This is a genomic window from Cupriavidus sp. WGlv3, from assembly GCF_023952475.1.
Lineage (GTDB): Bacteria > Pseudomonadota > Gammaproteobacteria > Burkholderiales > Burkholderiaceae > Cupriavidus > Cupriavidus phytorum.
Map to the genome: position 1 here is coordinate 226,445 of NZ_JALHRX010000006.1, position 55,432 is coordinate 281,876.

Genomic DNA, 55,432 nt, shown 5'->3' on the forward strand with positions numbered 1-55,432 from the left:
GATTCCCCTGTATCGAAACCGCCGTGTCGCCTATGCTGTCCAATGCGACGGATAAAAATCCGCGCAGCATTCGCATGAACTGAACAACAACAAGGGGCAAGTCCCCCAAAGCGGGGAAGCGCGCTGCCAGCTGGCGCCTTCCGCGCGTTGCCTTGGCCTGGTCACGGGGTGAGTCGATCGCACACGAGCATGTGGGGGCTCGTGGGCGAGATACGCCGTTGACGACAACATGACAGACCAATTCCTGTTTAGTAAGCCGTTCACGTTTCTCGCCTGCGCCGGCATGACAGAAGTCAGGGACGGCATCGAGGCACTGGAAGCGCTTCCGGGCCACCTGTTCTGGCTGGAGAACGAGGACTTCATCCGCCGGGTCTACGTACCCGATTTCCTGGAGCAAAGCCGCGCCGCGCTCGAGGCCGCGATGCCGGGCGGGCCGGAGCTGATCGACGCCCTCGCGCCCGAGATCCGCCGCAGCCCGCCCGTGCTGCCGGCACTGCGGCAACTGTCCGCGGACCAGGCCGCGCTGGCCCACTCGTACTGCTACTGGGGCTATTGCGCCGATGTGGTCGGGCGCGCCCAGGGCATCCCGCGCAGCGCCATCGCGCGCCAGTTCGAGCGCGCCGCCGCCGCGCGCGATGGCGCGCACAAGCTGCAATGGCTGTGCCCATGCTGCGGCGGCCGGGCGCAGTACCAGGTCGATGGTTTGCTGGCATCGCAGCGGCCGGTGCGCCAGGGCGGCTTTTCGCTCGAATGCGCGCATTGCGGACACCAGGAGCGGCTCTATGCCGGCTTCCTGCACGCGGGCCGGCTCGAATGCCGCTGCGCGCTATGCACCGGTTTTGTCCAGTCGCTGGCGGGCCAGCTGGCGCGCGCTGCGCGCAAGCTGTGCGCCAGCCTGGAAGACTATGCGTGGATGCACGCGGTAGACACCGCCGCCGAAATCGGCGAACTCAAGGATGCCTCGCTGCAACGAATTGCACACGGGGACAAGCCTTCCGCCAACGCGATGGCGTTCGCGGCGGCGGCCCAGTCCGGCGAGGTGCGCACCATGCCGGAACTGCTCGCCCGCATCGACCCCACGCTGGAAAGCCGGCTCGACAAGAACCCCAGGGCGTGGGCGCTCTTGTGCGAGCTGCTGCGCGAAGGCGTGGTCGATGGCGAATGCACCATCTATGACCACGACGGCCGCAAGCACGTGGCGCTTGAAATTGCCTTGCTCGACGACGACCCGGCGCTCGACGGCGGCACGGCGCAGGACTATCTCGCGACCCTGCTGCGCGGCTACCAGCCGGCCGAGCCCGACGCCTTCGTCGGCTGGCTGAAAGCGCTGAAGCGGCTGCGCCTTTGCACCGGCCGGTTCAATGCGGCCGTCGACGTATCGTGGAAACCCAACCTGGAGCACTGCCGCATCCTGACCGCGCGCTGGCTGCAGGACACGGCGCCGCTTGCGCCATTGGCCGCGCCCGGCAGCGCCCCGTGGCCGCTGCCAGCGCAGCACGCGCGCACCCCGGAACGCCCGGTGTATCTCGACGCCGAACTGGAGGCCGTGCAGCTGCTCAAGTCGCTCGGCTATATCCTGCTCAGTCCGGAGGACATCCGTTCGCAACGGGATCCCGCCGAGTCCACCGGACTCGACTGAGCGCATCCGCGGCGGCCCTGCCCGCCGCGTACCGCGCATATCGAAGCGCGGATTTATTCGTTGGTATGGGGGCGCAGCGCGCGTACGTTCGGGGGTTCCGATATTGAACACCCCGAACATCCCAAACGCCCCGAAAGCCATGACCGCTTCCCGACGCCAGTTCCTGCGCCACGGCGCCGCCGCCACGGCTGCGCTTGCCTCCGGCCCCCTCCTCTCCTTCACCACCTTCGCCGCCGGCGATGCGCATGCACAGGTCCGCCCGGTGCTGAAGGCCGGCGACCAGAAGGGCGGCCTGCGCGCGCTGCTCGAATCCGCCAACGCGCTCGAGGGCCTGGCCTATGACATCCAGTGGACCGAGTTCCCCGCCGCGGCACCGCTGGCCGAGGCGCTCAACGCGGGCGCGGTCGACAGCGGCCCGATCGGCGATGCGCCGGCCATCTTCGCGCTGGCCGCCGGCACGCGCATCCGGCTGATCGGTGCCAACCGCTCTGACCCCTACGGCACCGCGGTGCTGGTGCGGCCCGACTCGCCCTTGCGGCAGGCGGTCGACCTGAAAGGCAAGAGCATCGGCACCAACCGTGGCTCGATCGGGCACCTGATCGCGCTCAAGGCGCTGGAATCGGCCGGACTGAAACCGGACGATGCCAACCTGCGCTTCCTGCCGCCCGCGGATGCCAAGCTGGCGCTGAGCAGCGGCTCGATCGATGCCTGGGCCACGTGGGAACCCTATACCGCGATGGCCGAAACCAGCCAGCACGCACGCGTGCTGGTCAACGGCCGCGGGCTGTGGTCCGGCCTCAGCTACCTGGCCGCGACCGACGCCGCGCTGGCAAGCAAGCGCGCGGTGCTGCAGGACTTCCTGCACCGCGTGGTGCGCGCGCAGCATTGGTCCTACCAGCATGTGCCGGAGTTCTCGGCGGCGCTGGCCCGCATCATCGGCATCTCGCCGCAAGCGGCGCGGCTGCAGTTCGAGCGGCGCCGCACGCAGTGGCGCAGCATCGACGCGGCGCTGATCGCCGAGCAGCAGCGCACCGCCGATTTCTACCTGAAGGCCGGGCTGCTCAGGCAGCGGCTCGATGTGCGGCAGACCTTTGACTCCGGGTTCTCCCTGAGCGCCTGAGCGCCCGCGCCCGGCGCGTTGACGCCGCAAGCGGCGCTGGCGCGGCCCTGGCGCCGGCCGCCGCCGGTACAGGAATTCCATGATTGACGCAGCCCCGCGCCACCGCTCCCCGCGGCCCGGCGCGGCCTGCGCGCGCGCGGCCGGTTCTGGTCCCACCGAATTTCGGCAACTGGTCCTATAGGCCCGGAATCGGGCTCACCTATAAAGCCGTGACCCCCAAACCCATTTCTCATCCGAGGAGCACAACCATGCGGTGGATCAAGCAGATCGCGATGTATTTCGCCCTGGCGGCGGCGCTGGCGCCGGCCGCACCGACCGTGCAGGCCCAAAGCAAGAATGTAGTGATTGCTTACCAGGACATGGTCGTGCCCTGGCGCTATGCGCAGGACATGAAGGAGCTGGAAAAGCAGACCGGCTACACGATCTCGTTCCGGCAGTTCGGCGGCGGCGGCGATGTGATCCGCGCCATGGCCTCGGGCCAGATCGCCATCGGCGAAGCCGGCACCTCGCCGATCGCCTCGGCACTGTCGCAAGGACTCGATGTCGAGCTGTTCTGGATCCTGGACGACATCAACGCGGCCGAAGCCATGGTCGCGCGCAATGGCAGCAAGATCGCCAGCGTCGCCGACCTGAAGGGCAAGCGCGTCGGCGTGCCGTTCGTGTCGACCACGCACTACCACACGCTGGTCGCACTGGAGCGCGCGAAGATCAATCCGAAGGACGTGCGCATCGTCAATATGCGCCCGCCCGAGGTGGCCGCCGCATGGGAACGCGGCGATATCGACGCCACCTTCATCTGGGATCCGGTGCTGGCCAAGCTCAAGCAGTCCGGCACGGTGCTGACCACCTCGGGACAGATCGCCGCCGACACCGGCAAGGCGACCTTCGACGGCATGATCGCCAACAAGAAGTTCGCGCGCGAGAACCCCGACTTCATGGTCAAGCTGGTGCGCGTGCTGGCCGCGGCGGATGAAAACTACCGCAAGAACAAGGCGTCGTGGACAGCCGATTCGCCCATGGTGAAGGCCGTGGCCAAGGTCTCCGGCGCCAAGCCCGAGACCGTGCCCGCCAGCATGGCGCTGTACAGCTTCCCCACGCTGCAGGAACAGGTCTCCGAGCGCTGGCTCGGCGGCGGCGCGGCGCGCGCGCTGCAGTCCGCGGCGCAGTTCCTCAAGGAGCAGGGCACCATCCAGACCGTGCTGCCGGACTATGGCCCCGGCGTCAACGCGGAATGGGCCAGGCGGGCGCTGCGCTGACCACGCACCCCAGTTGCTGAAGCTGGCCGCCGCTCCCCCTCTTTCATGCGGCGGTCCCGTCGATCCTGTTGCGGAAGCCCATCATGTACCAACTCGAAATCGATAATGTCAGTGTCAACTACGGCACGGCCGGCGGCGCGAAGACGCTGGCACTGTCGCAGGTCAATCTCACCATGGAGCGCGGCGATTTCGTGGTCGCGCTGGGTGCCTCGGGCTGCGGCAAGACCACCCTGCTGTCATGCATTGCAGGCTTCATGGAGCCGTCGGAGGGCGAGATCCGGCTGAGCGGCAAGCCCGTGCACGGCCCCGGCGCCGAGCGCGGCGTGGTGTTCCAGAAGCATGCGTTGATGCCATGGCTCAGCGTCGAGGACAACGTTGCGCTTGGCCTGCGCCTGCGCGGCGTGTCCCACGCCGAGCGGCTGCGCATCGCCCATGAGAAGCTGGCCGCGGTCGGGCTGGAAAGCGTCGCCGCCAAGCCGGTCTACCAGCTCTCGGGCGGCATGCAGCAGCGCGTGGGGATTGCCCGCGCGCTCGCCTGCGATCCGGCGGTCATGCTGATGGACGAACCGCTGGGCGCGCTCGACGCGCTCACGCGCGAGTCGATCCAGGCGCTGATCCTGAAGCTGTGGGCAAGCGAGCAGAAGATCGTCTTCTTCATCACGCACAGCGTGGAAGAGGCGCTGTTTCTGGCCACGCGGCTGATCGTGATGACGCCTTCGCCCGGACGCATCGCCCACACCTATGAACTGCCGTTCGCGCGCCGCTTCATCGAATGCGGCGACGCCCGCGCGGTCAAGTCCGACCCGGAATTCATCCGCTACCGCGAAGAGATCGTCGACCTGATCCATGCCACTGCCTGAGGAGACGCAGATGTCCGCCACCGTCCAACGCATCGAACCGCCGCCTGCCGCCGCGGCGACCCCGGCCGCGGCCAGCCGCCCCATGAAGACCGTGTCGGGCTACCGCCTGCCGGGCGAAGGGTCCAGCTCGCGCATTTCCACCATCACCGTGGTGCTGCTGCTGGCGCTATGGTGGCTGGCCAGCCACCTGCGCTGGCTGCCGCCGCTGTTCCTGCCGACGCCCGAGTCGATCTTCACCGCCTTCATCGATGCCTGGCAGGGCAACCTGCAGGGCGGCCAGCCGCTGACCGAGCATTTCGCCGCCAGCATGCTGCGGGTGTTCGGCGCCTTCGCGCTGGCGGTCGCCACCGCGGTGCCGATCGGCGTGATGATGGGGGTGTCGCGCATCGCCCGCGGCATCTTCGATCCGCCGATCGAGTTCTACCGCCCGCTGCCGCCGCTGGCCTACCTGCCGCTGATCGTGATCTGGTTCGGCATCGACGAGACCTCCAAGGTGCTGCTGATCTTCCTGGCCTGCTTCGCCCCGCTGGCGATGTCGGCACAGGCCGGGGTGCGCTCGGTCACGATCGAGCAGATCAACGCCGCCTATTCGATGGGCGCGAGCCCGTGGCAGGTGGTGCGCCACGTGGTGATCCCGGCGGCCCTTCCCGATATCCTGACCGGCATGCGCATCGCCATCGGCTTCGGCTGGACCACGCTGGTCGCCGCCGAGATGGTGGCGGCCACGGCCGGGCTGGGCCAGATGGTGCTCAATGCCTCCAACTTCCTGCGCACCGACGTGGTGATCATGGGCATCGTGCTGATCGGGCTGATCGCCTACGTGTTCGACCTGCTGATGCGCAAGCTGGCCAAGTGGCTGGTGCCCTGGAAGGGCAGGATGTGATGCCGGCGGCCCCGCGGCAAGCCTGCGGGCCGGTTGCGCTGTAACATGGCGGGCAACTCGCCGGGCCTGGCCCGGCGGCTTCCGCAAGCCCGCCATGAACCGCTGTCCTTCCCTCTCCCCCTTCGCCCGCCTTTGCGTGGCCGTAACCGGCGTGATCTGCCTGGGCACCGCCCGGGCCACCGATATCGATTGCGATCCGTCCGCCAAACCGGCCGTTGCCACCCAGGCGCAGCGACTGGTCTGCGAATCCGCGCTGTTTTCCATGGGCTACCAGCGCATTTACGCCGACCAGCAACGGCTGCTCAAGGCGGGCGCGATCACCGAGGCAGACATCGCCGCGTTCCGGAACAAGCGTGACCGTTGCGACACGGCCGCCTGCCTGGATGCCGTGTTCCGTGAGTGGCGGACCTTCGCGGTCCAGGCCCGCGCCAGGCCTTAGGCGCCGTGTGCTTCGCCCGCGGCGGAAGCCGCCCGATGCCGCGGGGTATGTCCGCCGCCCGGCCTTGATACAATCCCGGTTCACACAACGGCAGACATCATGGGCTTCGAACAACTGGCAGCACTCAGGGACCAACTCGCCAAGAAGGCGGCCGCCGAATCCAGGAAGGGCGAGCGCAAGGGCCCGCGCAAAGGCGCGACCAGCGGCACGACCAGCGGCACAACCGGCGACGCGTCCAAGGGCGCATCCAAGGGCGCGCCGAAGCGCCCCCGTGACGGCGAGCGTACCGGCGCCGGTGCGGACACCCCCGCGGGCGCCAAGGGCCGCCGCGCGGCGCCTGCCGCGGCGCCGGCCAAGCAGGTCGATCCGGTGGTGCATTCCATTGCCCGGCTGCAGAAGCACTTCCCCAAGGCCTTCCCCAAGAACCCGGCCCCCAAGGTGCCGCTGAAGATCGGCACCTTCGAAGACCTGACCCAGCATGCGACCAAGCTAGGCCTGGACGAGGCCGAGCTGCGCGAGGCGATCCGCACCTGGTGCAGCGGCGCGCGCTACTGGTCGTGCATGGTGGAAGGCGCCAAGCGGCTGGACCTGGACGGCAACGAGGCCGGCGTGGTTACCCTGGCGGATGCCAAGCGCGCCCAGCAACTGAAAGCGCGCCGCGCCGGCGCCGCGCGCCAGAAGGCCAAGGCTGCAGCGCCTGCAGTCGCTGCAGCGCCCGCCGCTCCGGCTGCGGCGGAGTCAGCCGAGGCGCCTGCCGAGGCACAGGAACCGGCAACGCCGGCGACGCCTGATACTCCGGAAACGCCTTGATCCGCGCCGCCGGACGTCCGGCGGCGCCTACCCCAGCACCGCGCGCGCGATCACCGTCCGCTGGATTTCCGACGAGCCCTCGTAGATGCGCAGGATGCGCGCATCGCGCACCAGCCGTTCCAGCGGCATCTCGCGCGTGAAGCCGTAGCCGCCGTGGATCTGCAGCGCGGCATCGGTGACGAAGCCCACCATTTCCGACGCATAGAGCTTGGCCATCGACGCCTGCTCGGTAAAGGGCTCGCCGTCGCGGCGACGCGCCGCGGCCTGCAGCGTCAGCAGCCACGCCGCCTCCAGCCGCGTGCGCATGTCCGCGAACATCCATTGCAGGCCCTGCTTGCGTGCCAGCGGCTCGCCGCCCACCTGGCGCTGCCGGGCCCAGTCCACCGCGCAGGCCAGCGCCGCCTCGGCGATGCCCAGGCTGGTGGCGGCAACGTCGAGCCGGCTGTTGTCGAGCACCTTCATCGCGGTGCGGAATCCCGTGCCCTCCGGCCCGAGCCGGTTGGCCGCGGGCACGAAGCAGTCGAGCGCCACTTCATGGGCCGGCGCGCCGTGGATGCCCATCAGCTTCTCCGCCGGCGCCACCTGCACGCCGTCGCCGCGGCGATCGACCACGAAGGCGCTGATGCCGCGCGTGCCCGCGGCCGGGTCGGTCTTGGCATAGACCACGATAAAGTCCGCCGCCTCGGCGTTGGAGATAAAGTGCTTGACCCCGCGCAGCCGGTAGCCCTCGCCTTCCGGCGTGGCGCGCGTGGCCATGTCGGCCGGGTTGGAACCGGCGCGCGGCTCGGTCAGCGCAAACGCGCCCAGCCGGGTGCCGGCCGCCGCGTCGGGCAGGTAGCGTGCGCGCTGGCTGTCATCGCCGCCGATCAGGATGGAATCGGTGGCCAGGTAGTGCGCGCCGAGCATCGATGACGTCGAAGCGCAGGCTTTGGCAACCTCCACCAGCGACAGGATCAGCGCCACCGGCGAAGTCTCCGTGCCGCCCCAGCGTTCCGGCAGGTTCATCCCCATCAGGCCAAGTTCGGCCAGTTGCGGCACATAGCGCGTGGTGGACGTTTCCGCGCGGTCCACTTCGGCCGCCTTCGGCGCCAGCTCGATCTGCGCGTAGCGGGCGATGGCATCGGCGATTTCCAGGTCGCCCGGCTCGACCCCCAGTCGCTTAAGCATATTAGGCATGTTGTGTCTCCTTGCTGAAATCGTGCGCGGCCAGGATGGCCCCGGTGTGCTGCCCCAACTCGGGCGCAGGCGTGACACGGTTGGGGCCATACCCCGAGAACTTCACCGGCTGCGACGGCAGCCGCACGGTGCGACCGTCCGGCCCGGCCACTTCGGTCAGCAGGCCGCGATGGACGGCCTGCTCGCTCTCCAGCGCCTGCCTGACATTGCGGATCGGCGCGACCGGAATGCCCGCCGCGCCCAGCAGGCGGTTCACCTCGGCGACGGTCAGGCCTGACGACCACGCTTCCAGCCCGGCGCGCAGCGCGGGCTCGAAGCGGCAGCGCGATTCGTCGTCGGCAAAGCGCGGGTCGTGCGCCATCTCCGGGCAGCCGATGGTCTGGGCCAGCGTGTGGAACAGCTTGTTGTTGAGCACCGCCACCACGTAGAAGCCGTCCGCGGCGCGGTACACGCCGAACGGCGCGGACGACGGATGGCGGTTGCCCACCCGTTGCGGCGCCCGCCCGGTGGCGGCATAGCGCGCGACCAGCGTCGCGCTCAGGCTCAGCGTGGCGTCGAACATCGAGACATCGACATGCGTGCCGCGCCCGTTCTTCTCGCGCGCCAGCAGCGCCGCCAGCACGCCCCATGAGGCAAAGAGCCCGCTGACCGCATCGGAGACCGCCTCGCCGAGCATGGTCGGCGCACCGTCGGGCGCGCCGGTGGCATCCATCAGCCCGCACATCGCCTGCAGGATGATGTCGTAGGCCGGCCGGTGCGATTCCGGCCCGGTCTGGCCGAAGCCCGACACGCTCGCGTAGACCAGCGACGGATTCAGCGCCCGCAGCGCCTCATAGCCGATGCCGAGCTTCTCCGCCACGCCCGGCCGGAAGTTCTCCACCACCACGTCGGAACGCGCACACAGCGCGCGGGCCAGCTCCAGCCCCGCCGTCGTCTTCAAATCGATGACGATGCTCTGCTTGTTGCGGTTCATCGCTGCGAACAGCCCGCTGCTGCCGTCGACGAAGGGCCCGACGGCGCGGTAGTCATCGCCGCCCGGCGGCTCCACCTTGATCACCTCGGCACCCAGGTCGCCCAGCAGCGCCGTGCAATAGGGGCCCGCCAGCACCCGCGAAAAATCGATCACGCGGATGCCGGCCAGCGGCAGGTCGGAATGGCTGGAATCGCTGGAATGGTCCAAGGCTTGCTCCTCGATGGCGTGCAAGCGCATGGCTTGCGTTTCAGTGGCTCGATTCTGCGCAGCGCAAGCTATCAAGTAAAATATGGAATTCGACTAGCACCTATAGGATTTCCTGATGCCTGTCTCCCGCATCTCGCTACGGCGGTTGCGCTATTTCGCCGCGACCGCGGAAACCGGCAGCACCACGGCGGCGGCGCGGCTGCTCAACGTTTCGCAGCCGTCGATCTCCGTCGCCATCCGGGAGCTGGAAACGCTGTTCGAGGACGCCCTGTTTGCCCGCGACGCCGGCGCGCGCATGACCCTGACCCGCTTCGGCGTGCGCAAGCTGGCCGAAGCCCGCCACATCCTGGGAGCGGCCACGGCGTTCGAAGTCGACAAGAGCGGCGACGGCGCGGCCGGCGAAGTGCAGATCGGGGTTTTCCGCACGCTGGCGCCGGTCTACCTGCCGGTGCTGCTGCGCCTGGCGCGCGAGCGTTATCCGAATCTGGCGGTGCGTTTTGTCGAGGGTGACCTGGCCCAGCTGGAAGACTGGCTGCATGGCGGCCAGATCGAGCTGGCGCTGAGCTACGACGTCGGCATGCCCGACGACCTCGAGCGCGAATTGCTGGCCGAGTTGCGGCCCTACGGCCTGGTGCCCGCGGGCTCGCGGCTGGCACGGCGCCGTGGCAGCATCTCGCTGCACGAACTGGCGCAGGAGCCGCTGATTCTGATCGACCTGCCGCACAGCCGCGAATTCCTGATGGCGCCGTTCTGGCAATACGGGCTCCAGCCCGAGGTGCGTTACCGCGCGACCTCGCTGGAACTGGCACGCGGCATGGTCGCCAATAGCCTGGGCGTGGCGCTGCTGATCACTCAGGCGCCCGCGTCATCCCAGATCACCGCCGTGGTGGAGAAACCGATACGGGAAGACACCGTGCGCCAGCCGCTGGTGATCGCGCGCGCGGCGCGCGCCACGCGGTCCCGTGCCTCGGAATTGCTGGCCGAATGCGTGCGCGCCGCCGTGGCGGAGGCAACCGCCGCCTCTGCCCACGCGCGTCCACGCGCTGCCTGAGTTCCGTTATCGCCAGCGCCACTGTGGTAGCGTGGCGCTTTCCGCCTGGCTTGCTCCCATGACCGACTTCGACGCCGACGCCCTGAAACGCCTGGTCACCGTCACCATGCCCTTTGGCAAGCACAAGGGCACGCTGATCGCCGACCTCCCGGGCAACTACCTGAACTGGTTCGCGCGCGAAGGCTTTCCGCCGGGACAGATCGGCGCGCTGCTGGCCCTGATGCATGAACTGGATCACAACGGGCTGGCGTATTTGCTGAAGCCGTTGCGTGGCCACGCATCGCCCCAGTAAACCCAGCCTTCAAGTCACCGGCGCCGGATTAAACAACACCAGCGCATTGCGGATCTTCCAATGCTCCGCCCATGACTTCTTGCCGCTGGCCACGGCCAGCAGCGTGTGGAACAGCTCCCAGCCCACTTCCTCGATGGTGGCTTCGCCGGTGGCGATGCGGCCGGCGTTGACGTCCATCAGGTCGTGCCAGCGCCGCGCCAGGTCATTGCGGGTGGAGACCTTGATCACCGGTACTTCGGCCAGCCCGTACGGCGTGCCGCGCCCGGTGGTGAACACGTGCAGGTTCATGCCGGCGGCGAGTTGCAGCGTGCCGCAGACAAAGTCGCCGGCGGGCGTGGCGGCGTAGATCAGGCCCTTCTGCGTGACCTTTTCGCCAGGGCCGCTGACGCCGTGGATCGGGCCGGTGCCGGACTTGACGATCGAGCCCATCGCCTTTTCGACGATATTGGACAGGCCTCCCTTCTTGTTGCCGGGCGTGGTGTTGGCGCTGCGGTCGACCTGCCCCTGCTCCAGGTAGCGGTCATACCAGGCCATCTGGCGCACCAGCGCCTCGGCCACCTCGGGCGTGGCGGCGCGGGCGGTGAGCTGGTCAATGCCGTCGCGCACCTCGGTCACTTCGGAGAACATCACCGTGGCGCCGGCGCGCACCAGCAGGTCGGTGGCAAAGCCCACTGCCGGGTTGGCGGTGACGCCGGAGAACGCATCGCTGCCGCCGCACTGGACACCCACCACCAGGTCCGACGCGGGGCAGGTCTCGCGCCGGCGCGCATTCAGGCGCGCCAGATGTTTTTCCGCCGTGGCCATGATCGATTCGATCATCGAGGCAAAGCCCACGTGCTGCTCGTCCTGCAGGCACACCACGTCGGGCTCGCCGGCTTTCTGGATCGGGATGGTGCCGGCGCCGATCAGGCGCGCTGGCTGCAGCTTCTCGCAGCCCAGGCTGACGATCATCACCTCGCCGCCGAAGTTGGGGTTCAGCGCGATATTGCGGATGGTTCGGATCGGGATGCCGGCATCGGGCGCGTCGATGGCCACGCCGCAGCCATAGGTGTGCTCCAGGCCGACCACGTCGTCGACGTTGGGATACTTCGGCAGCAGTTCTTCCTTGATGCGGCGCACCGCGAACTCCACCACGCCTTCGACGCACTGCACCGTGGTGGTAATGCCCAGGATGTTGCGTGTGCCGACCGAGCCGTCGGCATTGCGGTAGCCCTCGAAGGTATAGCCGTCCAGCCGCGGCAGCGGCGTCACGCGCGTGCCGACCGGCAGGTCGTCCAGCCCCGGTGCGGCCGGCATGCGGATCACGCGCTCGTTGACCCAGCTGCCGCGCGGCAGGTCCCTGAGCGCGTAGCCGATCACGACGTTGTAGCGGATCACCGGCTCGCCTTCGCGCAGGGCGGCCAGCGCGACCTTGTGGCCTTGCGGGACGGCCTCGGCCAGCACCAGGCCGCATGGGAAGGTGGTGCCTGCAGGCAGCCCACCATCATTGGCCACGATGGCGACATTGTCGTGCGCGTGCATCGTGATGTAGAGGGGGCGCGATGCCGGCGCTGCCGCGGTAGGGGTTACTGCCATATCTTCTCCGTCCCAGAAATCCAAGCAGGGCATGTGTTACGTTGTCTGACAACATTTTACTGGCTTCTTCCCTTCTGCGGCTGCGGGTTATCCCGTAATCGCCATAAATCCATTGAGTACTGTGTCACACATTTCGCTGGTGTTGTACGACAACATATAAAGTAGGGCAACGCCCCGAAGAGAGAAAAGCAATCTCTGCTGCACTGCAAGATGACCGTTCACTGGAACATGTCCTATAAGGGTGCAACCGGTTTCATGCCAGAAGCCATCGGCCCATCGACGCGCCGGCCCGCGCTGCCCGGCTCCGAATTCCATTCCGCATCGCCTGGCCGTTCCCGCGGCCACCCACCCGACAGGAGGCAAGACTCATGCGCTGGAAGCAACGTCCGCAAGGTTCCAACTGGGGCGACTTCGGCTCCGACGACCAGCTTGGCCGCGTCAACCTGATCGGGCCCGAACAGGTCATCAAGGGCGCGCGGGAGGTGCAGGCCGGGCTCAGCTTCTGCCTGTCGCTGCCGCTGGACTACCCCGGCGGCAACAAGCTCAATCCGCGCCGCCATCCGCCGGTGCTGCGGCCGACCTTCCGCGACAACTCGCCGTACACCAACTTCCCGCTGGCGAAGATGGATCCTGCCGCGACCGATGTGATCAGCGACGACCAGGTACTGATGTGCCTGCAGTACAGCACGCAATGGGACGCGCTGGCGCACGTGGGCGCGCTCTTTGATGCCGACGGCGATGGGCGCGCAGAGCGGGTCTACTACAACGGCTACCGCGCCAACGAGCATATCGTCGGCCCGGTCGACTATGCCGAGGACGACAACTTCGCGGCGCACCCGTGCGGCCACGACCACAGCGCGGCGCACGCGCTAGGCATCGAGAACTTCGCGGTCAAGGGCATGCAGGGACGCGGCGTGCTGGTGGACCTGGCGCATGTGTTCGGCATGGACTTCCGCAACATTGGCTACGACGACCTGATGCGCGCGATGAAAGCCGCCAAGGTGGAAGTCGAGCGCGGCGACATGCTGCTATTGCGCACGGGCTTTGCCGAAGTGGTGCTGTCGATGCAGCGCGAGCCCGATGAGGCCGTGCTGCATCACAGTTGCTGCGCGCTCGACGGGCGTGATGACAAGCTGCTGAACTGGATCACCGACGCGGGCATCGCCGCGCTGATCGCGGATAACTATGCGGTGGAGCGCTACCCTGCCCGCCCGGCGCCCGACGGCGAATCGCACCATCCATTGCTGCCGCTGCATCACCATTGCCTGTTCAAGCTGGGGTTGCCGCTGGGAGAGCTGTGGTATTTGCGTGAGCTGGCAGATTGGCTGCGGGCGAATGGGCGGACGCGGTTTCAGTTGACGGCGCCGCCGTTGAGGTTGCCTGGCGCCGTGGGGTCGCCGGTTACGCCGGTTGCTACGGTGTGAGACATCGCCGACCTTGAGTTGACCAACGTTTCCGGCTTCTTCACCAATCACCTGATCGGCATCGGCGATCTGATATGAAATGTTTTGGGCTTATAAATGAAATTATTAGTTTGTGGTACGCGCGCCACGTGTTCCGTCGCTCGTTAGTTCGGAGCGAGCGGTACTGCCCCTTACCGCCCGCTCCGTCACCTTATAAGGTCTGAATCTGAGCGTATCAGTCCTTTAGTTCCAGATCGGATCTTCCTTCTGCATCTGATCCTTGGTCTTCTTCATCCAGTAGGAACCGATCTGGCGTTCGGTGACAGACCCCTTCTTTTTGGCGTCAATCTTGTCGAAATTCGCGTAGACCTGGGGCATGCCTGCCTGCGCTTCGTCGCGGGTCAGCTTGCCGTCATGATTGGCATCGGCCGCCTTGAATCGCTCCGCAATCAAGGCCTTGGCTTGTGCCGTAGTCGGTGGTGCTTTGGGAACCTCGCCTTGGGATCCTTGAGCCGACTGGGCGCTCACTCCAAGAGAAGTGAGTGCCATCAGGACTGCGAAACCAACTGCGGGCAAATTGCGTACGGTCATGTCGCTCTCCTCAAGTCATAGTGTTGTTTGGAGCCGTGGAACAGGAAGGCCTGCTGGCCGAATATCCCGTGAGCCCTGGCTCGCTCAGTATTCTACGTGCTGTACGGGGCATCACGAGTAGGGGGAATCCGCTATCACAAGGGGCTACCGCCAACACGTTCCCGGAACATAAGGGGAGAAAGCAGGCGGGAGGGTCGGCTCGTTGGGCCCGCCAGGCACGGCGACCCGACCTTCAGGCAACCCCCTTCCTGCCCCGCATCCTCAAATCACTAACCACCGGCCACACCAGCACGAACACAGCCAGTCCCATAATCGACCCGACCAGCCCATTCGACCAGAACACATCCAACGCCCCGGACGACACCAGCATGGTCTGCCGGAACGCATCCTCGGCGCGGTCGCCCAGCACCAGCGCCAGCACCATCGGCGCCAACGGATAGTCCAGCTTCTTCAACACATAGCCCACCACGCCAAAGCCCAGCATCAGCCAGACGTCGAACAGCGCCCCGTTCACCGTGTACGCGCCGATCGCGCAGATCACCAGGATCAGCGGCGCGATGATCGAGAAGGGAATGCGCAGGATCGCCGCGAACAGCGGCACCGTCGACAGCACCACGATCAGCCCGACGATATTGCCCAGGTACATGCTGGCGATCAGCCCCCACACGAACGGCCCCTGCTCGGCGAACAGCAGCGGCCCCGGCTGCAGGCCCCAGATCATCAGGCCGCCCAGCAGCACCGCGGCGGTGGCCGAACCGGGAATGCCCAGGGCCAGCATCGGCAGCAGCGCGCTGGTGCCGGCCGCGTGCGCGGCGGTCTCGGGGGCGACCACCCCTTCGACATTGCCCTGCCCGAACGAATCGGGATCCTTCGCCATGCGCTTGGCCACGCCATAGCCCATGAACGACGCCGCGGTGGCACCGCCCGGGGTAATGCCCAGCCAGCAGCCGATCACCGACGAGCGCACCACGGTCAGCCAGTAGCGCGGCAATTCGGCCCAGGTCTTCAGCACCACCTTCAGGTCGATGCGGGCCTGCTTGCCGCGGAAGGCCACGCCCTCTTCCATCGTCATCAGGATCTCGCTGATGCCGAACAGGCCGATCACCGCCACCAGGAAGTCGAAGCCGCGCAGCAACTCGGTCGAGCCGAAGGTCATGCGCAGCGTGCCCGATACCGTGTCCATGCCCACCGCGGCCAGCACGAAGCCCAGGCACATCGCGATCAGGATCTTTGGCTTGGACTCCTTGCCCATGCCGACGAAGCTGCAGAAGGTCAGCAGGTACACCGCGAAGAACTCGGGCGGGCCGAAGCGCAGCGCGAACTTTGCCACCAGCGGCGCCAGGAAGGTGATCAGCAGCACGCCGGCCAGCGCGCCCAGGCACGAACCGGTGAAGGCCGAGGTCAGGGCCTTGCCGGCCTCGCCGCGCTGCGCCATCGGGTAACCGTCGAAGGTGGTGGCCACCGACCAGGCTTCGCCGGGAATATTGAACAGGATCGAGGTGATCGCCCCGCCGAACAATGCGCCCCAGTAGATGCAGGACAGCATGATGATGGCCGACACCGGGTCCATCGAAAACGTCAGTGGCAGCAGGATCGCCACGCCGTTGGGCCCGCCCAGGCCGGGCAGTACGCCCACCACGATGCCAAGCAGGATGCCGACGAACATCAGGCCGACGTTCTGCCATGACAGCGCCACGGCAAAGCCGCCCATCAATGCATTGAGTTCATCCATGATCCGCCCTCCCTAGTAGCCCAGCGCCGCTTCGAGCGGGCCCTTGGGCAGCGGTACGCGGAACTGGATTTCGAAGATCCAGAACAGCAAGGCATTGATGCCGACTCCGGTCAGTGCGGCCTTCCACCACGCCGCCTTGCCCACCCACACCATGAAGCCGGCGATGAAGGCCGCCGACGCGACGTAGATGCCGAGCAGCCCGATCAGCCCGACATACACCGTCAGAGGCACCAGGATCACGCCCACCTGCCGCAGTTGCTGCCACGTCGCGAACACGGCGGTGCGGTCCGCGCGCAGCGCCTGCACGCCCACCAGCACGCTGCAGACCAGGATGATGATGCCGACCCGCATCGGGAAATAGCCCGCTTCCGGCCCGTCCGGTGCCCAGCCGGCACCGATGCCGTAGTTGCTCCAGATCACCACCAGCGCGCCGGCCAGCAGGCACAGCGCCATCGCCAGTTCCACCGCCTTGACCGAGATGCCGGCGCCCGCATGCGCCGTTTCCTGTTGTGAATCCATGTTGTCCCCCGCCTTGCTTCAGGCCATTGGCTGCGCCGCGCGGCGCAGCCCGTTGGTGATCCGCGCCAGCGTCAGCGCGCGGCGACGAAGCCGGCCTCCTTGATGATGTCGCGGTGCGCGGCTTCGTCGCGCGCCAGGAAATCGGTCAGCGCCTTGCCGGTCAGGAACTCGTTCTTCAGCGCGCTCTTCTCCAGGTATTCCTTCCACTCCGGCGTGGCCACGATCTTCTGCATCAGGTCCACGTAGTACTTCTGCTGCTCCGGGGTCACGCCCCCCGGCATCATGAACACGCGCAGCATCTGGTATTGAACGTCGAGGCCCTGCTCCTTGCAGGTCGGCACGTCATGCCAGCTCTGGGTCTGCGTGACCTTGCCGTTGTAGGCCATGCGCTCCGGCGCGAACACGCACAGCGCGCGATGCTCGCCGGCGCGCCACTGGCCGATCGATTCGGACGGGTTGTTCACGTTGGCGTCGATATGCTGGCCCGACAGCTGCGTGGCCGCCTCGCCGCCGCCCTTGTACGGCACGTAGATAAAGCGGGTGCCGGTCTTCTTCTGCACCAGCGCGCTGATGATCTGGTCTTCGCGCTTGGAACTGGTGCCGCCGACCTTGATCTTGCCCGCGCTGGCCCTGGACGCGTCGATGAACTGCGCGACGGTCTTGTACGGTGCCGCCGCATTGGTCCACAGCACGAACTCGTCCTGCGCGATCATCGCCACCGGCGTGAGATCGCGCCAGCTGAACGGCAGATGGCTGACCATCGGCACCGTGTAAAGCGCCGACGAGGCCACCAGCAGCTTGTGCGGATTGCCCTGCGATGCCTTGGTATCCATCAGCCCTTCGGCGCCGCTGGCACCCGCCTTGTTCAGCACGATCACCGGCTGGCTCATCAGCTTGTGCTTGGCGATGATGCCCTGGATCGACCGCGCCATCTGGTCCGAGGCGCCACCGGCGCTGAACGGCACCACGATCTCGACCGGCTTGGCCGGCTCCCATGCCCATGCGCTGAGGCATGCCGTGGCACCCGCCACGGCCGCCAGGGTCTTCCTGACTGTGTTGCGTTGCATCGTTGGTCTCCTTTGGCTTTGACTACCCGGTGCCGCTGGTTGCGGCTCTTCTCTTCTGTTTCCTGCGCTGCCACGCGGCATCAGCGGCTCAGGCCGCGCGCCGCGATGTCCCATAGCTCTGCCACATGCCCGTCGCGGCAGCACACGTATTGCGCGTGCAGGTTTGCGGTGGGGTCGCAATGGCCGGGCACCAGCCAGAGCTTGCTGCCCAGCAGGGCCTGGTTGTCTTCGTCCAGCACCTGCAGCACGCCGTGCTCGTCGTTGGCCGCGACATAGCGCAGCCACTCGCTGCCCGGGCCGGACCACAGGCGCGGCAGGCCGGAATCCACCGCGAGCGACTTCAGGCCCGCATCGCACACCGCCACGCCGGCGCGCGCGGTGCTCATCACCGTGGTCGATAGGAACAGACCGTGCCGCGGCTGGAAGCGGCCGGGCCATTCGCTGGCGCCATAGTGGCCGTCCAGGAACACGTAGCTGCCGGGCTGGATCTCGGTAAAGACGCCGCTCTCGCAATCGAACTCCGCGGTGCCGCTGCCGCCGCCGGTGATGACCGGGCAGGCGATGCCGCGGGCACGCAGGTGCGCCACGTAGGCGCCCGCCTGTTCGGCGGCGCGCCGGGCGGCGTCGCGGCGCTGCGTCCAGGGCGCCAGGTGCTGGGCGCCGCCGTGATACGCCTGCAGCCCGCCGAAACGCAGCGACGGCGCCGCGCCGATCGCATCGGCGAGGCGGCTCAACGCTTCGGGACTGTCGACGCCGCAACGCCCCTGTCCGACATCGGCTTCCGCCAGCACCGTGATGCACACCCCGCCGGCCGTCGCGGCGGCGGCGATCGCGGCAACCTGGCGCACATCGTCCACGCACACGCTCAGGTCTACATGCCGGGCCAGCTCCACCGCCATCGCCAGCTTGTCGGCGCCGACGAACTCGTTGCTGATATGGATGCTGGCGATGCCGGCGGCGGCAAACGGATAGGCCTCGCTGAGCTTCTGGCAGCAGATGCCCACCGCGCCGGCGGCAAGCTGCCGCTGCGCGATCGCCACCGACTTGTGCGCCTTGGCATGCGGGCGCAGCGCCACGCCGCCGGCATCGGCTAGCGCCTGCATCCGGGCCACGTTCTGGTCGAAGGCATCGAGGTCGACCAGCAGCGCCGGCGTGCCTACGTCCTCGACACGGTCGCCGATCTTTGCCGGCGCCGGCGGCTGCAGGCGGCTACGGTCCTGGACGGCGTTGTGCATCGCCTCAGTCATGGTGGCCGCCCTCCAGCGCCATCGCCAGCACTCTTGCCACATGCATCGCCTCGGCCTGCGCGCCGTCGCGGATCTGGTGGCGGCAACTGGTGCCGTCCGCGACCACGAGGGCATCGGCGCTGCGCCGGCGCACTGCCGGCAGCAGCGACAGCTCGGCCATCGCCTGCGATGCTTCGAAATGCTCGGCCTCATAGCCGAAGCTGCCGGCCATGCCGCAGCACGACGACTCCACCGGCGCCACCTTCAGGCCCGGAATCCACCCCAGCACGGTCTGCACCGGCGTGAAGGCATCGAACGCCTTCTGGTGGCAGTGCCCGTGCACGATGGCCTCGGAGACCTGCAGCGGCTGCAGCGGCAACGCCAGCCGGCCCGCCTGGCGCTCGCGCACCAGGAATTCCTCGAACAGGAACGACAGGCTGGCGAGCTGGCGCGCCTCTTCGCCATAGCCATAGCCGAGGAACTCGTCGCGCAGCGACAGCAGGCACGACGGCTCCAGGCCGACCACCGGCACGCCGCGCTCGACGAACGGGCGAAGCGTATCGAGCAGGCGTCGCGCCTCGGCCTTCGCCTGGTCGACCAGGCCCGCGGCCAGGAAGGTGCGGCCGCAGCACAGCGGGCGCTCGCCTGCGCGGGTGTTGAAGTGCACCGTATAGCCCGCCGCTTCCAGCACGGCCTGCGCGGCGCGCGCATTGTCGGGCTCCATGTAGTTGCTGAAGGTATCGACGAAGAGCAGCACCTCGCGGCCATCGGCCTTGCTGCCTGCAGCGTTGCCCGCGCTGCGGCTGCGCGCCAGGAACGGCGCGGTGAAGCGCGGCAGCGACCGTTGCGTGGCAAATCCCAGCGCGCGCTTGATCCAGCCGGAGACCCCGGGCAGGCTGTCGGCCAACGCCAGCAGGCCCGGCACGCGGCTCGCCGTCGGCGCATAGCGCGGCAGGAATGCCACCATGCGCTCACGCAGGCCGATGCCGTGCCGGCTGGTCCAGGCGTGGCGCGCCTCGATCTTGAACTTCGCCATGTCGACGCCGGTCGGGCAGTCGCGCTTGCAGCCCTTGCACGAGACGCACAGGTCCAGCGCCTCCTTCACTTCGCTGCTGGCCAGCCCGTCGCTGCCGAGCTGTCCGGTCAGCGCCAGCCGCAGCGTGTTGGCGCGGCCGCGGGTTACGTGCTGCTCGTCCTTGGTCACGCGATAGCTGGGGCACATGGTGCCGGCGTCGAACTTGCGGCAGTGGCCGTTGTTGTTGCACATCTCCACGGCCGACGCGAGGCCATGCGTGGCGGTATCGTTGCCCGTGCCCGGCCCGGTCTCGGCACCCGTCATCGGGTCGCGCCGCACGTTCCACGCCGACCAGTCCAGCGCCGGCGTCAGTGGCAGCGCGGCGTAGCCGGGCGCGAAGCGGAAGTTCTCGCGCGCATCCATGCGGGGCGGGCGCACGATCTTGTCGGGGTTGAAGCGGTTGTCCGGATCGAACAGCGCCTTGATCTCGCTGAACGCGGCGTTGATGCGCGGGCCGTACTGCCAGGCCACCCACTCGCCGCGGCACAGGCCGTCGCCGTGCTCGCCGGAATACGCGCCCTTGTATTCGCGCACCAGCTCGGCCGCCTCTTCCGCGATCTCGCGCATGCGCAGCGCGCCGTCGCGGCGCATGTCCAGGATCGGCCGCACATGCAGCGTGCCGACGCTGGCGTGGGCATACCAGGTGCCCTCGGTCTCGTGCTTGTGGAAGACCTCGGTCAAGCGGCGGGTGTATTCGGCCAGGTGCTCGAGCGGCACCGCGCAATCTTCGATGAACGAGACCGGCTTGCCATCGCCCTTCATGCTCATCATGATGTTCAGGCCGGCCTTGCGCACATCCCACAGCGCCTTCTGCGCCTTCTCTTCCGGCATCTTCACCACCGAGCCCGGCAGGCCCAGGTCGGCCATCAGCTCGGCCAGCTGGTCCAGTTGCGCCAGCAGTGCCTGGCGGTCGTCGCCGGCGAATTCCACCAGCAGGATGGCCTGCGGATCGCCGGTCAGCGCGCGCTCGACCACCGGGCGGAAGGCGGGGTTTTCCATCGACAGGTCGATCATGGTGCGGTCGACCAGTTCCACCGCCACCGGTTGCAGCGTGACGATATGCTGCGTCAGGTCCATCGCCTGGTAGAAGGTGGGGAAGTTGACCACGCCCAGCACCTTGTGCGCCGGCAGCGGCGCCAGCTTCAGCGTGAGCTGGCGGCTGCAGGCCAGCGTGCCTTCGGAGCCGACCAGGATATGCGCTAGGTTGGCGTGGCCGTCGTCGGTATAGGCGCGCGGGTTCTGGCAGTCGAACAGGTCGATGTTGTAGCCGGCGACGCGGCGCAGCACCTTGGGCATGCGCTCGGCGATCTCGCCGCGCTCGCGCGTGGCGATGCGCTGCAGCCCATGAAGGATGCTCTCGGCGCGTCCTGCCGCCACTGGTTGCGCCAGAGAACCGAAATGGCAATCGCTGCCGTCCGCCAGCACCGCATCGATGGCCAGCACGTTATGCACCATGTTGCCGTAGGCGATCGAGCGCGAGCCGCACGAATTGTTGCCTGCCATGCCGCCGATGGTGCATTGCGCCCCGGTGGAAACGTCCACCGGGAACCACAGCCCGTGCGGCTTGAGCCAGGCGTTCAGGTGGTCCAGCACGATGCCGGGCTCCACCGTCACCGTGCGCGCGCCGGCATCGAAAGCGACCACGTTGTTGAGCCACTTGCTGGTATCGATGACCAGCGCCTCGCCCACGGTCTGGCCGCACTGGCTGGTGCCGGCGCCGCGGGCCAGCACCGGCACCCGCTGGTCGCGAGCGATGTCGAGCGCGCGCACCAGGTCGGCCTGGTCGCGCGGCACCACCACGCCGACCGGCATGATCTGGTAGATCGAGGCATCGGTGGCATAGCGGCCGCGGGCTGCGCGGTCGAACAGCACGTCGCCGCGCAGTTCCTTGCGCAGCAGCGCCGATAGCGGCGAGGTGGCCCGGCGCTGCGCGGGCACCAGGTGGATCGGCTTGACCAGCAGGGAGGACGAAGTCATGTTCATGGCATGCAAGAAACAAGGGCTGCGCGCCCACGGCGATGCATGCCGCCGCCTGCGGTGGGCGCATGTCGTGGTGATGCTCAGGCAGGAAAGTCAGGCAGGCGGCGGACTGAGCCGCGCCCGCCCTGGCTGCGCGGCTCGGTCGGCTCCGCTCAGGCGGCCCTGAGCGCCGGCTTGTCGGCGTGCGCAACGAGCGACGCCATCGCCGCGGCCACGCCGCTGCCGGCAAGCGGCACGCCTGCCAGCTTCAGCCCCATCTCGCAACCGGCGAGCGTGGCCATCAGAGTCAGGTCATTGCAATCGCCGAGATGGCCGATGCGGAACATGCGGCCGCGCATCTTGCCCAGCGCCTGCCCCAGCGACATGTCGAAGCGTTCATAGATCAGCTTGCGCACCGAATCCGCGTCGACGCCGTCGGGCATCATCACGCCGGTCAGCACCGGGCTGTACACCGCCGGGTCCGCGCACTGGATCTGCAGGCCCCAGGCGCGCACAGCCTGGCGTGTCGCCTCGGCCAGTCGCTGGTGGCGGGCGAAGACCTGTTCCAGGCCCTCGCCCAGGATCATGTCGAGCGCTTCGGACAGGCCGTACAGCAGATTGGTGTTGGGCGTGTACGGCCAGTAGCCGTTCTTGTTCGATTCGATGATCTCGGCCCAGCCCCAGAACGCGCGCGGCAGCGTGGCGTGCTGGCTGGCGGCGATTGCCTTGGGCGAGAGCGCGTTGAAGCTGATCCCCGGCGGCAGCATCAGGCCCTTCTGCGAGCCCGACACGGTCACGTCGACGCCCCACTCGTCATGCCGATAGTCGGCCGAACCCAAGCCCGAGATCGTGTCCACCAGCAGCAGCGCCGGATGCCCGGCGGCATCGATGGCCCGGCGCACCGCGGCGATATCCGAGGTCACGCCGGTCGAGGTCTCGTTGTGCACCACGCAGACGGCGCGAATCGTGTGGCTGCTGTCCTGGCGCAAGCGCGCCTCGATCATGTCCGCCTGCACCCCGCGGCGCCAGCCCTCGATGCCGGGCAGGCCCAGGAATTCCGGGCGCAGGCCCAGCGCCTCGGCCATCTTCTTCCACAGCGTGGCGAAATGCCCGGTCTCGAACATCAGCACATGGTCGCCCGGGCTGAGCGTGTTGGTCAGCGCCGCTTCCCAGGCACCGGTGCCCGACGCCGGATAGATGATCACCGGATGCCGGGTCTTGAAGATTTCCTTGATGCCGGTCAGCACCTTGCGGCCGAGTGCGCCGAACTCCGGGCCACGGTGGTCGATGGTCGGATAGCTCATCGCGCGCAGGATGCGGTCCGGCACCGGGCTCGGGCCAGGGATCTGCAGGAAGTGGCGGCCAGAGGGATGGAAATCGAGGTGAATCATGGAAATCGTGCCTCCTTGTTGTTTTATGAATTTTGAATGCAATCGACTATAGCAGAGCGATCGGGGTGGTCCAAGGCCAAATTTACGGGGATTTGTGATGGTTAACCCGCACTTTGGAGCGGGGAAGCAAGATGCAGTAGAATCCGCGCCAAGCGGATAGAGGATATTGAATGCAAAACTCATATAACAATGAACAGGCGGCAGGCGTTGCCGAGCACGTTGCGCCGCCCTCGCTGCCGCGCCTGGCACGCCCGCGCCTGCACGACACGGTGGTCGAGCACCTGCGCCAGTTCATCGTCGAAGGCGTGTTTGCGCCAGGCACCAAGCTCAATGAACGCGAGCTGTGCGAAACCCTGGGCATCTCGCGCACGCCGCTGCGCGAGGCGCTCAAGGTACTTGCGGCCGAAGGCCTGATCGACCTGCTGCCCAACCGCGGTGCCAGCATCTCGCGCATGAGCGAGGCCGAAGTCAGGGAGAGCTTCGAGCTGATGAGCGGGCTGGAGGCGTTTTCCGGCGAACTGGCCTGCGAGCGCATCACCGCGGCGGAACTCGCGCAGATCAAGGCGCTGCACTACGCGATGCTGGCCTGCCGCGCCCGGAACGACCTGCCGGGCTACTACAGCCGCAACCAGGAGATCCATGACCGGATCAACGAGGCCGCGCGCAACGGGGCCCTGCGGCAAACCTATCAGTCGATCAACCGCCGCCTGCAGGCGCTGCGCTTTCGCTCCAACCAGCAGAGTGGCAAGTGGGACGACGCGGTCGAGGACCACGAGGAGATGATCCAGGCGCTGGAAGCCCGCGACGGCAAGCGGCTGGCGGCGGTACTGAAGCGCCACTTGCTGGAAAAGCGCGACGCGGTGCTGCCGCTGGTGTCGGGCGACGCCACTGGCACAAGAATCGTCTGAAAACGAGGCACGCGTAGCCGCAGGGCAGCGTTTTGCCGTGCCGGGGCCGGATTTTTCTTGCCTCCATGCGGATACTGTATATATTTACAGTACCTGTATGAATGAACAGTGGAGCCCCGGCATGGAACACCTGATCCGCGTGCAAAACGACTATGACCGCCAGGTGCTGGCCTGGCTGCGCGGCCGCATCGGCGATGCCGCCCTGCAGAGCGCGGTGCATCGGTTGGCAAGCCCGCGCAAGCCCTATCTGTCCACAATCTGCCGCAGCCTTGGCATCCGCCCGCCCAGCCGGCGCCAGTTCGCCGCCGAGACGGCGCGCATCCACCGCGCGGTCGGCGACAGCTACCTGGCCCGCATCAGGGAAATCCTGGCACAAGCCCCGGCGTACGAAGCCCCGCTCCGGTAGGCATTTGCCGATCACCGGCCAGGCGCGGACCATCGCGCGGGCGCCGGACGTATCATGAAAGCCCCGTTGCCGTCACACGGCAACGGGGCTTTGTGTTTCGCAACGTATTCCTCCCTCCAAGGCCGACATGAGCGAACTCCGCATTCCCACCCGCGCCCTGCACCAGTGGGTCACCGATCTCTGGCTTGCCGCGGGCAGCAGCCCCCAGGAAGCGCAACTGACGGCCGACCATCTGGTCGGCGCCAACCTGAGCGGGCATGACTCCCACGGCGTCGGCATGATCCCGCGCTATGTGCTGGCGTGGCAGGCCGACGAGCTGCAACTGAACCGGCAGGTCAGCGTGCTGCAGGACGGCGGCAGCCTGCTCAGCCTGGACGGCAACCGCGGCATGGGACAGGCGGTAACGGCGCAGGCCATGGAGATGGCCATCGCCCGCGCGCGCACGCACGGCGTCTGCGTGATGGGGCTGCGCCAGTCGCACCACCTCGGGCGCGTCGGCCACTGGGCCGAGCAGGCCACGGCCGCGGGCATGATCTCGATCCACTTCGTCAACGTGCTGTCCAAGCCGATCGTGGCGCCCCACGGCGGCTACGACGCGCGCTACGGCACCAATCCGTTCACCATCGGCGTGCCGATGGCCGGCGCGCCGCCGCTGGTGATGGACTTCGCCACCAGCGCCATCGCGCTGGGCAAGGTGCGCGTGGCCCATAACAAAGGCGTGCCGGTTGGGGCCGGCTGCCTGCTCGATCCGCAGGGCGAGCCCACCACCGATGCCGCCGTGATGTACCCGCCCTCCGACACCCCGCAAGGCGCGTTGCGCCCCTTCGGCGAGCACAAGGGCCACGTGCTGGCGGTGATGTGCGAACTGCTCGGCGCCGCGGTGACCGGCGGCCATACCATCCGCCCGGAAACGCTGCGGCACGAGCACGCGGTCTGGAACAACATGCTGGCGATCGTGTTCGATCCCGCGCGGCTGGGCACCAGCACCTCGTTCGGGCATGAAGTCGCGGCCTTCGCCGACTGGATGAAAAGCGCGCGGCTGCAGCCCGGGCAGACCGGCATCCAGCTGCCCGGCGAAGCGGAGCGCGCATTCCGCGCGGCCCGCGCGGAGCAGATCCCGATCGATGCCGGCACGCTGGCGCAACTGGACGACGCCGCGGCGAGCGTGGCGGCGGCGCGGGCCAGCGGGCATCCCGCACCGGGTCCGCTGTCGGCGCTGGGGCGCGGGTGACTATCATCAGGTATGCGCCCGGCGCGGTGCACCACGCACTCCCGGGTTGACGCCTGAACCCCTACCGGACACTGACATGAGCAAGATCGGCTTTATCGGGCTTGGCGTGATGGGCAAGCCCATGGTGCGGCACCTGATCGACGGCGGGCATGCCGTGTTCGCTCATAGCCGCAGCGGCGTGCCGCAAGACCTGCAGGATGCCGGCGTGAAGCCCTGTGCCAGCGCCGAGGACGTAGCCAGGCAGTCGGAGACCATCATCCTGATGCTGCCCGACACGCCCGACGTGGAAAAGGTGCTGTTCGGCGAGCGCGGTGTCGCCGACGGGCTGGCCGATACCGCCGGCGGCGTCACGGTGATCGACATGAGCTCGATCTCGCCGATCGCGACGCGCGAGTTCGCGCGCTGCATCGAGGCGATTGGCGCGGACTATGTCGACGCGCCGGTGTCGGGCGGCGAAGTCGGTGCCAGGGCCGGCACCTTGTCGATCATGGCCGGCGGCAAGCAGGAGGTATTCGACCGCGTGCTGCCCATCCTGCAGCTGATGGGCAAGAACATCACGCGCGTGGGCGCAGCCGGCGACGGCCAGGTGGCGAAGGTGGCCAACCAGGTGATCGTGGCACTGACCATCGAGGCGGTCGGCGAGGCACTGGTGCTGGCGGCCCGCGCCGGCGCGGACCCCGCCCGCGTGCGCGAGGCGCTGATGGGCGGCTTTGCCAGTTCACGCATCCTGGAAGTGCATGGCGAACGGATGATCCGCCGCACCTTCGACCCCGGCTTTCGCATCGCGCTGCACCAGAAGGACCTGGAGCTGGCGCTGTCGACCGCGCGCGAGCTTGGCGTGGGCCTGCCCAATACGGCGTCGTGCCAGCAGCTGTTCAATGTCTGCCACGGGCTGGGCGGCGCGGCCTGGGACCATTCCGGGCTGGTCCGGGCGATCGAGCATTTGTCTTCATTCGCCCTCGGCGACTCCGACCAGACCGGCGAGAGCGGCGACGGCAGGCCCGCCGGCTAAGTGCAGGGCCCGGCCCGCATGCCGCATGCAAACACCGCGCTGCTGACCGCGCTGGCGATGCTGGCGTTCGCCGGCAATTCGCTGCTGTGCCGGCTGGCGCTGAAAGGCACCACCATCGACGCCGGCACCTTCACGCTGGCGCGCGTCGCGGCCGCGGCGGCGGTGTTGTGGCTGATCGTGATGGCGCGGCGGCAGGCCGGACGCCAAGGCGCGGGCGCCATGACGCTGGGCGGCAACTGGGTATCGGCGCTGGCGCTGTTCTGCTATGCCGCGGCGTTCTCGTTCGCGTATGAGCGCCTGAGCGCGGGCACCGGCGCGCTGCTGCTGTTCGCCGCGGTGCAGGCCACCATGACGGGCTACGGGCTCTATACCGGCGAGCCGTTGCGCGCGCAGCAGTGGGTGGGCCTGGCGCTGGCGCTGACCGGCCTGGTCTGGCTGATGCTGCCGAGCGTGGCGACGCCGCCGCTGGCCTCATCGCTGCTGATGATTGCGGCGGGCATTGCCTGGGGCGTTTATTCGCTGCGTGGCAAGCGCGCCGCGGATCCGGTCGAGACCACCGCTGGCAACTTCATGCGCGCCGTGCCCATGGCGCTGGCGCTGGGGGCCGCAATCCAGGCGCAGCGCTCGCTGGATGCTCCGGGGCTCGCCTACGCGGTGGTGTCCGGCGCGATCACCTCGGGGCTTGGCTATGTGATCTGGTACGCCGCGGTGCCGCGCCTGCGCGCGGCTACCGCGGCCACCGTGCAGCTGAGCGTGCCGGTCTTCGCCGCGGTGGGCGGCACCGCATGGCTCGGCGAGGCCCTGACCTTGCGGCTGGCGCTGAGCGCGGCCGCGGTGCTGGGCGGCATTGCGCTGGTGATCCTGGGCAAGCGCGCCGAGCGCGCCTAACCGGCGCAGGGTTCGCATGCATCGGCAAAGCCGCCGCCATGGAACACCAGCGGCACGCCCGGCGCCGCGCCATAGGCCACCACTTCCACGACGAACAGCACATGGTCCCCCACCGTGCGCACCGAGCGGTGCCGGCAGATAAAGTAGGCCAGCGTGCCGTCGATCAGCACCGTGCCGCACGGGCCGGGGCGATGGGCAATGCCGGCGAAGCGATCGCCGGCACGCGACGCAAAGCGCCGGCACACCTCCAGCTGGGCGCTGCCAAGCACGTTGATCGCGTGGCAGGGCGCTGCGCGCAACACCGGCAGGCTGCCTGAGCTTCGTGCCAGGCACCACAGCAGCAACGGCGGCGCCAGCGACACGGAAGCGAACGCATTGATCGTCACGCCGACCGGGCGGCCATCGGCGCCGGCGGCCGTGACCACGGTCACGCCGGTGGCAAACTGCCCCAGCGCATCGCGCAAGGCGCGGCGCGCCGCGCCATCGTGGCCGATGGCGCAGGCGTCTTCGCCCTGGCCGCTGTCATTGCAGGCCTCGGTGTCATAGGAGAGCTGGGCCAGGGCGGACATCATTGCGCTGCCGTGCGCACCTCGCCGGTCGGCGCATCGATATCGAGCCCCAGCGCCATGCGTCCGGCGTACTCCTGCTGGGCCCCCGCCTGCAGCGGATGGAAGCGCGCGCCCTGCGCATCGCGGAAGCGCCGCTCCAGTCCGGCATCGCGATAGAAACCCGCACCGCCGGCCAGGTCCATCGCCGCTTCCACGGTGGCCAGCACCGCGCGCGCCGCCAGCGTGCGGGCGCTCATGATGCGGTTGGTGGTGATCGCGCCGGGTGCCTGGCCGGCGGCGGCGGCGAACATCGCATCGAGCGCCAGCTGCGCGGCATCGGCTTCATTGCACAGACGTCCCGCGGCCTCGACCGCATGTGCGTTCAGGCGCCGCTGGCGGGCCAGCTGCAGCGCGATATCCCGCGCGGCCTCGGCGATGCCGACGTAGACGGCGTAGATCAGGGGCAGCGCGATCATCGCCACCGTATGCATCATCGGATGCCATACGCCCTGCGGCCGGCGCGCCGCAACGGCGGTGTCAGGCACCAGCACGCCTTCCAGCATGACATCGTGCGAGCCGGTGCCGCGCATGCCGAGCGTGTGCCAGTTCGACAGCACGCGCACGCCCGGCGTCTTCATCGGCAACGCGAAATGCAGCACGGTGGGGCCGGCCTCGGGGTCGTCATAGACCGCGCAGGTCATGAACAGGTCCGCCACCGGCGCGCCGCTGGCGAAGATCTTGCGCGCGTCGACGCGGTAGCCGCCGTCGACGCGCGTGGCCTTGCCGCTGCCTTGCAGCCAGTCGGAGCCGCCGCTGCCGAGCAACACCAGCTGCTCGGCGCCGACGCGCTTGAGCAGGCCCTCCACCGGCGCTTGCTGATTGCGCCAGCGCCATGCGGCCGTGGCCACCGGGTGCGTATGCATGGCAAAGGCCAGCGCGGTCGAGCCGCAGTACTTGCCCAGTTCGCGCAGCACCGCGCCAAGCTCCTGGTGCGACAGCCCGGCGCCGCCCAGCTCTTGCGGCACCGCCGCGGCAAAGAAGCGGTGCGCGCGCAGGTCGTCATAGTTGGCGCTGACGAACTGCTCGCTCGCGTCGATCTCGGGCGCGCGGCCATCGAAGGTGCGGCCCAGCGTGGCGGCAAGGCCGATCCAGTCGGCCTGCGCGCCGGCGCTGGCATCCGCTGCGGAAAGGGTTTCCATGGTGTTGTCTCCGTCCGGTTATGGTGCGTGTCCCGCGCCGTTGTACGGCCACGGGCACGGTGCTAGTATCGGAGCCCGGTCCCCTCGCCCGTATGATCGGGCGTCCGGCTTTCTTGCGCGAAACCCCGGATCTGGAGGAATGTGGCCATGGATGCCTTGTCCGACCTCTTGCGCGCCGTGCAACTGAGCGGTGCCGTGTTCCTGAACGGCGAGTTCAAATCACCGTGGTGCCTGATCAGTGAAGCCGATGCTGAATTGCGCGCCGCGTTCCTGCCGCGCGCCGACCGCGTGGTCTCGTATCACCTGATCACCGAAGGCATCTGCTGGGCGCGCCTGGTCGACGACACCGGCCCCGGGGTACGCGTCGAAGCCGGCGAACTGCTGGTGGTGCCGCAGGGTGAGCCGCATGTGCTTGGCAGCGACCTGCATCTGCAGCCCTTGCCTTCTGCGCCGCTGGTGTATGACCTGCTGCGCAACAGTCCCGGCGAAGTCATGCGGGTCTCGTACGGCGGCGGCGGCGAACACACGCGCATGGTCTGCGGCTTTCTCGGTTTCGACGACACCATGGGCAATCCGCTGCTGACGTCGCTGCCGCGGCTGTTCAAGGTGGGGCTGGGCAGCGGGCTGGAATCCGCGTGGCTGGCCTCGGCGCTGGCCTTCGCCACCTCGGAGGCGGCGGAACCGCGCGCCGGCAGCGCCACCGTGCTGGCCAAGCTGTCGGAACTGCTCTTCGTGCAGGCGGTGCGACGCTGCATCGACACCCTGCCGGCCAATGAAAGCGGCTGGCTCGCCGCGCTGCGCGACCGCTACGTGGCGCGCGCGCTGTCGCGCATGCATGCGCGGCCGGCCTATCCGTGGACCGTCGACGAACTCGCCGGCAACGTCGGCCTGTCGCGCTCGGCGCTGGCGCAGCGCTTCACCGACCTGCTGGGGCAGCCGCCGATGCAGTACCTCGCGCACTGGCGCCTGCGCACCGCAGCGGCCGAGCTGCGCAGCGGCAACCGCTCGATCAGCGAGGTCGCCGGCGCGGTCGGCTATGACTCCGAGGCCGCCTTCAGCCGGGCCTTCAAGCGTGAATTCGGATTGCCGCCGGCCAGCTGGCGGCGCAACTGCACCGAAGCGGCGCACGCATGAATGAAAACGGCCCGCGCCTGGGGCACGGGCCGTCGACTGGCCACAGGGTGGCCGCCAGTGGCTTACATCTTCTGCTTGGTGTTTTCCGCCGCGCCCTGCACCTTCTCGCCGCCGCGCTCGATATCCTTGCCGGCGCCAGCCATGGTGTTGCAACCCGTGACCAGCAGCATGCCAGCGAGGGCAAACAGTGCGTATAGCTTTCTCATGATGATCTCCTTGCTTCGTGTGGATGCGGCATGCGCCGCCAGGATGGAAGAGCTCGGAATGGCTTGACCGGGCAGCCTGTTGCCCAACCGGCAATTGGATCGTAGCAATCCGTGGCGGGACGAAAAGTCGGCATTCGTCCTACCGCGATGTCAGCAGAACGCGCGACATGCCACGGCGGCATGCCGCACTACGGCGGTGCCACGCGCGGCGTGCCGGCTGGTCCCGAAAATGCTTGTAGGACTGCGACCGATAGCCCGCGGCCGCGGGATCCTTTAAAACCTCAATGTCACTGCCAGCCATCACGGAGAACACCATGACGTCACGCAGCATCCACGTGCTTCCCGCCACGACCGGCGACTCCGAATACGCCAGCGAGGGGGAATGGGCGCTCACCATCGAGGGCCTGGAAAGCGGCCCCGACGACGCGGCCCTGCACTTCCCGACGCAGGAAGCCGCCATTGCCGCCGGCTGGATGCGTGCCCGCGAGGACGGCGTGTCGCTGTGCATCCATGGCCGTGACGGCCTGGTGCGTGAACGCAAGATCTACTGCCGCGATGCCCGCGGCAATACCCGCCTTAGCCACTAGCGCCGACTCGGCTGGCCCGCCCGTCGCGTGCCGGCTGCCTCGCCATCATTGCCTCGCGTGCCCGCTGACAGAGCGGGCCGCAACACTTCATTGCGCGAGATGCATTGAGTCGCATCAAAGTATCGCGAATCTTCTGCTGAAAACCTCGGGTCCACCGCCAATACTGGAGTCAGGCCACAGGCCGACGACCAGACCACCGAGACCCGTCATGCGTTTTCTTCTCCGATACCGTCCGCTGGACATCTATCCCGACCCGCTCGACGCCAGGGTGGCGGAACTTCACGATCTTGCCGAAGACATCCAGGATCGCCACGCCCGCAAGTGGCGCCGGCATGGCTCCATGCTGACCCGGCATGACGGCTCGCCGCCCAGCTTTGCCACCGGCGACCCGAAAACGCGGCACTGATGCGCCATGGCGAGGACGTTGCCTTCCTTTGCAGGAATGTGAACAAGTGTCATATCGGATTGGCAAGACCATGACCCCTGCTGAAGAATGGTTATCCGCAGGCAAGGGACCCGATCGGCGGGTTCGCTGCCGCACCATTTTTTTGACGCAGCGACATGAATCGAACCACCCGGGAATGCGTGATGGCGTTGATTTCCAGCCTGCGTGCCAATGGGCCCATGCCCCGGCACCGGCTCGCCACCGCCAGCCGCCTGAGCGCCGCCGAGCTGACCCGCGCGCTCAAATCCGCCCGCCAGATGGGCGTCGTTGCCTATGACGGCGAGCCCGACCTGCCGCCCGAGGCCGAAACTCCGCTGGTGCTGACCGGTCGGCCGTTGCCGCCGCCACGGCGCGTCACTCCCGCGCCGCGCGACAACACCCCGCACTTCGAGCCGCTGCTGGACGTCTGGGGCATCGCCCGCCCCGCCACACTGCGGCGCGGACACGCTTCCTGACACGCTCCACGCCCTTGGGCACGCGGGCTCGCGCGTGCCGTTCTTACAAAGGCAGGTAAGGCGCACACGCAAAAGTCGAGCCCGGCGCGCCAGCAACGGGCGCTTGCGCAGGGTACGGAACTTGCGCGACGCTTCAGGCTATGGCTTTCGCTTCCCCCTGAGCGTGCGCAATGAGGCAATACAATCCGCCCGGCACCACGGCGTCCCCAGCGCCCACGGCGCCGCCACCACCGCATGATCCCGCCTCGCCGCCCGGCTTCCAGCTCGAACCCGGTCGCAACTGCTGGCGCGTCGAACCTTGCCGGCGCTTTGCCATGCTGGTCGACGCCGACGCCTATTTCCGCGCGCTGCGCGAGGCGCTGCCGCTGGCCGAGCACACCATCTTCATCCTGGGCTGGGACATCGACAGCCGCATGGAACTGGTCCCCGCCGGCGCGCAGGATGGCCTGCCGCCGGGGCTGCGCGACTTCCTGTGCGCGCTGGCCGATCGCCGCCCCAACCTGCGCATCTACATCCTGAGCTGGGACTACGCCATGGTGATGGCGATGGAGCGCGAATGGCTGCCATCGGCCAGCGCGCACTGGCAGGCGCACCGGCATCTGTCGTTCCTGCTGGACGGCAATCATCCTCCCGGCGCATCGCACCACCAGAAGGTAGTGGTGCTCGACAACAAGGTCGCCTTCGTCGGCGGGCTGGACCTGACACTGCGCCGCTGGGACGACAACCAGCACGCGCCCGGCGCACCGCTGCGCATGGCCGAGGGCCGACCCTACGCGCCCTTCCATGACGTGCAGTGCGCGGTCGACGGCAGCGCGGCCGCCGCGCTCGGCAAGCTGTGCGCGCAGCGCTGGCTGCGCGCCAGCGGCAGCCAGTCGCGGCCGGTGGCGGCGACCTCGTCGGACCCATGGCCGCCGAGCCTGGCGCCCGAGCTGACCGACGTGCGCGTGGGCATTGCCCGCACCATGCCCATGTGCGAGGACGAGCCCGGCGTCAGCGAGGTGCGCATGCTGCTGCGCGATGCCATCGCCTCGGCCCGGCACAGCATCTACATGGAGAACCAGTACTTCAGCTCCGGCGAGATCGCCAAGGCGCTGGCCGCGCGGCTGGGGCACGAGGACGGCCCGGATATCGTGCTGGTGTCGCGCCGCAACGAGAGCGGCTGGCTCGAGGCGCACAGCATGGGCGTGCTGCGCGCGCGCCTGTACCGGCAGCTGCGCGCGGCCGACAAGTTCGATCGCTTCCGCCTGTACTGCCCGACGATCCCCAACCTGCACCCCGAATGCGTCAACGTCCACAGCAAGGTCACGGTGATCGACGACGACTTCCTCACCATCGGTTCTTCCAACCTCAGCAACCGCTCGCTGGGGCTGGACACCGAGTGCAATATCGTGGTGGTCTCCGGCGGCGAGCCCCGCATCCAGACCGCCATCGCCGCGATGCGCGCGCGGCTGCTGGGCGAACACCTGGAGGTCTCCCCCGAAGCGTTCCAGGCCGAGGTGGCGGCCACGCGCAGCGTGCTCGGCGCGATCCGCAACCTGCAGCGCAGCGACGGCCGCTCGCTGGAAGACTATGTGCCGCCGCTGCCCGACGATGTCGATGCCGCGTCACCGGCCGCCAACCTGCTGGACCCGATCGAGCCGATCGACAGCGACCAGGTGCTGGCCGAGTTCGTCAGCCACGAGGCGCGCCCGCGCGTGCTCGGGCGCGTCGGGGCGATGGTGGCGCTGGCGCTGCTGATGGCGGGGCTGGCCTTTGCGTGGCGCTATACGCCGCTGCGCGAGTGGGCGGATTTCCGCGCGCTGCTGGGCGCGATCGAGCGCGTCGACCAGATGCCGCTGGCGCCGCTGGCGATGATGGGGGTCTATCTGGCCGGCGCGGTGACGATGCTGCCCGTGACGCTGCTGATCCTGGTCACGGTGGTGGTGTTCGGCCCGCTCTACGGCGCCGTACTGGCTCTGGGCGGCACGGTGCTGAGCACCGGCGCGGGCTACCTGGCCGGGCGGCTGCTGGGGCGCCAGGCGGTGCGCCGCTTTGGCGGCAGGCGGCTGAACCGCGTCAGCCATCAGTTGGGCAAGCACGGCATCGTCGCCATGGTGGTGCTGCGGCTGGTGCCGATCGCACCATTCTCGCTGGTCAACCTGGTGGTGGGTGCCTCGCGCATCAGCCTGCGCGATTGCCTGATCGGCACCGCGCTGGGGATGTTGCCGGGCATCGTGGTCAGCGCCTTGCTGGTGGACCGGGTCGCCGCGGCGGCGCGCGACCCGGGGCTGCTCACCTTTGCGCTGCTGGCGCTGGTGCTGCTGGTGCCCGCCTCGCTGCTGCTGTTGCTGCGCCGCCGGCGCCGGCGCAATGCGGCGCGGCAGCGCGGCGGCCGCCACGACGATCCGCCAGGGCCCGGCTCGCGCTTGTCGCGGCTGGCGCGGATGGCCGGGGAGCGCTCCTGAAGCTCAGGGCTGGCGGCGGTAGGTGGCCTTCACGATCTGCGTCCACTCGCCGTTTTCGCCCTGCATGTACGAAGTCAGTTCGCGCTGGTTGTCGTCGCGGAACGTGATCACGTCGCGGTACTGCACCATGCGACCGTTGCCCGAGCAGTCCGGCCCTTGGGCCCGCAGCGTCAGCTGCTGGCCGCCCGCGTCGAGGTCGCCTTCGTAGACCCACAGGTGGGTCATCATCGAGCCGATGAAGGTGCCGACAAAGTGCTTGCGCGCCGGATCGTAGCCCAGCGTCATGACCGTCGAGGCCGGGCCGCAGCCGGGCATGTCGCCCTGGGCCACGCACTGCACCCAGACGTCGCCGATCGCGCTGACCCGCTCCGGAATCTGCCAGGTCTGCACCGGCTGGTCCGGTCCCATGACGGCCTCGCCCTCCGCCATCCAGTTGCCAACCAGACGTTGCAGCCAGCGGTGTTCCTTTTGTGCTTCGATTTGCATTTTCGGTCTCCAGTGAATGGGTAACGGCCGGGGTGCGGCGATTGCCGCGAGCATTTGTGGATGCTGTACACATAGACTAGCAAACCAAATGGACAGTGTCCACATTAAATTGCAACAGCTGGCACAGAGGGAGACAGGCTGGGCTTACTGCGGCAGGCGCAGCTTGGGCACGGCGAAGCGGTTGCCCTGAGCGCGGCGTACGTCGCACTGGACCTTGGCCTCGCGCACGGCGCCGTCCTGGGCCAGATATTCGACATCGGCCACCACGCTGTAGTTGTCCTTGTCGATCTGGCGCGCGGTGGCGGCCACCCACTTGAAGCTGCCGGGATTGGGCAGCGCCGCCTTGACCGCGTGCTTGCAGGCGGCCTCGGGCGCGCCCTCCTTGCCGGGCGGCCGCGATGCATCCGGCTGGGCCGCGGCCAACGCGGCAGGCACGCCCGCGGACAACGCTACCGCGAGCGCGGTAGACAGCAAACGTGGGGAAAGCGGCGAGTACATCCTGGACTCCTGCGACTGGGCGGCGCCAGACCGCACCACCCTGCGCCCGGCACCGATGCAGTTCAGGCCGCGGCGCGCACGCAAAAGTTCCCTTGTCGCCACAGCCAGCGGCCCTAACGCCGCACGCAGGCCTTGTAGGTGAACTTGTCGCCGCGGAACATGAACTCCGAAAACGCCAACGGCCGGTCGTCGATGTCGTGCGGCGTGAAGCGGATGCGCAGCAGCGGCTCGCCAGGCTCGATCTTCAGCCGGCGCGCGCTTTCCGCGGTGGCGGGAATCGCCGCGCTTTCCGTGTGCAGGTACTTGAGGCGATAGCCGAGCCTGGCCTCGACGATCATCAGCGCGTCGTTGTTTTCCAGGTCGTGCTCGAGCATCGCGCGCATCAGCGCTTCGGGCGCCATGGTCACGCCGACCGCCACCGGCGTGCCGGCCACGGACTTGAGCGTGGTCACGCTCAGCAGCTTGCTGCCGGGGGGCATGCGCAGCGCGTCGGCGGCGATGGCCGGCGCGGTGATCAGCCGCGTCGACAGCAGCTTGCCGTGCGCTTCGTGGCCACGGGCCCGCATGTAGTCGTAGAAGCCGGTCAGCGGTCCCAGGTCGGCCTGACCGGCCGGACGGCTGACAAAACTGCCCTTGCCGTGGACGGTTTCGATCAGCCCCTCGGCCAGCAGCGATGCCAGCGACTGGCGCACCGTGATGCGGCTGACGCCGAACTCGGCCATCAGCTCGGCCTCCGACGGCAGCTTGATGCCCGGGGTCCATTCGTTGTTGACGATGCGCTGGCGCAGCGCGCCTTCGATCTGCTTGAAGCGGGGCAATGAGCTGGTTGTCACGAGATTCGAGGGATTCATGGGAACGGCCCATGCGGGCATCTACTTATCATAACAACGTTGACTCATCATAACATGTTATGACAACATCGTCCGTCATCAACCATGACAAGACCAGCGGCGCCCGCCCGCCAGGGCCTTACGTGACGGCGCACGCATACGGAGACAACCGATGCCAGACCTCAGCGCATTGCTGCAACCGCGCACCATCGCCGTGATCGGCGCATCCACCCAGCCCGACAAGGTAGGCGGCATGCCGGTGCGGCTGCTGAGCGAGCTGGGCTACGCCGGCCGCATCGTCCCGGTCCACGCGACCGCCAGCGAAGTGCAGGGGCTGGCCGCGGTGCCGACGCTGGACGCGCTGGATGCGCCGGCCGACTTGGCCATCGTCGCGCTGCCGGTCAGCGCCAGCCTTGACGCGATGCGCCAGCTGGCGCGCAACGGCACGCGCGCCGCGGTGTTCTTTACCTCGGGCTTTGCCGAGACTGGCGGCGATGGCGTCGCGCTGCAGGCCGAACTGGCGGCGCTGGCGCAGGCCCATGGCATCACGCTGCTGGGCCCGAACTGCCTGGGCGCGATGAACCTGCGCGAGCGGGTGTTCGCCACTTTCTCGCCGATCCCGCTCGGCGGGCTGCCGCCGGTCGGCGAGGTCGGACTGGTCAGCCAGAGCGGCGCATTCGGGGCCTATGCCTTCGCGCTGGCGCGCGAGGCCGCACTGGGCCTGAGCCACTGGGTCACCACCGGCAACGAAGCCGGCCTGCATGTGGCTGACGTGATCGAATGGCTGGCCCGGGACGACGCCACGCGCGTGATCCTGGCCTACCTGGAAGGCTGCCGCGACGGCACCCGGCTGCGCCGCGCGCTGGCGGCCGCGCGGGCGGCGGGCAAGCCGGTGGTAGTGACCAAGGTGGGCACCACCGAAGCCGGCGCGCGCTCCGCGCAATCGCATACCGCCAGCCTGGCGGGCGAAGACGCGGTCTACCAGGCGGTATTCGATGAATACGGCGTGTTCCGCGCCGATACGCTGGAGGAGTTCTTCCGGCTCGGTTACGTGCTGTCGCGCGGGCGCCGGCCGACGCGGTGGCAGCCTTCGGCGAAGGAGCCGGCCAATGCCGTCACCCCGGTCGCGCTGGTCACCGTATCCGGCGGCGTCGGCATCATGATGGCCGACCAGGCCGAGGCGCTGGACCTGCCGCTGCCGCCGATGCCCGAAGCCCCGGCAGCGGCGCTGCGCAGCGCGATTCCGTTCGCCAGCACCGCCAACCCCATCGACGTCACCGGCCAGGTGTTGGCACAGCCCGAAGTATTGCTGGGCGCCATTGCCGCCGCGGCACAATGCCCGGACTACGGCAGCGTGGTGGCCTTCCTGGCCGGCGGCGTCAGCTCGCCGCGGATCTGGCCCGGGCTGCAAGACACCGTCGACGCCTTGTACCGCAGCGGCACCGCGGCGCCGCTGCTGTTCAGCGGCCTCGCCGATGACGACAAGCGCCGCTGGCTGGAAGCGCGCGGCGCGCTGGTATTCCGCGAACCCGCGCACGCAGTGCAGGCCGTGGCCGTGCTGGCCCGCGCCGCGGCGCAAGCTGCGGCGGCACCGGCGCCCTGCTCCGCATCCGTCGCCGCTGCAGACGTCCTGCCTGTTCCCGATGTGTCGGCCGGCACCACCGCCTTGTCCGAGTTCGAAGCCATGCAATGGCTGGCCGCGTGCGGCATCCCGACCGCGCCGCACGGCCTGGCGCGCGATGCCGACGAGGCCGTGCGCATCGCCGATTCCATCGGCTATCCGGTCGCGATCAAGCTGTGCTCGCCCGACATCCTGCACAAGAGCGATGTCGGCGGCGTGGTGCTGAACGTGGCCGACGCGCGCGCGGCACGCGCCGCCTTTGCCCAGGTGCAGGCCGCCGCGGCCAGCCACGGCACGCCCGCGCGCTTTGACGGCGCGCTGGTCGCCGGCATGATGCGCGGCTGGGGCGAGCTGATGGTGGGCGTGCGGCGCGATCCGGTGTTCGGGCTGGTGGCGCTGGCCGGCATCGGCGGCACCGCGGTGGAGATATTCCGCCAGACCGCGTTCGGCCTGGCGCCGCTGAGCCATGCCCGTGCGCGCACCATGCTGCGCGCGAGCCGTGCCGAGGCCCTGCTGTCGGGCCACCGCGGTCATCCCGCCATCGACGCCGAGGCCGTGGCCGAGGTGCTGGTGCGCGTCTCGCAGGCCGCGGCGGCGCTGGGGCCGCGCCTGGACACACTTGAAATCAATCCGCTGATCGTCACCGCCCGCGGCGTGGTCGCCGCCGATGCCGTGGTGACCCTGCACCCGGCCGCCCCCGGCAGCCACACGAACACACGCAACGAGGAGACCACCCGATGAATCAACCCGCTGCGCCTTTCCTTGCCGGCGCTCCCATCGACACCCCGCAGGAAGCGCTGACCGCCGCGGCGGCACTGCCGCTGGTGCTGGCCACGTATCCACTGTTCGAAAGCCTGCGTACCTGCCGGCTGCAGACCTCGGTGTCGCAGGCCACCGGCTACGGGCGCGCGCCGGTCAACACGCTGTCGGCCAGCACCCAGCCGTGGACCCACCGCGACCGCGACATCGTCACGCCGGCCAATGACCTGCTCTACTTCTGCGCCTGGGTCAACCTGGCCGACGGCCCGGTCACGCTGCACGTGCCCGCACTGCCGGATGCGCGCCGCTACTACGTGGTGGAACTGCTCGACGCCTGGACCAACAACTTCGACAACCTGGGCCCGCGCAACGTGCCCGCCGCGGGCGCCGACATCGTGCTGGCCGGCCCGGCCCAGCACGCCGACGGCGCGCACGTGGTGCGTTGCCCCACGTCGCTGGTCTGGCTGCTGGGCCGCGTGCTGGTGACCGGCACCGACGACCTGCCCGCCGCCAGCGCCTTCGAGCAGGGCTTCCGCCTGTCCGGCGGCAGCGCGCGGCAACCCGCCTGCGTGCGCGATTGGCAGGACAGCGGCGAGCCCGCGCTCGACTTCTTCGCCAACGCCTTCAACGCGCTGCGTGAGTATCCGGCCGAGCCGTCCATGGCTGGCCTGCTGTCGCTGCTGCGCAAGTGCGGCATCCGCGCGGGCGAGCCGGTCGACGTGGGGGCGCTGCGGCCGGCGTTGCAGCAGGGCCTGGTGCGCGCCTGGCGCGAAGGCATGGCGCTGATCGAAGCCAATACCCGCAGCCATGCGCGCAAGAGCTGGACCTACAGCCTGCTGCTGGGCCGCTATGGCGACGACTGGATGCAACGCGCCGTGACCGCGATGAAGGGCCTGGGCGCGCTGCGCGCCGACGAAGCCGTCTACGCCGCCGCCGACTACGATGCCGACGGCGAGCTGCTGCATGGCCGCCATACTTATGCGCTGCACTTCCCGGCCGGACACCTGCCGCCGGCGCAGGCGTTCTGGTCGGTCTCGCTCTATGGCGCCGACCGCTTCTTCACTGACAACGCGATCGGCCGCTACGCGCTCGGCGACCGCAGCCCAGGGCTGCAATACGACGCCGATGGCGGCCTCACGCTGACCATCTCGCACCAGCGCCCCGCGCAGGCACAGGACAACTGGCTGCCGGCGCCGGACGCCCCGTTCTACCTGATCCTGCGCCTGTACCACCCCACCGACGGCTTCATCGCCGGCGACTACGTGATCCCGCCGCTGCGACGCATCGCCTGAAGGAGGCCGCTCATGACAACCCAGGACATCTCCCTCGATGCGCTCGCCCGCGAGGCGGTGCGCTACACGCTGCCGCTGTACGAAATGGCGCGCATGCGCGCCGCCACCTGCCCGCGGCGCGACAGCGCCGGCGTCTTTGCCGGCGACGGCCCCGATTCCACGCTGCGCTGGATCAACACCGTCACGCATGTGCGCGCGCTGCTCGGCCCGCAGCACCGGCAGGTCGTCACGCCGAACAACGACACGCTCTACACCAACGCCTGGCTCGACCTGTCGCACGGCCCGCTGCTGCTCGACGTGCCGGACTGCCACGGCCGCTACTACGTGCTCGGGCTGCTCGACGCCTATACCAACCCGTTCGGCTACATCGGCACCCGCACCACCGGCACGCAAGGCGGCACCTGGCTGCTGCACGGCCCGGCCTGGCGCGGCGCAGTGCCCGTCGGCGCCACGCCGCTGCCCTGCCCCACCGATGCGGTCTGGATCATCGGCCGCATCCTGGCCGACGGCGACGCCGACCTGCCGGGCGCGCATGCCTTGCAGGACGGCATCCGCCTGCGCCGGCCCGACGGCACCGCCGCCGCGAGCGTGATCGACGCCGGCATGCACGCCGGCGAGCGCCCGGGCGACCCGGACCGCTACGCCGCCATCGTCCAACGCATGCTGGCCGAGAACCCGCCGCCCGCCGCCGAAGCGGAGCTGGTGCGCAGCTTCGCTGCCGCCGGCATCGGCAGCGCGACGCCGCCGACGCCGGCGCAACACACTGCGCTGGCAGCCGCACTGGCGCATGTCGATGCGGAACTGGCCGCGCCCAAAGCTTCCGCGCTGGGCGGCGGCTGGTCCCTGCCGGTGGAAATCCGCACCTCGTTCGGCGCGCACTACGCGTTGCGCGCCGAGGTGGCGCGCAACTACATCGGCGCGCTGGGCATCGAGGAAGCCATGTACCTGATGGCCGATTGCGATGCCGACGGTCTGCCGCTGGACGGTACGCACCAGTACGAGCTGGTGTTCCCCGCGCAAGGCTTGCCGCAGGTGGGCGCGTTCTGGTCGCTGACCATGTACCGGAAATCGGACTGCATGCTGGCGGCGAATCCGCTGCAGCGCTATTCGCTGGGCGACCGCTCGCCGGGCCTGCGCGCGGCGCCGGATGGCAGCCTGCGCATCGTGCTGGGCGCGCGCGCGCCGGCGGACGCCGCCGATACCGGCAACTGGCTGCCTGCGCCGCCCGAGCCGTTCTACGTGGCGTTGCGCCTGTACGTGCCCGGCAGCGCGCACCTGGAACGCATCTTCCGCTACCCCGCCATCCGCCGCATCAAGGAAGCATCATGAACCGAACCATAGTCTTCGCCCGGGCCGTGCTGACGGCCGGCGTGGCGCTGCTGTGCCTGGGCGGCCAGGCGCAGGCGCAAACCTATCCGTCGCGGCCGGTCAAGCTGGTGTCGCCCTACGGTGCCGGCGGCTCCAACGACATCTCGGCGCGCATTCTCGCCGATGCGCTCGGCGGCAAGCTCGGCCAGCAGGTGGTGGTCGAGAACAAGCCCGGCGCCGGCACGCGCCTGGCCACGGAGCAGGTGGCGCATGCCGCGCCGGACGGCTATACGCTGCTGTGGGCGGCCGCGCCCTTCGCCATCAATACCGCCGCCGGCATCGCGCAGCGCTACGACGTGCGCAAGGACTTCGTCGCGGTGGGTCCGCGCGTGCTGGGGCCGATCTTCCTGATCGTCAATGCGAACTCGCCGGCTCGCACCGTTGCCGACTTCGTGCGCATGGCCAGGGACAAGCCCGACGGCGTGACGGTGGCCTCGCCGGGCGCCGGCTCGGGCCCGCACCTGACTGCCGAGCTGTTCGGGCAGGTCGGCAAGTTCAAGCTGCTGAGCGTCCACTACCGCGGCGACGCCACCGCCTACACCGAACTGCTGGCGGGCCGCGCCGACGCCACGCTGACCGCCATCACCGCGGCGCTGCCCTTTATCAAGGCCGGCAAGCTGCGCGTGCTGGCGGTGGCGTCGGAGCAGCGCACGCCGGTCTATCCCGATGCGCCCACCTTCGCCGAACAGGGCTATGCGGGCATGGTCGGTTACGGCTGGTTCGGACTGGTCGCCCCGGCCGGCACGCCGCCCGCCGTCACCGAGCGGCTGAACCGCGAGGCGTCGGCCGTGCTGGCCGATGCGCAAACCCGCAACAAGCTGCTTGGCCTGGGTCTGGAGCCGCATCCCGAGCGCGGCAGCGCGTTCTCGGCCTTCATCGACCAGGAAATCGGCAAATGGGGCAAGCTGATCCAGGCGCGCGGCATCAAGCTCGATTAGCGTACGGGCGCGCGGCGCCCGCGCAAGGCAAACCGTGACATCGCATAAACAGGAGACCACGCCATCATGAAGACCGTTGCCCGTTTTTCGCCGTGGGTGCAAGGCAAGCTGCTGCAGGCCGCGCTGCCCTGGCTCGGCGTCGCGGCGCTCGCTGTCGCGCCGCTTGCCGCGCCGGCACAGGGCGCCTACCCGGCCAAGCCCATCCACCTGATCGTCGCCTATCCGCCGGGCGGCCTCACCGACACGCTGGCGCGCGCCGTCGGCGACGGCCTGTCGCGCCAGCTCGGCAAGACCGTGGTGGTCGAGAACAAGGGCGGCGCCGGCGGCATCATCGGCACCGACTATGTCGCCAAGGCGGCGCCGGACGGCTACACCCTGCTGATGACCATTCCCGGCCCGATCACGTCCAACCTGGCGCTGTACAAGAAGCTGCCCTACGATCCCCGCACCGACCTGCGCCCGGTCTCCGACATCGCCACCGCGCGCACCGTGCTCGCCGTCAACAGCAGCGTGCCGGCCAGGACCGTCGCCGAGCTGCTGGCCTATGCCAAGGCCTCGCCCGGCAAGCTGCGCATGGGCTCATGGGGCGCGGGCACGCAGCCGCATACCATCCAGACCTATTTCGCCAGGCAATACCAGGTCGACATGCTGCACGTGCCCTACCGCGGCGAAGGGCCGATGGTGACCGACCTGCTGGCCGGCCAGGTCAACGTGACGGTGGGCTCGGTGACCGCACTCAAGCAGCATTTCGCCACCGGCAAGCTGCGTCCGCTGGCGGTCACCGGCACGCGGCGCGCGCAGGCGCTGCCGGACGTGCCCACCTTCACCGAAGCCGGCTACGCCGAAGAGCCGTTCCGCCTGACCGGCCCGATCACGCTGATGGCGCCCGCCAAGACGCCGCAGGACATCATCGACCGCCTCGGCCGCGAGACCGCCAGCCTGATTGCCAGCGCCAACATGCAGCGGCGCATCGTCGACATGGGCGCGGAGCCGCTCGGCACCACCCCGGCGCAGGCCGAGGCGGCCTACAAGGCTTACCTGCCGGTGGTGCTGAAGCTGACGGCGGATACGGGGGTGACGCTGGACTGAGGGGGTGGAGAGGCCTCGGCAGCGGCGTGATACAGTGCCCAAGGCGTGGCACATGGCCGCGCAAGCCCTACTGCCCGCATGAAATCGCTGCTGATCGTCTACCACACCATGACCGGCGGCACGCGCCAGATGGCCGCGGCCGCTGCCGACGCGGCACGCCGGCAGCCCGGCGTCACGGTCGTGCTCAAGACCGCCGCCGAGGCCGGGCCCGACGATGTGCTGGCCGCGGACGGCTACCTGTTCGCCACCCCGGAGAACCTGGCCGCGATTGCGGGCATGATGAAGGACTTCTTCGACCGCTGCTATTACCCCGCGCTGGACCGCATCAACGGCCGGCCCTACGCCGCCATGATCTGCGCCGGCAGCGATGGCCAGAACGCGCTGCGCCAGCTCGAGCGCATCGCCACCGGCTGGCGCCTGAACCGCGTCGCGCCCGGGCTGATCGTCTGCACGCATGCGCAGACGCCGGAGCGCATCCTCGCCCCCAAGCAGATCGAGCCCGCCGACCTGGCGCGGTGCGCCGAGCTTGGCGAGGGCCTGGCCGCGGGGTTGGGCCTGGGGGTGTTCTAAGGCCCTCCTGGCCATCGGGCAACCGGGGCGCGGAGCGGGAACGGGACTTGCACGTCCCACGCATTCCCTTTGCGGCCCCTTGCCATGGACGACCCCGAAATTACCGCTTCAGAAGCCCGGCGCGATCCGCTTGCCGGCACGGCGCGCGGCGTGATGCGCGTGGTCGATGCGCTGACGCAGACCGCGCTGGTGGTGGCCACCGCCACCCTGGCCTGGGCGCTGTGGCGCCGTTCCGATGCCTATGCGTGGTTCGGCGGGCTCGGCCCCGGCACCGCGGTGACGCTGGCGGTGGTGGTCACGCTGGTGGCGCTGCTGGGGGTCTGGATGGGCGTGCGCACCTGGCGGCGCGTAGGATGATGCGTCGCTAATCCTTACAACGCCACAGTAAAAACTCGCCACAAATCCCGAGGAGATGCGGTGCCTGCCGGCACCGTGCACCTGCTGCACCGGGTCGGGCAGCTCATGCGCGCCCAGCACGAGGGGCGCATCCTGATCACGGCATCGATCGCCGGCTTCGTCCCGGGCACCTGCCAGGCCGTGTACAACGCGACCAAGGCTTTCCTGGATTCCTTCTCCTATGCGCTGCGGCACGAGCTGCAGCACACCGGCGTGTCCGTCACCTGCCTGATGCCGGGTGCGACCGAAACCGATTTCTTCGAACGCGCGGACCTGCTCGATACCCGCCTCGGCCAGCAGAAAAAGGCCGATCCCGCCGAGGTGGCGCGGATCGGCTTCGATGCGATGATGCGCGGCGAGGGAGAGGTGGTGCCGGGCTGGCAGAACAAGCTGCGCGCCGCCATCGCCATGGTGACCCCCGCCGACGTGCTGGCCGAGCAGCATCGCCGCATGGCCGAGCCGCAGGAGGCGGCGTTGGGGAGCGCCCCGGCAGCGCCGGCGGACAAGCCGCCGGCGCCGTAATTCCGCATCAACCCATGCGCGTGGTGCCGCCGGTGCTGTCGCGTCCCTGGCCGGGACCGCCGCTGCCGGTTTCCATGCCGCCGCCATAGCTGCTGGCGCTGGAGCCGGTGGCGCTGCCTGAACTGCTGACGCCGCTGACGCGCCCCTGGCCGGACCCGCCGGACTGCGCTCCGGTCTGCGCTCCTTCGGTGATCCCCGACACGCCGAACGCGCCAGGCGCGCCCAGGCGCACCGCGTTATGGATCTCCTGCACGCCGAAGACATCGTCGACGATGTCCTCGATGCAGTACTTCTGGCGCCGGTCGCGCACGTTGCCGGTCAGGCGCACCACGCCGCCCTGCACTTCGACTTCCACCTCGCGCACATCGACATGGCGCGCGTGCGCGAGCCGTTCGCAGATCTCCTCGCGGATGCGCTCGTCGCTGCGCTGGTAGCCCTTGGGGCCGACGCGGTCGCGCCCGCGGGGCATGTCGCGCGACGCATTGCCGCGGCTGTCGCCCCCGCTGTCACCCCATTCGTCGCGCACCTCGCTGCCGCGGCGCCAGGCTTCGTCTTCTTCCCACGGCGGGCGCCGGGCAGAGGTTTCCCAGACGCGCTGCGCCGGGCTGGAGCGGCCGCCGTAGTAGCCGGACTCGCGGACGTCGCTGTCGTGTCGCTGGCGGCCTTCATAGCGGCCTTCGCCGTAGTCGCGCGCGGGGCCGCCGCGCTGGCCATAGCGCCCCTCGCCGTAGCCGCGCGGGTCGTCGCCGCGCGGGTCGCCGCGCAGGTCGCCGCGATTACGGCGGGATTCATCGGCGTCGCGGTCCTCGCGCCACCAGGAGCCGCCGCCCTCATTTCGGAATGGATGCATCGCTGTCTCCAAGGGTTGAGCTTCCGGCGCGGCCCGGTGGGCCGCGCAGCCAGTCACCGGGGCGCAAGTTCCATACCATTGGCGGGCATGGAGGGCGGCACGCTTGCCGCGCGCCCCGGACCAAAGCAAAGGCGGGCGCCACCGGTAAAGGGCGCCCGCCGTTGTCACGCAACCGTTGCCGCGAGGTTACCTCGTCACGCGGCCAGGGGAGTGAGGCCGTGCGGGGCATCGTCCTCGTCTTCGTGCACGATCAGCACGACACCGCGCCGCTTGGCCGCTGCCATGCCGATGTTGACGGCGACGTCGCGGTCGTCGCACTGGACCAGGCCCTTGCGCGCGCTTTCGACCGTCAGTTCCCAGCCCTGAGCGGTCTGCCTGATCAGGAAGTTTGCAGCCATGGGTTGCTCCCTGTCGTTGGTGTTCTTGCAGCGTAGCCGATGGGCAGAACCGTTAAATCGGCGTCTGTCCGATAGCGTGTGGGCGCTTCTCCTACAGTCGTCCTGGATGGCGTGCCGGGCACCGACAAATTGCGCCAACAACAGACCAGGGCAAATTGATGCCGTCGATCGTGGAATTGCGATTGTTGACAAGAATCACGGATATAAGCCGGCTGCGAACGAAGAATCGTCCTCCATCACATAAAGCCGGACCCGGGACGCTGCGGACAGCGCCGCACTGTGACACCCCGGGGAGGAGGAGACCATGGACACACACCCTGTCGCCGCCGTCGGCGGCCCCGCTGCGGCAGCTTCCCGCCCTGTACCTGCCCCCGCCCGCAAGAGCGTGCTGCACGACATGGAACAAACCCGGCTGGCGATCGAGATGATCGGCCTGGGCGCGCGCCTGCAGGTGCTGGAGGCGGAAGTGTCGCTGCCGCGCGAGCGGCTGACCCGCCTGTACAAGGAGCTTTGCGGGACGTCGCCGCCCAAGGGCATGCTGCCGTTCTCGACCGACTGGTTCCTGAGCTGGCGCCCCAACGCCCATGCCTCGATGCTGCTCGGCGCCTACCGCTTCATGATCCGCGCCGGGCTGGACGGCATCCGTGCCACCCTGGCCGGCTTCCGCATGTATCGCGAGCACCTGAGCGCCACCGGCGAGGCCGCCCAGCTCAGCTTTACCCGCGCCTGGATGCTGGTCCGCTTCTATGAGCGCGGCATGCTGCAGCTGGCGCGCTGCCAGTGTTGCCGCGGCGAGTTCGTGGTGTGCGCCCACGATGCGCGCCAGCGCTACACCTGCGGCCTGTGCCTGCCGCCGGCACGCGCGGGCAAGTGCCGCAAACCCGGACCCGCCGGCGCATGAACGCCGGTGCCGCACCGGCTCCATTGTCTGCTGCCGCACAGTCCGGCCGCCCGCACCCTTCCATGATGGATGCACCCGACCACCCCGCGCCGGCGTTCCGGAGTCTCGCCCATGTTCAAGATCCCCATGCTCGGCAAGAGGCTGGGCACACCCGCGCCCGAGGCCAGCGGCAAGGTCCGCGCCGAACCACCATCCGCGCCGTCCGGCGCCAGCGCGCCGCGCAAGGGCATGCCGGAACAGCTTGCGCAAAACCTCAAGACCCAGGGCGACGCCATGATCCAGTACGGCGCCCGGCTGCTGGTGATGCGCGAAATGCTGTGCGCCATGGCCGTGGCGCTGCCGCCCGATGCGCGCGCCAGCGCACAGCGGCAGTTCCGGCAGCGCATCGACCAGTTGCTGTCGCTGACCGACGACCACGTGCTTCCGGCCGAATTCCACACGGCGCTGCTGGCCGAGGTCAACTATTACCTCGGCGAGCTGAGGCAACGCTGACGGCACCGCGGCCTGCGCGTTGCCCGGCATCTGTTGCCGGTTTGATACCGGTCGTAACCGCCGTTCCTGGCCTCCTGCCATCGTGCTACAGTGCGCCCTCAGCACAAAGCTGCGCAGCGACGCATAGCGCACTCCAGTGGTCCGCAACCGGGCGCCGCAGGAATGGCGCGCCAGCGTAGCGCGCTTGCCGCTCGCCACCCTTGTGGCGCCGAACCATTGCCGCGCAGCCGCCTGTCCGCGGGTCCGCCCCGACCGCCGCTGCCGCCCCCAGGATCTTCATGACGCACCAGCTCCAGGCTGCGCTCACCATCGCAGCCTTCAAGCTCTTTGCCGCCTTGCCGTACGGCGTGACCGCCCGCCTGGGCGACGCCCTTGGCAAGCTGCTGTACCGCATCCCCAGCCGCCGCCGGCGCATCGTCCATACCAACCTGGCGCTGTGCTTCCCGGACATGGACCCGGGCGAGCGCGAACGGCTGGCGCGTGACCACTTCGGCCATGTGCTGCGCAGCTACCTGGAGCGCGGCGTGCAGTGGTTCGGCAACGCCGAGCGGCTGGGCAAGCTGGTCGAGCTGGATTCGCGCATCGACCTGGCCTCGTGCGCGGAGCATCCGACCATCTTCATGGGCTTTCATTTCGTCGGCATCGAGGCCGGCTGCATGTTCTATTCGATGCGCCACCCGGTGGCATCGCTGTATACGCGCATGTCGAGCCCGCTGCTGGAGCAGATCTCGCGCACCCAGCGCGGGCGCTTCGGCGCCGAGATGATCCCGCGCAACGGCAGCGGCAAGCAGGTGGTGCGCACGCTGCGCGCCGGCTGCCCGGTGATGCTGGCGGCGGACATGGACTTCGGCATCAACGATTCGGTGTTCGTGCCATTTTTCGGCGTGCCGGCGTGCACCCTGACCTCGGCCTCGCGCCTGGCCAGCATGACCGGCGCGCGCGTGGTGCCGTTCACCACCGAAGTGCTGCCCGACTACCGCGGCTACCGGCTGCGCGTGTTCGACCCGCTCGAAGGCTTTCCCTCCGGCAGCGTCGAAGAGGACTCGCGCCGCATGAACGCCTTCCTCGAAACCCAGATCGCCACCATGCCGGAGCAGTATTACTGGATCCACCGGCGCTTCAAGAACCGCCCGGAAGGCATGCCGTCGGTGTACTGACGCGGCTAGCCGGCGGCGCGCCGCCAGGCTTGCTGGATCTCGGCCACCAGCCGCGTCAGCTGGGCGGCATAGCGCGCGTGGTCGCGGCGGCGCTCGGCCTCATTGAACGGATAGCTGATGTTGAGCCCGTACAGCTGCTGGTCCGGGCCCGAGAAGGCCGCGCCCACGGCCAGCAGATGCCCCGGCTGGTAGGCCGCGGCGCAATGGCCGTGCTGCTGCGCCTGCGCGATGCCGCGCAGCACGCGCGCGCGCATGCCGGGCCAGGCCTCGCCCTGGCGGGCTGCGATACCGGCCAGCAGGTCCCTGCGCACCTCCTCCGGCTGCGCCGCCAGCCATGACAGGCCGATCGCCGTCAGCTCCATCGGCACGCGCGAGCCCGGCACCACACGGCGCGTGCGCGACACGCTGTCGCGGCTGTGCCGGATCGACGCCAGGTATACCATCTCCAGCTGGTCCCCCACCGCCAGCCCTACGTTGACCTTGCCCGCCTCGGCCACCTTGCGCATCAGCGGCAGCGCAATCTCCGGCGCGCGGCTGGACTGCTGGAAGGCATCGGCCAGGCTCAGCACCACCGGCGCCAGCCGGTAGGCGCGCTCGTTGACGTCGTAGCGCAGGAAGCCGGCATCGACCAGCGAACGCGTCAGCCGGCTCACGGTCGGGCGCGGCAGGCCGGTGCGCGCGGCCAGTTCCGCATTGGTCAGGCTGGTGGTGCCGACGCGGAAGGCACGCAGCAGCACCAGCCCGCGCTCCAGCGACTGGCTGCCCGCGGTGTCCCGGGTAAAGCGGCCGGTCCGATGGGTCACGCTGCGCGTAGAGTCCTGCGGCGGGATGGCGTCAGGCATCGCTACCAATTTCAGTAAGTGAAATTTGAGTATAGCGGCGCGGCGGCACGGCGCGAATACTGTGGACACGCGGCCCCGAGTCGGCCGCCCCCACAGGAGCCACCCCCGCATGTCATCCGATGCCGAAATCCATGTCACCCGCGACGGCCACGTGGCCCGCGTGGTGCTGTCCCGCCCGCCGCACAATTTTGTCGATGCCGAGGTGATGCGGCGCCTGGCCGAGACCCTGCAGACGCTCGACCACGACCACCACTGCCGCGCCATCGTGCTGGCCTCGGGCGTCGGCGCGTTCTGCGCCGGTGCCGACTTCAGCGGCGCCGGCCAGGGCGAAGTCGCCAGCGATCCCTCGGCCTTCTACGTGCAGGCGATGAAGCTGTACCGCAACCGCAAGCCCATCGTCGCCGCGGTGGCGGGCGCCGCCATCGGCGCGGGGCTCGGGCTGGCGCTGGTGGCGGATTTCCGCGTGACCTGCGCCGAGGCCCGCTTCAGCGCCAACTTCAACCGACTGGGCTTCCACCCGGGTTTCGGCCTGAGCCTGACGCTGCCGCGCCTGGTGGGCGAGCAGCAGGCAGCGCTGCTGTTCTACACCGGCCGGCGCATCACCGGGGCCGAGGCAGTCAGCATCGGCCTGGCCGACGAGCTGGTCGCCCGGGACGAGGTCGATGCCCGTGCCATGGCGCTGGCGCAGGAGATCGCTGCCTCGGCCCCGCTGGCGGTGGAAACCACGCGCGCCACGCTGCGCGACGGGCTGGCCGACCGCATTGCCGAGGTCAACCAGCGCGAGCTGGCGATCCAGCGCGGACAGTTCCGCAGCGAGGATTTCCGCGAGGGCGTCGCCGCCATGGCCGCGCGCCGCGCCCCCGTGTTCCAGCGCCGTTGAGGGAGGGATCGATGAGCGAAGCAGACCAGCGCGCGGCACCGGCCGGCCCGCTCGACGGCATCCGCGTGCTCGACCTGACCGCGGTCGTGCTCGGCCCGCTGGCGACGCAGGTGCTGGCCGACTTCGGCGCCGACGTGATCAAGGTCGAAGGCCCCGAGGGCGACCTGATGCGCGCCAACGGGGTGTCGCAGCATGCCGGCATGAGCTCGATCTACCTGGCGCTGAACCGCAACAAGCGCTCGGTCGTGCTCGACCTGAAGACCGCCGAGGGCGCGGCGGCGCTGCGCGGCCTGATTGCCGGCGCCGACGTGCTGGTGCACAACATGCGCGTCGCCGCGATCGAGCGGCTGGGCTTCGGCTACGCCGAGGTGGCGCGCATCAACCCGCGCATCGTCTATTGCCTGGCCACCGGCTTCGGCCAGGACGGCCCGCACCGCGACAAGCCGGCCTTCGACGACATCATCCAGGCCGGCTGCGGCCTGGTCGCGCTGGGCTCCGCCGGCGGCGAGCGTCCGCAATACGTGCCCAGCCTGCTCGCCGACAAAACCACCGGGTTGGCGCTGGCCAATGCCGTGCTGGCCGCGCTGCTGTACCGCGAGCGCCACGGCGTGGGCCAGATGGTCGAGGTGCCGATGCTCGAAACCATGACCGCCTTCGTCATGACCGAGCATCTGGGCGGCCTGACCTTCGACCCGCCACCGGCCGGCGCCGGCTACGCCCGCCTGCTGCAGGGCGGGCGGCGCCCCGCGCCGACCCGCGACGGCTGGATCTGCGCGCTGCCCTACACCGAGCGCCACTGGCAGGCCTTCTTCCGCGCAGTGGGCCGCGACGACCTGGCCGAGCGCTACGACGTGGCCGACCGGGCGCAGCGCAACGCCAACATCCGTGCGCTGTACGGCCACCTGGCGGAGCTGACGCCGGCGCGCAGCACCGACGAATGGATGCAGCTGTTCGAGTCGCTCGACATTCCCGCCACGCCGATCTACGGCCTCGATGCACTGGTCGACCACCCGCACCTGCACGCGGTCGGCCTGTTCCAGCAAACCCGGCACCCTACCGAAGGCCCCTTGCGCGAGCTGCGCCCGGCTGCGCGCTTCTCGGCCACGCCGCTGTCGCTGCGCCGCCATGCGCCGGCGCTGGGCGAGCACACCGAGGAGATCCTGCGCGAACTAACCCTCGCGCCGGATGCGCGCCAATCCCGATAAACAGCCGAGAAGACCACCATGCATTTTGAACTCGACCAAGAACACCGGATGCTCAAGGACCTGGTCGCGCGTTTCGTGCGCGAGCAGCTGATCCCGCTGGAACCCACGGTGCTGGCGCGCGAAGCCGCCGGCGGCCAGATGGCGCTGCTGCCCGAAGAGCATGCGCGCCTGGACTCGCTGTCGCGCGAGCTCGGCCTGTGGGGCCTCGACGCTCCGGCCGAGCTGGGCGGCGCCGACCTGCCGACGGTGGCAATGGTGGGCGTCAACGAAGAACTCGGCAAGACCATCACCCCCTATGACCTGCCACCGGATTCGCCCAACCTGCGCATGCTGATGCTGACCGCGAGCGCGGCCCAGCGCGAGCGCTACCTGGCCCCGTATGCGCGCGGCGAGACCGTGTCGGCCATCGCCATCTCGGAACCGGGCGCCGGCGCCGATCCGGCCATGATGGCCACGCGTGCCGACCGCGATGGCGACCACTGGGTGCTGAACGGGCGCAAGATCTGGATCAGCCGCGCGGCGCGCGCCGACTGGACCATCGTCATGGCGGTGACCGACAAGGCCCGCGGCGCGCGCGGCGGCATCTCGGCGTTTATCGTCGAGCGCGGCACGCCGGGCTTGCGGGTCGAGCGGCGCATCCCGATGATCGGCGGCGCGTCGACCTATGAAGTGGTGCTGGAAGACTGCCGCATCCCCGCCACCCAACTGCTCGGCGCCGAGGGACAGGGCTTTGCGCCGATGCAGGCGCGGCTGTCGACGCGGCGGGTGCAGATGGCCGCCTGGTGCATCGGCCGCGCCCAGCGCGCGCTGGACATGATCTGCGAGTACGCCCCGCAGCGCCAGACCTTCGGCGCGCCGCTGGCGCAGCGCCAGGCGATCCAGTGGTGGGTGGCCGACGCCGCCACGCGCATCCATGCCTGCCGCCTGATGACCTACGAAGCCGCCACCCGCATCGACGCCGGAGAAGAAGCCCGCACGCAGGTGTCGATGATCAAGGTGTTCGCCACCGAAATGGCCTGGGACGTGATCGACCATGCCATGCAGACCTTCGGCGCGATGGGCATGACCAAGGAGCTGCCGCTGCAGCAGATGGCCAACGAGACCCGGCTGATGCGCATCTACGAAGGCCCCAGCGAAGTGCACCGCTGGGTCATTGCGCGCGACCTGCTGGGCCTGCGCCGTTAGGCCGGCATCGATCCCTTGCACCGGCGGAGACACGCCGGGCATTCCACCGTCAGGAGACCACCATGCAACAGGCTTTCCGTTCCCGTCGCCGCTTCCTCGGACTCTTTCCGGCCGCACTGGCGCAGCTGGGCGCAGCGACGCCACCGGCAGCGCGCGCGGCCGACGCCGACGCCTTTCCCGCCCGGCCGATCCGCTTCCTCGTGCCCTTCCCATCGGGCAGCGGCACCGATACCACCGCGCGCATGTTCGCCAGGAAGATCGGCGAGCTGACCGGCCAGGGCGTGGTGGTCGAAAACAAGCCCGGCGGCAACGGCTTTATCGGCGTGCAGGCCGCGCTGAACGCGCCGGCCGACGGCTACACCGTCTTTATCGGCAGCAATTCCACGCTGTCGACCAATGCCGCCACCTTCCGCAAGCTGCCGTACGACCCGCTCACCGACTTTGCGCCGATCACGCTGCTGTCGCGCGGGCCGTGCGTGATCATCGTGCCGGCCGGCTCGCCCTACCGCACGCTGTCCGAGCTGCTGGAGGACGCGCGCAAGCGTCCGGGCGCGCTGAACTACGGCACGGGCTCGATCTCGTACACGCTTTATTCGGAATGGCTCAACGAGCTGGCCCGCATCAAGACCACGGCGGTGCCGTACAAAGGGGCCGGCGATGCCATCAATGGCGTGATGGCGGCCAATGTCGATTTCGCCGTGGTCGATGCCACCGGCGCGATCGAGCTGGCCCGCGGCGGCAAGGTGCGCGCGCTGGCCTACACCGCGCCGCAGCGCTCGCCGCTGCTGCCGGACGTGCCGTCCATCGTCGAAGCCGGCCTGCCGGACTTCCTGGCCTACAACTGGGTCGCGGCAGCGGTGTCGGCCAGGACGCCGCCGGCGGTGGTGAAGCGGCTGCAGGACCTGTTCACGCAGGCCGGCAATGCCGCGGACGTGCGCGAGTACTACACGCGCCAGTCGACCAGGCTGATCCTGTCGTCGCCGGCCGAGATGCGGCAATACCAGATGGACGAAATCGAGCGCTGGAAGCGGCTCGCGGCAGTGGCCAGGATCCCGCTGCAGTAAGCGCGCGCCGCTAGCCGCTGTGCTCGCGCAGCAGCTCCGTCAGGCGCTGCGCCAGCGGCGACAGGTAGGCGCCTTCGCGCGTGACCACGCCGATGCGCCGGCGCAGGTCCAGTTCCTCCACGCCCAGCGGCAGCACGCGCAGGCCGCGCTGCATGGCGTCGCCGCTGGCATTGGCGATGCTCAGCATCTGCGTGCCCTGCATCAGCGCGAACAGCGAACTGCTGCCGAAGTCGATCTCGATGCGCGGCTGCGGCTCCGGCAGGCCGCGCTGGCGGAACGCCGCGTCGACCTGCTGGCGCAGCGTGATATGCCGTTCGGGCAGCAGCCATTCCTGGTCGGCGAGGTCGGCCAGGCGCAGCTTGCGCCGCCGCAGCAGCGCGTGGCCCTGGTCGGCCACCACCACCAGCCGGTCGTCGAACAGCGGCTGCACCGCGAAGGTATCCGCCAGCGCGCCGGACGGGGTGGGCGCCACCGCCATGTCCAGCTCCCCGGCCGCCAGCAAGTCCAGCAAGTCACGCGCCAGCCGGCGGCGCAGCCGCAGCCGCGCCACCGGGCGCTCGCGCACCAGCTGCTGGCACGCACCCAGGATCACGTCGCCCGGTATCGACGGTGAATAGCCCACGCGCAGGACGCCCTGTTCGCCGGTGCGGATGCCCAGCATCTCCTTGATGCCGTCCTGGTACTCCAGCTGGATGCGTCGCGCGCGCTCTAGGAAGCGGTTGCCGGCATAGGTGGCGGCCATGCCGTTGGCGGTGCGCTCGAACAGCGGCAGCCCCGCCTGCGTCTCCACCCGCTGCACCGCCTTGGTCAGCGCCGGCTGGCTGATTCCCAGCGCCTCGGCGGCGCGGCCGATGCCGCCGTGCGCCGCCACGGCGAGGATGTATTCGATATCCCGCGTCTCCATTGCCTCACATTCCCGACGGTTATGGCTTTATAGCCAATGCGTCATTGTGGTGATGTCTGCCATCTTACAGACTACAGCGCAACAGCACACCACCGAGCGTGCAGCAACATCACTCAGCCTTCACCGGAGACAGCATGGGTTTCGCGTATTTCCTGCGCCGCGCCGCGCGTTACTGGGGCGACCAGCCCGCCATCCTCTACCAGGACCAGGTGGTGACCTATCGCCAGCTCGACGAACGCTCGACGCGTCTGGCCAATGCGCTGCTGGCGCTGGGCCTGCGCCCCGGCGACCGCGTCGCGGTGCAGTCGCGCAACCGGCCCGAGCTGGTCGAACTGGAATGCGCGCTGTACAAGGCCGGCCTGGTCAAGGCCGCGCTCAACCCGCGCTTTACCGCGGCCGAGGCCAGCGACGTGGTCGAGAACTGCACCCCGCGCGTGCTGATCGCGGGCCCGGGCTACACCGGCTATGACCGCACCAC

Annotated in this window: 56 protein-coding genes (1 of these 56 only partly in view); 36 read left to right on the plus strand and 20 right to left on the minus strand. The window is 69.1% G+C overall.

The genetic code is table 11. The features are described 5' to 3' along the window. Positions 1-229: 229 nt before the first annotated feature. The 7 genes from MKD38_RS13475 (at position 230) to MKD38_RS13505 (ending at position 7,007) form a co-directional block, all read left to right on the plus strand. On the plus strand, positions 230-1,639 hold the full coding sequence (locus MKD38_RS13475) for a hypothetical protein (protein ID WP_252677500.1): 1,410 nt from the start codon (positions 230-232) through the stop codon (positions 1,637-1,639). A 139-nt stretch (positions 1,640-1,778) separates the two neighbouring features. Then, positions 1,779-2,759: an ABC transporter substrate-binding protein gene (locus MKD38_RS13480; RefSeq protein ID WP_252677502.1), complete on the plus strand. Its 981-nt coding sequence runs from the start codon at positions 1,779-1,781 to the stop codon at positions 2,757-2,759. 248 nt (positions 2,760-3,007) lie between these two features. Then, positions 3,008-4,015 (plus strand): taurine ABC transporter substrate-binding protein, encoded by a 1,008-nt coding sequence (tauA, locus tag MKD38_RS13485; protein WP_252677504.1) that lies wholly within the window; start codon positions 3,008-3,010, stop codon positions 4,013-4,015. A gap of 83 nt (positions 4,016-4,098) precedes the next feature. After that, positions 4,099-4,875, plus strand: coding sequence for a taurine ABC transporter ATP-binding protein (locus tag MKD38_RS13490; protein WP_252677506.1), 777 nt, complete (start codon positions 4,099-4,101; stop codon positions 4,873-4,875). Positions 4,876-4,885: 10 nt separating this feature from the next. After that, complete coding sequence (locus MKD38_RS13495) at positions 4,886-5,758, plus strand: ABC transporter permease subunit (RefSeq protein WP_252677509.1); 873 nt, start codon at positions 4,886-4,888, stop codon at positions 5,756-5,758. Between the two features lie 94 nt (positions 5,759-5,852). Beyond that, positions 5,853-6,197 carry a hypothetical protein gene (locus tag MKD38_RS13500; protein ID WP_252677511.1) on the plus strand — a complete coding sequence of 115 codons (345 nt, stop codon included), beginning with the start codon at positions 5,853-5,855 and terminating at the stop codon, positions 6,195-6,197. A gap of 99 nt (positions 6,198-6,296) precedes the next feature. Next, entirely contained in the window at positions 6,297-7,007 is a 711-nt protein-coding gene (locus tag MKD38_RS13505; RefSeq protein WP_252677513.1) for a ProQ/FinO family protein, read from the plus strand. 27 nt (positions 7,008-7,034) lie between these two features. Here MKD38_RS13505 and MKD38_RS13510 read toward each other — a convergent pair whose 3' ends face one another. Next, positions 7,035-8,174: an acyl-CoA dehydrogenase family protein gene (locus MKD38_RS13510; protein WP_252677600.1), complete on the minus strand. Its 1,140-nt coding sequence runs from the start codon at positions 8,172-8,174 to the stop codon at positions 7,035-7,037. Position 8,175: 1 nt separating this feature from the next. After that, complete coding sequence (locus tag MKD38_RS13515) at positions 8,176-9,393, minus strand: CaiB/BaiF CoA transferase family protein (RefSeq protein WP_252677515.1); 1,218 nt, start codon at positions 9,391-9,393, stop codon at positions 8,176-8,178. A gap of 85 nt (positions 9,394-9,478) precedes the next feature. Between MKD38_RS13515 and MKD38_RS13520 the strand changes: the two genes are divergently transcribed. Continuing rightward, complete coding sequence (locus MKD38_RS13520; protein ID WP_252677516.1) at positions 9,479-10,414, plus strand: LysR family transcriptional regulator; 936 nt, start codon at positions 9,479-9,481, stop codon at positions 10,412-10,414. A gap of 58 nt (positions 10,415-10,472) precedes the next feature. Beyond that, complete coding sequence (locus MKD38_RS13525) at positions 10,473-10,706, plus strand: DUF3820 family protein (protein WP_112775044.1); 234 nt, start codon at positions 10,473-10,475, stop codon at positions 10,704-10,706. A gap of 9 nt (positions 10,707-10,715) precedes the next feature. On the opposite strand, the gene garD is transcribed toward MKD38_RS13525, so the two are convergent. After that, positions 10,716-12,281 (minus strand): galactarate dehydratase, encoded by a 1,566-nt coding sequence (garD, locus tag MKD38_RS13530; protein WP_252677517.1) that lies wholly within the window; start codon positions 12,279-12,281, stop codon positions 10,716-10,718. Positions 12,282-12,649: 368 nt separating this feature from the next. On the opposite strand from garD, the gene MKD38_RS13535 reads away from it, so the two are divergent. Then, positions 12,650-13,705 carry a cyclase family protein gene (locus MKD38_RS13535; protein WP_252677518.1) on the plus strand — a complete coding sequence of 352 codons (1,056 nt, stop codon included), beginning with the start codon at positions 12,650-12,652 and terminating at the stop codon, positions 13,703-13,705. Positions 13,706-13,927: 222 nt separating this feature from the next. Here the strand turns inward: MKD38_RS13535 and MKD38_RS13540 are convergent, their stop codons facing one another. The 7 genes from MKD38_RS13540 to MKD38_RS13570 form a co-directional block, all read right to left on the minus strand. Continuing rightward, the gene (locus MKD38_RS13540; RefSeq protein WP_252677519.1) at positions 13,928-14,275 is read right to left on the minus strand and encodes a CREC-EF hand family protein; all 348 of its coding nucleotides are present in this window, start codon (positions 14,273-14,275) and stop codon (positions 13,928-13,930) included. A gap of 232 nt (positions 14,276-14,507) precedes the next feature. Next, positions 14,508-16,007, minus strand: coding sequence for a tripartite tricarboxylate transporter permease (locus MKD38_RS13545; RefSeq protein ID WP_252677520.1), 1,500 nt, complete (start codon positions 16,005-16,007; stop codon positions 14,508-14,510). 12 nt (positions 16,008-16,019) lie between these two features. Then, positions 16,020-16,526: a tripartite tricarboxylate transporter TctB family protein gene (locus MKD38_RS13550; RefSeq protein ID WP_252677522.1), complete on the minus strand. Its 507-nt coding sequence runs from the start codon at positions 16,524-16,526 to the stop codon at positions 16,020-16,022. Between the two features lie 71 nt (positions 16,527-16,597). Further along, positions 16,598-17,593 (minus strand): Bug family tripartite tricarboxylate transporter substrate binding protein, encoded by a 996-nt coding sequence (locus tag MKD38_RS13555; RefSeq protein WP_252677523.1) that lies wholly within the window; start codon positions 17,591-17,593, stop codon positions 16,598-16,600. Between the two features lie 80 nt (positions 17,594-17,673). Beyond that, positions 17,674-18,840: a DSD1 family PLP-dependent enzyme gene (locus MKD38_RS13560; RefSeq protein ID WP_252677524.1), complete on the minus strand. Its 1,167-nt coding sequence runs from the start codon at positions 18,838-18,840 to the stop codon at positions 17,674-17,676. After that, positions 18,833-21,877 carry an FAD-binding and (Fe-S)-binding domain-containing protein gene (locus MKD38_RS13565; protein ID WP_252677525.1) on the minus strand — a complete coding sequence of 1,015 codons (3,045 nt, stop codon included), beginning with the start codon at positions 21,875-21,877 and terminating at the stop codon, positions 18,833-18,835. Before MKD38_RS13565 ends, MKD38_RS13560 begins: the two co-directional genes overlap by 8 nt. Before the next feature lie 149 nt (positions 21,878-22,026). After that, positions 22,027-23,244, minus strand: a complete 1,218-nt coding sequence (locus MKD38_RS13570; protein WP_252677526.1) for a pyridoxal-phosphate-dependent aminotransferase family protein — start codon at positions 23,242-23,244, stop codon at positions 22,027-22,029. Positions 23,245-23,414: 170 nt separating this feature from the next. Here MKD38_RS13570 and MKD38_RS13575 point away from each other — a divergent pair, with 170 nt between their 5' ends. From MKD38_RS13575 to MKD38_RS13595, 5 genes are all read left to right on the plus strand, one after another. Beyond that, positions 23,415-24,152 (plus strand): GntR family transcriptional regulator, encoded by a 738-nt coding sequence (locus tag MKD38_RS13575; protein ID WP_252677527.1) that lies wholly within the window; start codon positions 23,415-23,417, stop codon positions 24,150-24,152. 121 nt (positions 24,153-24,273) lie between these two features. Continuing rightward, entirely contained in the window at positions 24,274-24,558 is a 285-nt protein-coding gene (locus tag MKD38_RS13580) for a CppA family protein (RefSeq protein ID WP_252677528.1), read from the plus strand. Between the two features lie 127 nt (positions 24,559-24,685). Continuing rightward, positions 24,686-25,789, plus strand: coding sequence for a malate/lactate/ureidoglycolate dehydrogenase (locus tag MKD38_RS13585; protein ID WP_252677529.1), 1,104 nt, complete (start codon positions 24,686-24,688; stop codon positions 25,787-25,789). Positions 25,790-25,865: 76 nt separating this feature from the next. Then, entirely contained in the window at positions 25,866-26,801 is a 936-nt protein-coding gene (locus tag MKD38_RS13590; RefSeq protein WP_252677531.1) for a 2-hydroxy-3-oxopropionate reductase, read from the plus strand. An 18-nt stretch (positions 26,802-26,819) separates the two neighbouring features. Further along, complete coding sequence (locus MKD38_RS13595; protein ID WP_252677533.1) at positions 26,820-27,689, plus strand: DMT family transporter; 870 nt, start codon at positions 26,820-26,822, stop codon at positions 27,687-27,689. Here the strand turns inward: MKD38_RS13595 and MKD38_RS13600 are convergent. Together MKD38_RS13600 and MKD38_RS13605 are read right to left on the minus strand one after the other, a co-directional pair. Beyond that, on the minus strand, positions 27,686-28,261 hold the full coding sequence (locus MKD38_RS13600) for a flavin reductase family protein (RefSeq protein ID WP_252677535.1): 576 nt from the start codon (positions 28,259-28,261) through the stop codon (positions 27,686-27,688). The two genes, MKD38_RS13595 and MKD38_RS13600, sit on opposite strands and share 4 nt — an antisense overlap. Further along, positions 28,258-29,436 carry an acyl-CoA dehydrogenase family protein gene (locus MKD38_RS13605; protein ID WP_252677537.1) on the minus strand — a complete coding sequence of 393 codons (1,179 nt, stop codon included), beginning with the start codon at positions 29,434-29,436 and terminating at the stop codon, positions 28,258-28,260. Before MKD38_RS13605 ends, MKD38_RS13600 begins: the two co-directional genes overlap by 4 nt. A 147-nt stretch (positions 29,437-29,583) precedes the next feature. Between MKD38_RS13605 and MKD38_RS13610 the strand changes: the two genes are divergently transcribed. After that, positions 29,584-30,570: an AraC family transcriptional regulator gene (locus MKD38_RS13610; protein ID WP_018004821.1), complete on the plus strand. Its 987-nt coding sequence runs from the start codon at positions 29,584-29,586 to the stop codon at positions 30,568-30,570. Between the two features lie 62 nt (positions 30,571-30,632). On the opposite strand, the gene MKD38_RS13615 is transcribed toward MKD38_RS13610, so the two are convergent. After that, positions 30,633-30,776 (minus strand): entericidin A/B family lipoprotein, encoded by a 144-nt coding sequence (locus MKD38_RS13615; protein WP_042881786.1) that lies wholly within the window; start codon positions 30,774-30,776, stop codon positions 30,633-30,635. A 314-nt stretch (positions 30,777-31,090) separates the two neighbouring features. Between MKD38_RS13615 and MKD38_RS13620 the strand changes: the two genes are divergently transcribed. From MKD38_RS13620 to MKD38_RS13635, 4 genes are all read left to right on the plus strand, one after another. Beyond that, positions 31,091-31,363, plus strand: a complete 273-nt coding sequence (locus MKD38_RS13620; RefSeq protein WP_252677539.1) for a DUF2188 domain-containing protein — start codon at positions 31,091-31,093, stop codon at positions 31,361-31,363. A 208-nt stretch (positions 31,364-31,571) separates the two neighbouring features. After that, a complete protein-coding gene (locus MKD38_RS13625; RefSeq protein WP_252677541.1) occupies positions 31,572-31,769 on the plus strand; it encodes a hypothetical protein in 198 nt (65 codons plus the stop codon). Between the two features lie 155 nt (positions 31,770-31,924). Further along, on the plus strand, positions 31,925-32,263 hold the full coding sequence (locus tag MKD38_RS13630; protein ID WP_371925687.1) for a hypothetical protein: 339 nt from the start codon (positions 31,925-31,927) through the stop codon (positions 32,261-32,263). 170 nt (positions 32,264-32,433) lie between these two features. Then, entirely contained in the window at positions 32,434-34,707 is a 2,274-nt protein-coding gene (locus MKD38_RS13635) for a VTT domain-containing protein (protein WP_252677542.1), read from the plus strand. 3 nt (positions 34,708-34,710) lie between these two features. On the opposite strand, the gene MKD38_RS13640 is transcribed toward MKD38_RS13635, so the two are convergent. The 3 genes from MKD38_RS13640 to MKD38_RS13650 all read right to left on the minus strand — a co-directional run bounded on the left by MKD38_RS13640 (position 34,711) and on the right by MKD38_RS13650 (position 36,542). Beyond that, a complete protein-coding gene (locus MKD38_RS13640) occupies positions 34,711-35,193 on the minus strand; it encodes a DUF1579 domain-containing protein (RefSeq protein WP_252677544.1) in 483 nt (160 codons plus the stop codon). Positions 35,194-35,337: 144 nt separating this feature from the next. Beyond that, entirely contained in the window at positions 35,338-35,691 is a 354-nt protein-coding gene (locus MKD38_RS13645) for a DUF2880 domain-containing protein (RefSeq protein WP_252677546.1), read from the minus strand. Between the two features lie 113 nt (positions 35,692-35,804). Further along, positions 35,805-36,542, minus strand: a complete 738-nt coding sequence (locus MKD38_RS13650; RefSeq protein ID WP_252677548.1) for a GntR family transcriptional regulator — start codon at positions 36,540-36,542, stop codon at positions 35,805-35,807. 151 nt (positions 36,543-36,693) lie between these two features. Here MKD38_RS13650 and MKD38_RS13655 point away from each other — a divergent pair, with 151 nt between their 5' ends. The 8 genes from MKD38_RS13655 (at position 36,694) to MKD38_RS13690 (ending at position 45,076) form a co-directional block, all read left to right on the plus strand. Next, positions 36,694-38,883 (plus strand): acetate--CoA ligase family protein, encoded by a 2,190-nt coding sequence (locus tag MKD38_RS13655; protein WP_252677550.1) that lies wholly within the window; start codon positions 36,694-36,696, stop codon positions 38,881-38,883. After that, the gene (locus MKD38_RS13660) at positions 38,880-40,193 is read left to right on the plus strand and encodes a DUF1254 domain-containing protein (protein WP_252677552.1); all 1,314 of its coding nucleotides are present in this window, start codon (positions 38,880-38,882) and stop codon (positions 40,191-40,193) included. Before MKD38_RS13655 ends, MKD38_RS13660 begins: the two co-directional genes overlap by 4 nt. A 12-nt stretch (positions 40,194-40,205) precedes the next feature. After that, positions 40,206-41,522 carry a DUF1254 domain-containing protein gene (locus tag MKD38_RS13665; protein ID WP_252677554.1) on the plus strand — a complete coding sequence of 439 codons (1,317 nt, stop codon included), beginning with the start codon at positions 40,206-40,208 and terminating at the stop codon, positions 41,520-41,522. Beyond that, the gene (locus MKD38_RS13670; protein WP_252677556.1) at positions 41,519-42,499 is read left to right on the plus strand and encodes a Bug family tripartite tricarboxylate transporter substrate binding protein; all 981 of its coding nucleotides are present in this window, start codon (positions 41,519-41,521) and stop codon (positions 42,497-42,499) included. Before MKD38_RS13665 ends, MKD38_RS13670 begins: the two co-directional genes overlap by 4 nt. A gap of 66 nt (positions 42,500-42,565) precedes the next feature. Then, complete coding sequence (locus MKD38_RS13675; RefSeq protein WP_252677558.1) at positions 42,566-43,588, plus strand: Bug family tripartite tricarboxylate transporter substrate binding protein; 1,023 nt, start codon at positions 42,566-42,568, stop codon at positions 43,586-43,588. A gap of 78 nt (positions 43,589-43,666) precedes the next feature. Then, positions 43,667-44,158 (plus strand): flavodoxin family protein, encoded by a 492-nt coding sequence (locus MKD38_RS13680; RefSeq protein ID WP_252677560.1) that lies wholly within the window; start codon positions 43,667-43,669, stop codon positions 44,156-44,158. 84 nt (positions 44,159-44,242) lie between these two features. Next, positions 44,243-44,515: a hypothetical protein gene (locus tag MKD38_RS13685; protein WP_115700053.1), complete on the plus strand. Its 273-nt coding sequence runs from the start codon at positions 44,243-44,245 to the stop codon at positions 44,513-44,515. A gap of 60 nt (positions 44,516-44,575) precedes the next feature. Continuing rightward, a complete protein-coding gene (locus tag MKD38_RS13690; RefSeq protein WP_371925688.1) occupies positions 44,576-45,076 on the plus strand; it encodes an SDR family NAD(P)-dependent oxidoreductase in 501 nt (166 codons plus the stop codon). 7 nt (positions 45,077-45,083) lie between these two features. Here the strand turns inward: MKD38_RS13690 and MKD38_RS13695 are convergent, their stop codons facing one another. Together MKD38_RS13695 and MKD38_RS13700 are read right to left on the minus strand one after the other, a co-directional pair. Continuing rightward, a complete protein-coding gene (locus MKD38_RS13695) occupies positions 45,084-45,926 on the minus strand; it encodes a BON domain-containing protein (RefSeq protein ID WP_252677563.1) in 843 nt (280 codons plus the stop codon). 194 nt (positions 45,927-46,120) lie between these two features. Next, on the minus strand, positions 46,121-46,324 hold the full coding sequence (locus MKD38_RS13700) for a hypothetical protein (protein WP_111517055.1): 204 nt from the start codon (positions 46,322-46,324) through the stop codon (positions 46,121-46,123). 304 nt (positions 46,325-46,628) lie between these two features. Here MKD38_RS13700 and flhC point away from each other — a divergent pair, with 304 nt between their 5' ends. From flhC to MKD38_RS13715, 3 genes are all read left to right on the plus strand, one after another. After that, on the plus strand, positions 46,629-47,225 hold the full coding sequence (flhC, locus tag MKD38_RS13705; RefSeq protein ID WP_252677565.1) for a flagellar transcriptional regulator FlhC: 597 nt from the start codon (positions 46,629-46,631) through the stop codon (positions 47,223-47,225). 111 nt (positions 47,226-47,336) lie between these two features. After that, the gene (locus tag MKD38_RS13710) at positions 47,337-47,717 is read left to right on the plus strand and encodes a hypothetical protein (protein WP_252677568.1); all 381 of its coding nucleotides are present in this window, start codon (positions 47,337-47,339) and stop codon (positions 47,715-47,717) included. A gap of 278 nt (positions 47,718-47,995) precedes the next feature. Beyond that, complete coding sequence (locus MKD38_RS13715) at positions 47,996-48,874, plus strand: lipid A biosynthesis lauroyl acyltransferase (protein ID WP_252677570.1); 879 nt, start codon at positions 47,996-47,998, stop codon at positions 48,872-48,874. A 5-nt stretch (positions 48,875-48,879) separates the two neighbouring features. Here MKD38_RS13715 and MKD38_RS13720 read toward each other — a convergent pair whose 3' ends face one another. Beyond that, positions 48,880-49,716: an IclR family transcriptional regulator gene (locus MKD38_RS13720; RefSeq protein WP_252677571.1), complete on the minus strand. Its 837-nt coding sequence runs from the start codon at positions 49,714-49,716 to the stop codon at positions 48,880-48,882. Positions 49,717-49,825: 109 nt separating this feature from the next. Here MKD38_RS13720 and MKD38_RS13725 point away from each other — a divergent pair, with 109 nt between their 5' ends. The 4 genes from MKD38_RS13725 (at position 49,826) to MKD38_RS13740 (ending at position 54,050) form a co-directional block, all read left to right on the plus strand. Next, positions 49,826-50,596 carry an enoyl-CoA hydratase/isomerase family protein gene (locus MKD38_RS13725; protein WP_252677572.1) on the plus strand — a complete coding sequence of 257 codons (771 nt, stop codon included), beginning with the start codon at positions 49,826-49,828 and terminating at the stop codon, positions 50,594-50,596. 11 nt (positions 50,597-50,607) lie between these two features. Beyond that, positions 50,608-51,801 carry a CaiB/BaiF CoA transferase family protein gene (locus MKD38_RS13730; RefSeq protein ID WP_252677573.1) on the plus strand — a complete coding sequence of 398 codons (1,194 nt, stop codon included), beginning with the start codon at positions 50,608-50,610 and terminating at the stop codon, positions 51,799-51,801. An 18-nt stretch (positions 51,802-51,819) separates the two neighbouring features. Beyond that, positions 51,820-52,986: an acyl-CoA dehydrogenase family protein gene (locus MKD38_RS13735; RefSeq protein ID WP_252677574.1), complete on the plus strand. Its 1,167-nt coding sequence runs from the start codon at positions 51,820-51,822 to the stop codon at positions 52,984-52,986. 62 nt (positions 52,987-53,048) lie between these two features. Next, the gene (locus MKD38_RS13740; RefSeq protein ID WP_252677575.1) at positions 53,049-54,050 is read left to right on the plus strand and encodes a tripartite tricarboxylate transporter substrate binding protein; all 1,002 of its coding nucleotides are present in this window, start codon (positions 53,049-53,051) and stop codon (positions 54,048-54,050) included. Between the two features lie 10 nt (positions 54,051-54,060). Here the strand turns inward: MKD38_RS13740 and MKD38_RS13745 are convergent, their stop codons facing one another. Continuing rightward, positions 54,061-54,954: a LysR family transcriptional regulator gene (locus MKD38_RS13745; RefSeq protein ID WP_252677576.1), complete on the minus strand. Its 894-nt coding sequence runs from the start codon at positions 54,952-54,954 to the stop codon at positions 54,061-54,063. 134 nt (positions 54,955-55,088) lie between these two features. On the opposite strand from MKD38_RS13745, the gene MKD38_RS13750 reads away from it, so the two are divergent. Next, on the plus strand, positions 55,089-55,432 hold the beginning of the coding sequence (locus MKD38_RS13750; RefSeq protein ID WP_252677578.1) for an acyl-CoA synthetase. It continues 1,210 nt past the right edge of the window; only the first 344 of its 1,554 coding nucleotides appear in the window; the start codon lies at positions 55,089-55,091; its stop codon lies beyond the right edge, outside the window.

Coding starts and splice junctions, on each gene's coding strand:
- MKD38_RS13475 (WP_252677500.1), top strand. CDS start 230: ATGACAGACCAATTCCTGTTTAGTAAGCCGTTCACGTTTCTCGCCTGC.
- MKD38_RS13480 (WP_252677502.1), top strand. CDS start 1,779: ATGACCGCTTCCCGACGCCAGTTCCTGCGCCACGGCGCCGCCGCCACG.
- tauA (WP_252677504.1), top strand. CDS start 3,008: ATGCGGTGGATCAAGCAGATCGCGATGTATTTCGCCCTGGCGGCGGCG.
- MKD38_RS13490 (WP_252677506.1), top strand. CDS start 4,099: ATGTACCAACTCGAAATCGATAATGTCAGTGTCAACTACGGCACGGCC.
- MKD38_RS13495 (WP_252677509.1), top strand. CDS start 4,886: ATGTCCGCCACCGTCCAACGCATCGAACCGCCGCCTGCCGCCGCGGCG.
- MKD38_RS13500 (WP_252677511.1), top strand. CDS start 5,853: ATGAACCGCTGTCCTTCCCTCTCCCCCTTCGCCCGCCTTTGCGTGGCC.
- MKD38_RS13505 (WP_252677513.1), top strand. CDS start 6,297: ATGGGCTTCGAACAACTGGCAGCACTCAGGGACCAACTCGCCAAGAAG.
- MKD38_RS13510 (WP_252677600.1), bottom strand. CDS start 8,174: ATGCTTAAGCGACTGGGGGTCGAGCCGGGCGACCTGGAAATCGCCGAT.
- MKD38_RS13515 (WP_252677515.1), bottom strand. CDS start 9,393: ATGCGCTTGCACGCCATCGAGGAGCAAGCCTTGGACCATTCCAGCGAT.
- MKD38_RS13520 (WP_252677516.1), top strand. CDS start 9,479: ATGCCTGTCTCCCGCATCTCGCTACGGCGGTTGCGCTATTTCGCCGCG.
- MKD38_RS13525 (WP_112775044.1), top strand. CDS start 10,473: ATGACCGACTTCGACGCCGACGCCCTGAAACGCCTGGTCACCGTCACC.
- garD (WP_252677517.1), bottom strand. CDS start 12,281: ATGGCAGTAACCCCTACCGCGGCAGCGCCGGCATCGCGCCCCCTCTAC.
- MKD38_RS13535 (WP_252677518.1), top strand. CDS start 12,650: ATGCGCTGGAAGCAACGTCCGCAAGGTTCCAACTGGGGCGACTTCGGC.
- MKD38_RS13540 (WP_252677519.1), bottom strand. CDS start 14,275: ATGACCGTACGCAATTTGCCCGCAGTTGGTTTCGCAGTCCTGATGGCA.
- MKD38_RS13545 (WP_252677520.1), bottom strand. CDS start 16,007: ATGGATGAACTCAATGCATTGATGGGCGGCTTTGCCGTGGCGCTGTCA.
- MKD38_RS13550 (WP_252677522.1), bottom strand. CDS start 16,526: ATGGATTCACAACAGGAAACGGCGCATGCGGGCGCCGGCATCTCGGTC.
- MKD38_RS13555 (WP_252677523.1), bottom strand. CDS start 17,593: ATGCAACGCAACACAGTCAGGAAGACCCTGGCGGCCGTGGCGGGTGCC.
- MKD38_RS13560 (WP_252677524.1), bottom strand. CDS start 18,840: ATGACTGAGGCGATGCACAACGCCGTCCAGGACCGTAGCCGCCTGCAG.
- MKD38_RS13565 (WP_252677525.1), bottom strand. CDS start 21,877: ATGAACATGACTTCGTCCTCCCTGCTGGTCAAGCCGATCCACCTGGTG.
- MKD38_RS13570 (WP_252677526.1), bottom strand. CDS start 23,244: ATGATTCACCTCGATTTCCATCCCTCTGGCCGCCACTTCCTGCAGATC.
- MKD38_RS13575 (WP_252677527.1), top strand. CDS start 23,415: ATGCAAAACTCATATAACAATGAACAGGCGGCAGGCGTTGCCGAGCAC.
- MKD38_RS13580 (WP_252677528.1), top strand. CDS start 24,274: ATGGAACACCTGATCCGCGTGCAAAACGACTATGACCGCCAGGTGCTG.
- MKD38_RS13585 (WP_252677529.1), top strand. CDS start 24,686: ATGAGCGAACTCCGCATTCCCACCCGCGCCCTGCACCAGTGGGTCACC.
- MKD38_RS13590 (WP_252677531.1), top strand. CDS start 25,866: ATGAGCAAGATCGGCTTTATCGGGCTTGGCGTGATGGGCAAGCCCATG.
- MKD38_RS13595 (WP_252677533.1), top strand. CDS start 26,820: ATGCCGCATGCAAACACCGCGCTGCTGACCGCGCTGGCGATGCTGGCG.
- MKD38_RS13600 (WP_252677535.1), bottom strand. CDS start 28,261: ATGATGTCCGCCCTGGCCCAGCTCTCCTATGACACCGAGGCCTGCAAT.
- MKD38_RS13605 (WP_252677537.1), bottom strand. CDS start 29,436: ATGGAAACCCTTTCCGCAGCGGATGCCAGCGCCGGCGCGCAGGCCGAC.
- MKD38_RS13610 (WP_018004821.1), top strand. CDS start 29,584: ATGGATGCCTTGTCCGACCTCTTGCGCGCCGTGCAACTGAGCGGTGCC.
- MKD38_RS13615 (WP_042881786.1), bottom strand. CDS start 30,776: ATGAGAAAGCTATACGCACTGTTTGCCCTCGCTGGCATGCTGCTGGTC.
- MKD38_RS13620 (WP_252677539.1), top strand. CDS start 31,091: ATGACGTCACGCAGCATCCACGTGCTTCCCGCCACGACCGGCGACTCC.
- MKD38_RS13625 (WP_252677541.1), top strand. CDS start 31,572: ATGCGTTTTCTTCTCCGATACCGTCCGCTGGACATCTATCCCGACCCG.
- MKD38_RS13630 (WP_371925687.1), top strand. CDS start 31,925: ATGAATCGAACCACCCGGGAATGCGTGATGGCGTTGATTTCCAGCCTG.
- MKD38_RS13635 (WP_252677542.1), top strand. CDS start 32,434: ATGAGGCAATACAATCCGCCCGGCACCACGGCGTCCCCAGCGCCCACG.
- MKD38_RS13640 (WP_252677544.1), bottom strand. CDS start 35,193: ATGCAAATCGAAGCACAAAAGGAACACCGCTGGCTGCAACGTCTGGTT.
- MKD38_RS13645 (WP_252677546.1), bottom strand. CDS start 35,691: ATGTACTCGCCGCTTTCCCCACGTTTGCTGTCTACCGCGCTCGCGGTA.
- MKD38_RS13650 (WP_252677548.1), bottom strand. CDS start 36,542: ATGAATCCCTCGAATCTCGTGACAACCAGCTCATTGCCCCGCTTCAAG.
- MKD38_RS13655 (WP_252677550.1), top strand. CDS start 36,694: ATGCCAGACCTCAGCGCATTGCTGCAACCGCGCACCATCGCCGTGATC.
- MKD38_RS13660 (WP_252677552.1), top strand. CDS start 38,880: ATGAATCAACCCGCTGCGCCTTTCCTTGCCGGCGCTCCCATCGACACC.
- MKD38_RS13665 (WP_252677554.1), top strand. CDS start 40,206: ATGACAACCCAGGACATCTCCCTCGATGCGCTCGCCCGCGAGGCGGTG.
- MKD38_RS13670 (WP_252677556.1), top strand. CDS start 41,519: ATGAACCGAACCATAGTCTTCGCCCGGGCCGTGCTGACGGCCGGCGTG.
- MKD38_RS13675 (WP_252677558.1), top strand. CDS start 42,566: ATGAAGACCGTTGCCCGTTTTTCGCCGTGGGTGCAAGGCAAGCTGCTG.
- MKD38_RS13680 (WP_252677560.1), top strand. CDS start 43,667: ATGAAATCGCTGCTGATCGTCTACCACACCATGACCGGCGGCACGCGC.
- MKD38_RS13685 (WP_115700053.1), top strand. CDS start 44,243: ATGGACGACCCCGAAATTACCGCTTCAGAAGCCCGGCGCGATCCGCTT.
- MKD38_RS13695 (WP_252677563.1), bottom strand. CDS start 45,926: ATGCATCCATTCCGAAATGAGGGCGGCGGCTCCTGGTGGCGCGAGGAC.
- MKD38_RS13700 (WP_111517055.1), bottom strand. CDS start 46,324: ATGGCTGCAAACTTCCTGATCAGGCAGACCGCTCAGGGCTGGGAACTG.
- flhC (WP_252677565.1), top strand. CDS start 46,629: ATGGACACACACCCTGTCGCCGCCGTCGGCGGCCCCGCTGCGGCAGCT.
- MKD38_RS13710 (WP_252677568.1), top strand. CDS start 47,337: ATGTTCAAGATCCCCATGCTCGGCAAGAGGCTGGGCACACCCGCGCCC.
- MKD38_RS13715 (WP_252677570.1), top strand. CDS start 47,996: ATGACGCACCAGCTCCAGGCTGCGCTCACCATCGCAGCCTTCAAGCTC.
- MKD38_RS13720 (WP_252677571.1), bottom strand. CDS start 49,716: ATGCCTGACGCCATCCCGCCGCAGGACTCTACGCGCAGCGTGACCCAT.
- MKD38_RS13725 (WP_252677572.1), top strand. CDS start 49,826: ATGTCATCCGATGCCGAAATCCATGTCACCCGCGACGGCCACGTGGCC.
- MKD38_RS13730 (WP_252677573.1), top strand. CDS start 50,608: ATGAGCGAAGCAGACCAGCGCGCGGCACCGGCCGGCCCGCTCGACGGC.
- MKD38_RS13735 (WP_252677574.1), top strand. CDS start 51,820: ATGCATTTTGAACTCGACCAAGAACACCGGATGCTCAAGGACCTGGTC.
- MKD38_RS13740 (WP_252677575.1), top strand. CDS start 53,049: ATGCAACAGGCTTTCCGTTCCCGTCGCCGCTTCCTCGGACTCTTTCCG.
- MKD38_RS13745 (WP_252677576.1), bottom strand. CDS start 54,954: ATGGAGACGCGGGATATCGAATACATCCTCGCCGTGGCGGCGCACGGC.